Source organism: Pelodictyon clathratiforme, from assembly GCF_982375515.1.
Window position 1 is genome coordinate 1,695,445 of sequence record NZ_OZ455102.1, and the last position, 57,671, is coordinate 1,753,115.

General features: G+C 47.5%; 46 protein-coding genes, 1 tRNA gene, 1 other RNA gene and 1 CRISPR repeat array (2 of these 49 only partly in view). Of the genes, 30 read left to right on the forward strand and 18 right to left on the reverse strand.

The window, feature by feature from the left end:
• A protein-coding gene (locus AC56AD_RS08155) for a B12-binding domain-containing radical SAM protein (RefSeq protein ID WP_012508342.1) crosses the window boundary here: on the forward strand, positions 1-113 show its final stretch. Its footprint begins 1,297 nt before the window's first position; only the last 113 of its 1,410 coding nucleotides appear in the window; its start codon lies beyond the left edge, outside the window; it ends in the stop codon at positions 111-113.
• A gap of 142 nt (positions 114-255) precedes the next feature.
• Here AC56AD_RS08155 and AC56AD_RS08160 read toward each other — a convergent pair whose 3' ends face one another.
• The 11 genes from AC56AD_RS08160 to AC56AD_RS08210 form a co-directional block, all read right to left on the reverse strand.
• Entirely contained in the window at positions 256-489 is a 234-nt protein-coding gene (locus tag AC56AD_RS08160; RefSeq protein ID WP_012508343.1) for a VF530 family protein, read from the reverse strand.
• 263 nt (positions 490-752) lie between these two features.
• Complete coding sequence (aspS, locus tag AC56AD_RS08165) at positions 753-2,558, reverse strand: aspartate--tRNA ligase (protein WP_012508344.1); 1,806 nt, start codon at positions 2,556-2,558, stop codon at positions 753-755.
• A 99-nt stretch (positions 2,559-2,657) separates the two neighbouring features.
• Positions 2,658-3,173: a hypothetical protein gene (locus AC56AD_RS08170; RefSeq protein ID WP_012508345.1), complete on the reverse strand. Its 516-nt coding sequence runs from the start codon at positions 3,171-3,173 to the stop codon at positions 2,658-2,660.
• Between the two features lie 59 nt (positions 3,174-3,232).
• Positions 3,233-4,438, reverse strand: coding sequence for a DNA polymerase III subunit gamma/tau (gene dnaX / locus AC56AD_RS08175; protein WP_012508346.1), 1,206 nt, complete (start codon positions 4,436-4,438; stop codon positions 3,233-3,235).
• Positions 4,435-5,721, reverse strand: coding sequence for a YihY family inner membrane protein (locus AC56AD_RS08180; RefSeq protein ID WP_012508347.1), 1,287 nt, complete (start codon positions 5,719-5,721; stop codon positions 4,435-4,437). Before AC56AD_RS08180 ends, dnaX begins: the two co-directional genes overlap by 4 nt.
• Before the next feature lie 65 nt (positions 5,722-5,786).
• On the reverse strand, positions 5,787-6,977 hold the full coding sequence (locus AC56AD_RS08185) for an MFS transporter (RefSeq protein WP_083765352.1): 1,191 nt from the start codon (positions 6,975-6,977) through the stop codon (positions 5,787-5,789).
• An 80-nt stretch (positions 6,978-7,057) separates the two neighbouring features.
• On the reverse strand, positions 7,058-7,762 hold the full coding sequence (gene purQ, locus AC56AD_RS08190; protein WP_012508349.1) for a phosphoribosylformylglycinamidine synthase subunit PurQ: 705 nt from the start codon (positions 7,760-7,762) through the stop codon (positions 7,058-7,060).
• A gap of 13 nt (positions 7,763-7,775) precedes the next feature.
• Positions 7,776-8,030: a phosphoribosylformylglycinamidine synthase subunit PurS gene (gene purS, locus AC56AD_RS08195; protein ID WP_041526486.1), complete on the reverse strand. Its 255-nt coding sequence runs from the start codon at positions 8,028-8,030 to the stop codon at positions 7,776-7,778.
• A gap of 28 nt (positions 8,031-8,058) precedes the next feature.
• Positions 8,059-8,862, reverse strand: coding sequence for a CDP-diacylglycerol--serine O-phosphatidyltransferase (pssA, locus tag AC56AD_RS08200; protein WP_012508351.1), 804 nt, complete (start codon positions 8,860-8,862; stop codon positions 8,059-8,061).
• Between the two features lie 630 nt (positions 8,863-9,492).
• The gene (gene panB / locus AC56AD_RS08205) at positions 9,493-10,326 is read right to left on the reverse strand and encodes a 3-methyl-2-oxobutanoate hydroxymethyltransferase (RefSeq protein WP_012508352.1); all 834 of its coding nucleotides are present in this window, start codon (positions 10,324-10,326) and stop codon (positions 9,493-9,495) included.
• 12 nt (positions 10,327-10,338) lie between these two features.
• On the reverse strand, positions 10,339-11,088 hold the full coding sequence (locus AC56AD_RS08210; protein ID WP_223293884.1) for a lipoate--protein ligase family protein: 750 nt from the start codon (positions 11,086-11,088) through the stop codon (positions 10,339-10,341).
• 225 nt (positions 11,089-11,313) lie between these two features.
• Here AC56AD_RS08210 and AC56AD_RS08215 point away from each other — a divergent pair, with 225 nt between their 5' ends.
• The 11 genes from AC56AD_RS08215 to AC56AD_RS08265 all read left to right on the forward strand — a co-directional run bounded on the left by AC56AD_RS08215 (position 11,314) and on the right by AC56AD_RS08265 (position 23,576).
• The gene (locus AC56AD_RS08215) at positions 11,314-11,727 is read left to right on the forward strand and encodes a CoA-binding protein (RefSeq protein WP_012508354.1); all 414 of its coding nucleotides are present in this window, start codon (positions 11,314-11,316) and stop codon (positions 11,725-11,727) included.
• Positions 11,728-11,765: 38 nt separating this feature from the next.
• Entirely contained in the window at positions 11,766-12,848 is a 1,083-nt protein-coding gene (locus AC56AD_RS08220; protein ID WP_012508355.1) for a D-alanine--D-alanine ligase family protein, read from the forward strand.
• Entirely contained in the window at positions 12,845-13,420 is a 576-nt protein-coding gene (locus tag AC56AD_RS08225) for a hypothetical protein (RefSeq protein WP_012508356.1), read from the forward strand. Before AC56AD_RS08220 ends, AC56AD_RS08225 begins: the two co-directional genes overlap by 4 nt.
• Before the next feature lie 103 nt (positions 13,421-13,523).
• Positions 13,524-14,936, forward strand: a complete 1,413-nt coding sequence (locus AC56AD_RS08230; protein ID WP_012508357.1) for a TolC family protein — start codon at positions 13,524-13,526, stop codon at positions 14,934-14,936.
• The gene (locus AC56AD_RS08235) at positions 14,933-16,186 is read left to right on the forward strand and encodes an efflux RND transporter periplasmic adaptor subunit (protein ID WP_012508358.1); all 1,254 of its coding nucleotides are present in this window, start codon (positions 14,933-14,935) and stop codon (positions 16,184-16,186) included. Before AC56AD_RS08230 ends, AC56AD_RS08235 begins: the two co-directional genes overlap by 4 nt.
• Before the next feature lie 7 nt (positions 16,187-16,193).
• The gene (locus AC56AD_RS08240) at positions 16,194-16,883 is read left to right on the forward strand and encodes an ABC transporter ATP-binding protein (protein WP_012508359.1); all 690 of its coding nucleotides are present in this window, start codon (positions 16,194-16,196) and stop codon (positions 16,881-16,883) included.
• Positions 16,880-18,145 carry an ABC transporter permease gene (locus AC56AD_RS08245; protein WP_012508360.1) on the forward strand — a complete coding sequence of 422 codons (1,266 nt, stop codon included), beginning with the start codon at positions 16,880-16,882 and terminating at the stop codon, positions 18,143-18,145. The genes AC56AD_RS08240 and AC56AD_RS08245 overlap by 4 nt, the downstream gene beginning before the upstream one ends.
• A gap of 8 nt (positions 18,146-18,153) precedes the next feature.
• Positions 18,154-19,389 (forward strand): ABC transporter permease, encoded by a 1,236-nt coding sequence (locus AC56AD_RS08250; RefSeq protein ID WP_012508361.1) that lies wholly within the window; start codon positions 18,154-18,156, stop codon positions 19,387-19,389.
• 170 nt (positions 19,390-19,559) lie between these two features.
• Positions 19,560-20,249, forward strand: a complete 690-nt coding sequence (locus AC56AD_RS08255) for a YiaD family glycine zipper/OmpA-like lipoprotein (protein ID WP_012508362.1) — start codon at positions 19,560-19,562, stop codon at positions 20,247-20,249.
• 130 nt (positions 20,250-20,379) lie between these two features.
• Entirely contained in the window at positions 20,380-20,826 is a 447-nt protein-coding gene (locus AC56AD_RS08260; RefSeq protein WP_012508363.1) for a hypothetical protein, read from the forward strand.
• An 86-nt stretch (positions 20,827-20,912) separates the two neighbouring features.
• Positions 20,913-23,576, forward strand: a complete 2,664-nt coding sequence (locus tag AC56AD_RS08265) for a glycoside hydrolase family 15 protein (protein ID WP_012508364.1) — start codon at positions 20,913-20,915, stop codon at positions 23,574-23,576.
• 15 nt (positions 23,577-23,591) lie between these two features.
• On the opposite strand, the gene lpxD is transcribed toward AC56AD_RS08265, so the two are convergent.
• Complete coding sequence (gene lpxD, locus AC56AD_RS08270) at positions 23,592-24,644, reverse strand: UDP-3-O-(3-hydroxymyristoyl)glucosamine N-acyltransferase (RefSeq protein ID WP_012508365.1); 1,053 nt, start codon at positions 24,642-24,644, stop codon at positions 23,592-23,594.
• A gap of 177 nt (positions 24,645-24,821) precedes the next feature.
• On the opposite strand from lpxD, the gene AC56AD_RS08275 reads away from it, so the two are divergent.
• The 3 genes from AC56AD_RS08275 to AC56AD_RS08285 all read left to right on the forward strand — a co-directional run bounded on the left by AC56AD_RS08275 (position 24,822) and on the right by AC56AD_RS08285 (position 28,001).
• A complete protein-coding gene (locus AC56AD_RS08275; protein WP_012508366.1) occupies positions 24,822-25,793 on the forward strand; it encodes a ribose-phosphate pyrophosphokinase in 972 nt (323 codons plus the stop codon).
• Positions 25,794-25,824: 31 nt separating this feature from the next.
• Positions 25,825-26,424 (forward strand): 50S ribosomal protein L25/general stress protein Ctc, encoded by a 600-nt coding sequence (locus AC56AD_RS08280; RefSeq protein WP_012508367.1) that lies wholly within the window; start codon positions 25,825-25,827, stop codon positions 26,422-26,424.
• A 119-nt stretch (positions 26,425-26,543) separates the two neighbouring features.
• Entirely contained in the window at positions 26,544-28,001 is a 1,458-nt protein-coding gene (locus AC56AD_RS08285; protein ID WP_012508368.1) for an ABC transporter permease, read from the forward strand.
• Positions 28,002-28,059: 58 nt separating this feature from the next.
• On the opposite strand, the gene AC56AD_RS08290 is transcribed toward AC56AD_RS08285, so the two are convergent.
• Both AC56AD_RS08290 and AC56AD_RS08295 read right to left on the reverse strand, forming a co-directional pair.
• A complete protein-coding gene (locus AC56AD_RS08290; RefSeq protein WP_041526487.1) occupies positions 28,060-28,440 on the reverse strand; it encodes a hypothetical protein in 381 nt (126 codons plus the stop codon).
• A 142-nt stretch (positions 28,441-28,582) separates the two neighbouring features.
• Entirely contained in the window at positions 28,583-30,826 is a 2,244-nt protein-coding gene (locus AC56AD_RS08295; RefSeq protein WP_012508370.1) for a ComEC/Rec2 family competence protein, read from the reverse strand.
• Between the two features lie 57 nt (positions 30,827-30,883).
• On the opposite strand from AC56AD_RS08295, the gene metF reads away from it, so the two are divergent.
• Positions 30,884-31,753, forward strand: a complete 870-nt coding sequence (metF, locus tag AC56AD_RS08300) for a methylenetetrahydrofolate reductase [NAD(P)H] (protein WP_012508371.1) — start codon at positions 30,884-30,886, stop codon at positions 31,751-31,753.
• Positions 31,754-31,783: 30 nt separating this feature from the next.
• Here the strand turns inward: metF and lysA are convergent, their stop codons facing one another.
• On the reverse strand, positions 31,784-33,037 hold the full coding sequence (gene lysA / locus AC56AD_RS08305; protein ID WP_012508372.1) for a diaminopimelate decarboxylase: 1,254 nt from the start codon (positions 33,035-33,037) through the stop codon (positions 31,784-31,786).
• Positions 33,038-33,186: 149 nt separating this feature from the next.
• On the opposite strand from lysA, the gene rpmG reads away from it, so the two are divergent.
• From rpmG to rnpB, 4 genes are all read left to right on the forward strand, one after another.
• Positions 33,187-33,369: a 50S ribosomal protein L33 gene (gene rpmG / locus AC56AD_RS08310; RefSeq protein WP_012508373.1), complete on the forward strand. Its 183-nt coding sequence runs from the start codon at positions 33,187-33,189 to the stop codon at positions 33,367-33,369.
• A gap of 34 nt (positions 33,370-33,403) precedes the next feature.
• Positions 33,404-33,485 (forward strand) — tRNA-Leu (locus AC56AD_RS08315).
• Between the two features lie 162 nt (positions 33,486-33,647).
• The gene (locus AC56AD_RS08320; RefSeq protein ID WP_012508374.1) at positions 33,648-34,445 is read left to right on the forward strand and encodes a zinc ribbon domain-containing protein; all 798 of its coding nucleotides are present in this window, start codon (positions 33,648-33,650) and stop codon (positions 34,443-34,445) included.
• 66 nt (positions 34,446-34,511) lie between these two features.
• Positions 34,512-34,914, forward strand: an RNA gene (rnpB, locus tag AC56AD_RS08325) — RNase P RNA component class A.
• Between the two features lie 29 nt (positions 34,915-34,943).
• On the opposite strand, the gene AC56AD_RS08330 is transcribed toward rnpB, so the two are convergent.
• Complete coding sequence (locus AC56AD_RS08330) at positions 34,944-35,168, reverse strand: hypothetical protein (RefSeq protein ID WP_012508375.1); 225 nt, start codon at positions 35,166-35,168, stop codon at positions 34,944-34,946.
• 138 nt (positions 35,169-35,306) lie between these two features.
• A complete protein-coding gene (locus AC56AD_RS08335) occupies positions 35,307-38,939 on the reverse strand; it encodes a DUF3683 domain-containing protein (RefSeq protein WP_012508376.1) in 3,633 nt (1,210 codons plus the stop codon).
• 412 nt (positions 38,940-39,351) lie between these two features.
• Between AC56AD_RS08335 and AC56AD_RS08340 the strand changes: the two genes are divergently transcribed.
• Complete coding sequence (locus AC56AD_RS08340; protein ID WP_012508377.1) at positions 39,352-42,333, forward strand: chemotaxis protein CheB; 2,982 nt, start codon at positions 39,352-39,354, stop codon at positions 42,331-42,333.
• Positions 42,334-42,360: 27 nt separating this feature from the next.
• Positions 42,361-45,708: a PAS domain-containing hybrid sensor histidine kinase/response regulator gene (locus AC56AD_RS08345; protein WP_012508378.1), complete on the forward strand. Its 3,348-nt coding sequence runs from the start codon at positions 42,361-42,363 to the stop codon at positions 45,706-45,708.
• Positions 45,709-45,756: 48 nt separating this feature from the next.
• Here AC56AD_RS08345 and AC56AD_RS08350 read toward each other — a convergent pair whose 3' ends face one another.
• A complete protein-coding gene (locus AC56AD_RS08350) occupies positions 45,757-47,007 on the reverse strand; it encodes a hypothetical protein (protein WP_012508379.1) in 1,251 nt (416 codons plus the stop codon).
• 348 nt (positions 47,008-47,355) lie between these two features.
• On the opposite strand from AC56AD_RS08350, the gene AC56AD_RS08355 reads away from it, so the two are divergent.
• The 8 genes from AC56AD_RS08355 to cas2 are packed head-to-tail and all read left to right on the forward strand — an operon-like array spanning position 47,356 to position 55,169.
• Positions 47,356-47,610: a CRISPR-associated endonuclease Cas3'' gene (locus AC56AD_RS08355; RefSeq protein WP_012508380.1), complete on the forward strand. Its 255-nt coding sequence runs from the start codon at positions 47,356-47,358 to the stop codon at positions 47,608-47,610.
• Positions 47,597-49,816, forward strand: a complete 2,220-nt coding sequence (locus AC56AD_RS08360) for a CRISPR-associated helicase/endonuclease Cas3 (RefSeq protein WP_012508381.1) — start codon at positions 47,597-47,599, stop codon at positions 49,814-49,816. The genes AC56AD_RS08355 and AC56AD_RS08360 overlap by 14 nt, the downstream gene beginning before the upstream one ends.
• A gap of 18 nt (positions 49,817-49,834) precedes the next feature.
• Positions 49,835-50,470: a type I-C CRISPR-associated protein Cas5c gene (cas5c, locus tag AC56AD_RS08365; protein WP_012508382.1), complete on the forward strand. Its 636-nt coding sequence runs from the start codon at positions 49,835-49,837 to the stop codon at positions 50,468-50,470.
• Complete coding sequence (gene cas8c, locus AC56AD_RS08370) at positions 50,467-52,128, forward strand: type I-C CRISPR-associated protein Cas8c/Csd1 (RefSeq protein WP_012508383.1); 1,662 nt, start codon at positions 50,467-50,469, stop codon at positions 52,126-52,128. The genes cas5c and cas8c overlap by 4 nt, the downstream gene beginning before the upstream one ends.
• A 28-nt stretch (positions 52,129-52,156) precedes the next feature.
• A complete protein-coding gene (gene cas7c, locus AC56AD_RS08375; protein WP_012508384.1) occupies positions 52,157-53,197 on the forward strand; it encodes a type I-C CRISPR-associated protein Cas7/Csd2 in 1,041 nt (346 codons plus the stop codon).
• A gap of 3 nt (positions 53,198-53,200) precedes the next feature.
• Positions 53,201-53,845 (forward strand): CRISPR-associated protein Cas4, encoded by a 645-nt coding sequence (gene cas4 / locus AC56AD_RS08380; protein ID WP_012508385.1) that lies wholly within the window; start codon positions 53,201-53,203, stop codon positions 53,843-53,845.
• Complete coding sequence (cas1c, locus tag AC56AD_RS08385; RefSeq protein ID WP_012508386.1) at positions 53,842-54,873, forward strand: type I-C CRISPR-associated endonuclease Cas1c; 1,032 nt, start codon at positions 53,842-53,844, stop codon at positions 54,871-54,873. Before cas4 ends, cas1c begins: the two co-directional genes overlap by 4 nt.
• A 5-nt stretch (positions 54,874-54,878) precedes the next feature.
• Entirely contained in the window at positions 54,879-55,169 is a 291-nt protein-coding gene (gene cas2, locus AC56AD_RS08390; RefSeq protein WP_012508387.1) for a CRISPR-associated endonuclease Cas2, read from the forward strand.
• A gap of 177 nt (positions 55,170-55,346) precedes the next feature.
• A CRISPR array of direct repeats spans positions 55,347-57,671; the repeat unit is 32 nt; unit sequence GTCGCGCCCCCTGCGGGCGCGTGGATTGAAAC; it runs 4,005 nt beyond the window's last position.

The window sequence follows — 57,671 nt, forward strand, 5'->3', positions numbered from 1 at the left end:
AGGGAGGCGCCATCATGCAGCGCATGGCAGGCAAACCGCTCAACTGGGTCTGGCTCGCCAACTACGCTATGAACCGCTTCACCAGCAAGCTGACGCCGGAATATTATTACTGAGGGGTATTGGGTGCTGGGCTTAAAAAAAAACCTCAGCATTCTGAAATTTCCCTTCGGAAATCTCGTTCTTGCCCAAGTTGATGAGTTTCAGAAAGGCAATGGTATCGATGCTTGATATTTGCTTCAATCGCAACGCTTACCCTTACAGTTCTTTCTTTTCTTGAGCAATCAAGTCAATATATATTTCTTCAATTTTTTCCCTTGCCCAGTTTGTTTTTCGCAAGAATTTCAAACTCGATTTAATACTTGGATCATTATAAAAACAACGAATTTCTATCATTTTATAGAGTTCTTCCCAGCCATAATGATTTACCAGATCACAGAGTATTTTTTCAAGAGTTAATCCATGCAGTGGATTATTTGGGTGATCATTCATATTTTGATACTCTCCACGTATCCTTATACATTAGATTATTTTACTGTAAATCTTACAAGCAGTCAATGCAGTGGTTTACTTGATCTGTTATAACGGGTTATTTGTCGTTATAATGGCCTTTGGCGGAAAGGACATCCTTCGATTCGTAAAGATAACCACAGACACAAAACGAAAAGGCTGGAGGGATCGTCCCAATACAGAGACTCCCCTCCAACCTGCCATCACCACATTTTCGTTGTCAATTATCCATCGTCAACGGTCAATCATTTTTTCGGTAACTCCACCTTCAGATGCAGCTCCTTGAGCTGAACGGGCGTCACCTCTGATGGTGAGCCCATCATGAGATCCTGCGCCTGCTGGTTCATTGGGAAGGCGATGACCTCACGGATGTTCTGCTCGTCGCAGAGGATCATGACGAGGCGATCGAGACCGGGAGCAATTCCTCCGTGCGGTGGTGCGCCAAGCTTGAAGGCTTCGATCATGTGACCAAAGCGTGCGTCAACCTCTTCGCGGCTGTATCCGGCAATACCAAAAGCCTTGTACATGATCTCCGGCTTGTGGTTGCGGATGGCGCCGCTTGACAGCTCAATGCCATTGCAGACGATATCGTACTGGTAGGCAAGAATATCGAGAGGCGGCATGGTTTCAAGCGCCTCCATCTCTCCCTGCGGCATGGAGAAGGGGTTGTGTGAAAAGTCGATCTTTTTGGCCTCCTCGTTGTACTCGTACATGGGAAAATCAACGATCCAGCAGAAGGAGAGTTCATCCTTGTCGAGCGTAAAGAGATCGCCGAAGTAGGTTCTCATACCGCCCATGATCTTGCAGGTCGATTCCCACTTCCCTGCCCCGAAAAAGACCACATCACCGGTCTCAAGGCCAAGGTGCTCTTTGAGCGTAGCAAGATCCGCTTCGGAAAGAAACTTGACCACAGGCCCTTTTGGTCCCTCTTCCCTGAACTGGATATAGGCAAGACCGCCTGAACCAAGCTCTTTGGCGCGTTTCTCTGCCTTGTCGTAAAAGAGCCTCGATTCATTGCCGCGACCCTTGACAACAAGTGCCTTGACGCAGGAGCCTTCTACCGTACTATTTGCAAAGACTTTGAAGGCTGAACCAACAAAGAGTGGCGTAACATCGCTGATTTCGAGAGGAATCCGCAAATCGGGTTTGTCGGTACCGAAGCGGTTCATCACCTCTTTATAACTGATTCTCGGAAAGGGAAATTGCGTGATCCGCTTGTGCGACATGGTGCGGGTAAGATGCTCAATCATCCCTTCAAGGATCGTAAAGAGATCGTTCTGCTCAATGAAGGCCATCTCCATATCGAGCTGATAAAACTCACCGGGGCTGCGGTCAGCACGGGCATCTTCATCACGGAAACAGGGGGCTATCTGGAAGTAGCGGGGAAAACCTGATACCATGAGCAATTGCTTGAACTGCTGGGGCGCCTGGGGCAGTGCATAGAATTTACCCGGATGAAGGCGGCTTGGCACAAGAAAGTCGCGTGCACCCTCTGGCGAGCTGGAAGTAAGAATCGGTGTCTGGATTTCGATAAAATCCTGTTCTTCAAGATAGCGGCGTATAGCAGCAGTCAATCGGCTGCGAAAAATGATATTTTCATGAATTTTTTCACGGCGCAGATCAATGAAACGGTATTTCAGCCGCAGCTCTTCCGAAGTCACCACCTCGTCGGCTACCGGAAAGGGTAATGGATGTGCATTACTTTCGACCGTAATCTGACTGACAACCACCTCAATCTCGCCGGATGCGAGACGGGAATTGATGGCTCCCGGAGCGCGAAGAACCACAACACCCTCAATACAGATAACCGATTCCACATGCAATTGCTCAGCTTTTGCGAAGAGCTCCTGCTGCTCAGGCTGAATAACAAGCTGGCTGATGCCGGTATGATCCCTCAGATCAATAAATATAAGGCCCCCATGATCACGTTTTCTGTGAACCCAGCCGGCAAGCCTGACGGAGCCATGCTCACGCTCCGGACAGAGTAATCCGCAATAATCTGAGCGGAACCGGTTTTTCAGAGTCTGCGTGCTCCCTGCAGCTTTACTCATAATATTCCTATAGTCCTTTGTATTGTGAAATTGTAAAAACTTAAAAGCATGAATATGAAGAATTTTTTCTCATTTATAAAACCGGGGGCAGGGGTCGTCTCAATAGACAAGCTCTCCTCCAAACTCGGTAACAAGAAAGCGGATGACCTCATTGCTCTGTGAAAGTTCCTGAAAAAGGGTAAACACCGTCTTTTCCCTGGTACAGGCATCTTTTTCGGCATCATAGAGAATACGAAGCTGGAGTGGCAAGGCATAAAATTCTGAAATTTCCTGCTGCAAAACCGACCTTTCCTGCTGAAGCTCCTCATAGGAAAATTTTCGGCAACAGGCGATATCGAGCACTCCGCCAGCACTGCATGCAACAAGCTCGCAGGATTGCAGGTGCATTGCCATGAAGTTCCGGTTTTTTTTGGCTACATGTTCAAGAAACTGGTGCCATTCCACCCTGAGTGTTGCAAGATCAGCAACGGAGTCAAGAGCCCCGGCAGCATCGTTACGCACGATTTCGGAGGAGGCGGAAACAAGATGCCGCTTCGTTTCGGGATTAGAAGCAAAATTTGAGAGCTTTTTTTGCCATGAACCAAGATCAATCTCTCCACTTTCTGAGGGCTTCACCGGAGGTGCAGATGAGGTTGGTGGCACGGAAAGTGACACAGCAGGAGCTGGCTGCCTTTTCAGGGGCTTGTCAGGTGCTTTTTTTTTTGAGCCTGCAGTTGAGGCTGTGGTTCCGCTGGCAAAGCTGCCGCAGGAGCTGGGTGCACAATATCAATCAGCTTGAGCAGCGCAAGCTCAAAACGGAACTGGTATTCGAACTGAAACTTCAGCTCTTTCTGGGTCAGCAGAAGAAAATCGACCATCTGCATAACCGCAAAAGGAGAGAAATTTCCTGCATCGCGCTGGTAACGTTCACGGATTGCATCGGGGCGTTCAACCAGACGGGTGGAACTGAGATTCTGTACCACCAAAAAATTCCGCAAATGCTCAATCAGCTTTTCAAGAAAATCCTGTTCGTCATAACCGTTCCTGATGACAAACTGTGCAACGTCAAGCATCTTGACCGCATTGCGCTCTGCAACGGCATCAGTGACCTCAAAGAGATGCTCATCATCGATGTAGTTCAGCAATTCAGCAACACCGGAATAGGTGATACTTCCTGTATGATCATTCTCGGCTGAAAATGCGATAACCTGATCAAGAATACTCTGCGCATCGCGCATGGAACCCTGCGCCTTACGCCCGATAAGCTGCAAGGCATCGCCATCAACCGTTATCTGCTCGGCGTCACAAATAAACTGCAGTTGCTTCTGGATCTCCTCCAGCGGAATTCGTTTGAAGTTGAACCGCTGACAGCGGGAAGCAATGGTTGCCGGAATTTTGTGCAGTTCCGTAGTGGCAAAAATAAAAATAGCGTGAGGAGGGGGCTCCTCAAGTGTTTTCAGAAATGCATTGAAGGCCGCAATGGAGAGCATGTGCACCTCATCAATGATATAGACCCGATAGGTTCCTTTCTGTGGCCCGTAGCGGACATTTTCCCGCAACGTACGGATATCATCGACACTGTTATTGGATGCGGCATCAAACTCCGCAATATTGAGACTGGTACCTGCATCAAAGTCCCTGCAGCTTTCACACTCTCCGCAAGGCTCGGTAACCTGCTGCAGATACTCAGCATCTTCCATCATCTTCTGGCAATTCAACGCTTTGGCAAAAACCCTTGCCGCTGTTGTTTTGCCAACACCGCGTAACCCCGAAAAAATATAGCCGTGACCAACCCTGCCCATGCGAAGCGAATTCTGTATGGTGCGGGTAACATGCTCCTGTGCGGTAATGTCTGCAAATTTTACCGGACGATACTTCCGGGCTATAACCTGATAACTCATTCTGGCTGTTGATTAATGTCCTCTAACAAAGGGGCAAGGGGCAAATCCATGCTGTTTTTCAGACACTCCGTAACACCCTTGCTGATTGTTTTTAAATGTACGCTATTACCTCCTGAAATCAGCAAACCGTTTTCATCACCCCAGAATCCGCTGGGTATTATTGCATAAAGATCGTAGAGCGTCATGGTATAAAGATCGCGACTGATTGCAAGATCACCATTTACAGTTACATGGAGCAGACCGTTCTGCAGCAGGATATCAATAACCTTTCTTAAACCGGAGGGAGTGAGACCCTCAATAACCTTCAACATTTTTTTCATATTCATGGCATTGCCACTCTTCTGGCCATTCCAGATATGAGCAAGCACCGACAGTATCTCGGGCACTCCACGCAAGGGGCTGAATACATCGGCGATCCTCTCAACTGGTTTGAGCGCGCCAAGACAAAAAACAAATTCCGCACCGGTCAGCACCACAATCCAGCCAAGATAGACCCAGAAAAAAAGCATCGGAATAACCGACAATGCTCCGTAAATATGTTCAAACGTTGCAATATGCGTGATGTAGAAAGTAAACCATCTCTTTGAGAGTTCAAAAAGAAGCGCAGCAAGCAGCGCACCGGAAAAGGCATGAACAAACCTGACCCGACGGTTTGGTACCAGCATATAGAGCAGAAAAAAGGCCGCAACGGAATTAATAAAGGGGAAAAAAGAGAGCAGGCGGGTTTTCAGCTCAAGCAGAGGACCATCGGTAAAAACCATATACCAGACATAGGAGCTGGCAGCAAGACTGCTTCCAATAAGTACCGGCCCAAGCGTCAGAACTGTCCAGTAGAGGGTAAAACCCTGCAAGGCCTTGCGAGGCGCATGAACTTCCCATATTTCATTGAGCGTATGATCAACCGTTGAGATGAGAAAGAGTGCAATGATAAAAAGGAACACCCCTCCAAGAATCGGCACGCTGGCGGTCTTGCCAATAAAATCAGTCAGATAGTGATTGAGCACATTGCCGGCTCCAGGCATAAAATTCTGGACAAGAAAATCTTCAAGAGAGCGCTTGAAGGGGGTAAAGACAACAAAAACATTCAGAATGGAAAGGATAACGGCAAGGATTGGCACAATAGACAAAAGCGTCTGAAATGCAAGCGAACCAGCGCCAAGAAAAATTCTGTCATGAATAAAATTTTTCCAGAAAAAAGGAATAAATACACGCATACAGGAGACCAATTCGACAGCGTTGCTCTCTGTTTTGGGGTTTTGCCCTCTTCTTTCCTTCTCTCCCATCTCCCCCTCTTTTTGTTGGCAAGCCTCCCAATCCTGCAAGGTAATGCTTTGCCAGGCCAATTACGTCACGTTACACGGGTTGATCCGCTCCCAACCGATCTGACCCTCGTCATCAGCAGCAAACCAAGAATAAAAAAAAGCAGCAGAGAGGCAAGTGCAGCTTTCTGGCTCCCAGCCTGAGCTGATACCAATCCAAAAACAAGAGGCCCCGCTATGGCCGAAGCCTTACCAAAAGTACCATCATAAAAACCGAAAAACTCGGTCACATGTTCCTGGGGTGTCAGCCTGGTCATCATGGATCGGGAGGCCGCCTGGGATGACCCCATTGACATACCAGCAAGCATTCCTGTATAAAAAAAGAGCTCCTTGCTGTCTGCAAAGATAGCCGCAACAACCACAACAAACCAAATCAGGAGGGTAATGACAATGGTACGTTTCGGCCCGATTTTATCAGTCACAAAACCAAAAATAAGAGAACCGGCAATGGCCGTCGTTTGCACCAACATAAAAAACCGAATCAGCTCTCCAGTCGTAAAGCCAAGAGTGTTCTGGGCATAAATCGACGAAAAGGCGATAACGGTCAAAATAGCATCATTGTAGAAAAAGTAGGCCAGGAGAAAACGGGCAAGGTCGGGATAGCTCATAATATGCTGAACGGTGTACTTCACCTCCCTGAGAGAACAACGGATAGCAGTAAAAGAAATTGCAGGCCTATCCCCTTTTTTTTCATCCCGCAGCACCAGAAAAAGCGGAGCGGCAAAAAGAGCAAAAAAAATCGCAACGACCAAAAAGCTCAACTGTACATTCGGCATATTGGACAAAACAATACCCTTGCTGAGCAGCGGCTGAACCAGCAGCAGAATGGAGAGGGCGCCAAGATATCCCATGGCAAAGCCGTACCCTGAAACCCTTCCGATGCTCTTGGCAGAAGCAAGCTGCTTGAGATAGGAATCATAAAAAACAAGCCCACCCTCAAAACCCATATTGGCAAGAACGAAGAGCAGAACAGCTACCAAAGCCATTCCAGGGCCCGAAAAGGAGAGCAGAGCTGTGGCAACAATCGAGGTAAGGGTAAAAAAAAGAAGAAAACGCTTCCGTTTTCCGGAATAATCGGCTGCAGCCCCGAGAACCGGAGAGATCAGGGCAACCAGCAGCATCGAGAGACTGACGCTGAAACCCCACAGGGCATCTCCTGAAGGTTCCCCTTTGCAGATAACATTTTTGAAGTACAGCGGAAAGACAAAGGTGACCATCATCACGCTGAAGGAAGTGTTGGCAAAGTCAAAGAGCAGCCAGGAAAACACTTTATATTTCTGCCTCTCTCGCAACACCTCCCCTAAACTCCAGCAATATGCTGAAAGAGCGATTCAAAGAGCGCTCTTCCGTCAAGCGATCCGAGCATCTTTTCGCTGGCCCTTTCGGGATGGGGCATCAGGCCAAGCACATTGCCCTGGCGATTGACAATACCGGCAATATTGCGAAGGGAACCATTCGGATTCGCCTCATCAGTCACCCTGCCCTCTGCGTCGGCATACCTGAAAACAATCTGCTCATGCTCCTCAAGGCTTTCGATCACTTCTGGTGGAGCAAAATAGTTGCCTTCACCATGTGCAATCGGAATGCTGAGCAGTTGATCAGGCTGGTATCTCTGTGTAAAAATGGTCGAACAGTTCACCGCTTTGAGCGTGGTCTGGCAACAGAGAAACTTTTTGTCACGATTCCGCGAAAGAGCGCCTTCAAGCAGTCCGCTTTCAAGCAGCACCTGAAATCCATTGCAGATGCCAAGCACAGGAAAACCTTTGCGGGCAAAATCGATCACCTCCTGCATGATAGGAGAAAAGCGGGCAATTGAGCCAGCCCGAAGGTAGTCGCCATAGGAAAAGCCGCCAGGCAGAATAATTGCCTTTGCTCCCTGAAGATCATGATCATTATGCCACAGCATGACGGGCTTGATGCCGTCGAACGAACCAACAGCATACTCCGTATCATGATCACAGTTTGAACCCGGAAAAACAACGACTCCTACAGTTACATCAGCCATAATTGAGTACTATTTAATTGACTTGCTCCAGTTCGAAGGAATAATTTTCCATAACCGGATTCGATAACAATTTCTGACTGATTTCGTTACAGATACGTTCAGCCTCCATCAAGCTCTCTTCATTGATGGTTACTTCGATATATTTGCCGATTCTTGCTGATTCCACGGTGTGGTAACCAAGATTTTTCAGTGCATGCTCGACAGCTTTACCCTGAACATCAAGAATGGACTGGCGCAGGGTAACCTTTATTTTTGCAGTATAGGGCATTATCATGCGTATGGTTGAATGGAAAAAATCAGGTCTGCCACTGGCGACGCCACAACAGCGTGAGTGAGCGTGCAATACCGAGCAGAATATACAACAACATGGCAAGAAAAAAAGCTTTTGAATGAAAGAGAAGAACGCAGAACAAGGCCACAATGTAGAGCGCCATTTGAACTGGCTTCTGACGGAATGATTCTGCAGTAGGCTTGGGAAGGGCGTCATAATTGACCTTACTGACCATGAGGAGCGCAAGCGCTGCAGAAAGCCCAACCAGAAAGGACTGCATCAATGAGGGAGGAAAAATCGGGTCGCCACTCATCCAGAGCACAAACCCGGCAATCGTCAGCGCCTGGGCGGGTGTCGGAAGACCAGAAAAAGAGTCTTTGTTATAGCCAATCATCGTGATATTAAAGCGGGCAAGCCTCAGTCCGCTGCCAATCATCAGCAAAGAGCTGACACAGATACCGGTAATACCCGGCAGTCCTTCAAGTCCGAATTTATAGACCAAATATGCCGGAGCAGCGCCAAAAGAGACCAGATCAGAAAGAGAGTCGAGTTCCACACCAAAATCAGAGGTACCGTTGGTAATCCTGGCCACAAAACCATCGAGGGTATCAAAAAAAGCCGCCAGAATGATAAACCAGCATGCCGCAACAAAACTCCCCTCTCCCGACATGACAATGGCAATATAGCCGGAAAGCATGTTCATAACCGTAAACACTGAGGGAACAAACGATCGCGACACAATGGGAAAGAGTGGCGAGCGATCTCGTGAACTGTTTTTCAGAAAAGGAGGATAGCGTTTCTGATACCTTTTTTTACCAGCATCATCCATATATGAATATCCATCGTAAGAGTAAAAGAGTATCCGCAACAGGCAGAAAAGAACCTTAAGGGAACTTGACTTTCAAAAAGTTATAACGATAACAGAGAGCGAGCAAAAGCTTTACTATTGCGCTTTATAACAAGTTACAAGAGCAATAAACGGCAAAAACAGAATCCTGATTACAGAGTCCCGATAAACCAAACCGGCAAACCCGCTTTTTTTCAGCCCCCTGTCTACACAGAATTTTAAGGTAATGAAATTTATACTCTTTTAGCAATTCTGCATTGAGTGGGCCACTGCACACCTCTGCATGATAGGTGAAAGATGCATTGCATTTCGCTCCCATTGCAAATAACGTGTTATCCATAATGATATATTGCCAGAATTGTTGTATTCCGGATTCAAAATACCAACCCGTTTGACGACAGTTGGGGGGGATAACCCCGCCATTCTACATTATGGCGATCAATCACAAGGAATAAATTTGGGAAAATGAAAATTCCGTTAATTGGGGCGGGATGGACGGAATGGAATTGGGGCGGGATCAACGGAATGGGATTGGGGCGGGATCAACGGAATGGGATTGGGGCGGGATGAACGGAATGGGATTGGGGCGGGATGACCCCGCCCCTACGGGGTTTAATAACTTTCGTCGGGGGAGGGGAAATTTGACTGGCGGACGTCTTCGACGTATTGCTTGGCGGCGTGTTCAATAACCGTATTCAAATCGGCGTATTGGCGGACAAAACGGGGATGGAACTCGCGGTTGAGACCAAGAATATCGTTGATGACAAGCACCTGGCCATCACATGCAACCCCGGCGCCGATGCCTATGGTAGGAATAGTCAGTGAGCGGGTCACTTCGGCTGCAAGCACAGATGGAATTTTTTCGAGTACAATGGCAAACGCTCCCGCCTCTTCGATAATTTTTGCATCCTCAAGGAGCTGCTCTGCTTCCACCCCTTCCTTGGCCCTGACCTTGTAACTCCCATACTTGTATATAGATTGCGGCATCAGACCGAGATGGCCCATGACGGGAATCCCGACGTCGGTAATCCGCTTGACGGTATCGGCAATGATCTTGCCTCCCTCCAGCTTGAGAGCATCACACCCATGCTCCTTCATGATCTTTCCCGCATTGCGCAAAGCCTCATCACCTGAAATCTGATAGCTCATGAACGGCATATCAACGACCACCATTGCCCGACCGCTTTCGTCGTGCACTCCCCTGACAACAGCCTTCGCGTGATAGACCATCTCTTCAATCGTAATCGGCAACGTTGTACTATGGCCGGCAAAAACATTGCTTGCGGAATCGCCGACCAGAAGAACATCAAGACCAGCACGATCAAGAATTCTCGCCATGGTGTAATCATAAGCCGTAAGCATGGAGATCTTCTCCCCGTTATGCTTCATATCGAGCAGCCTTCGGGTGGTAACATGAGCCGATTTTTGTTGGGCACTTTTGTTCATAGTGTCTGCTGCTTAATGGATTAAGTCTTCCTGATGTTCCAATATATCCGATAAATCGCAGGGATGAAGCTTCACCGCTTCGACACCGTGCAGCTTCCCGGCAGCAGAGCACATCAGCTCTACCAGAGAACCATACTCGGGAACGTAGCCAAGAATCTCTTCAAGAGAGGTCGTTTTTCGCTCCATTGCATCCCTGATCTCCTCAAAAACACCCCCGTCTGCATGAGCAATAAAGCGGCAAAGCTCCTTATGCCGCGCCGACAGGGGAAGTGAACCATGCTGCAAAAGGACGTGACGATTTCGCCGCTGGGCTGAACCAACCAGTTTCCGTCCCCCTACCTGCAGTTCATACCGTGCTGAAGCCGTAAAACAACTGACCCCCTCAGGCGCCACAACACCCTGTGTGCGGGAAAGAGTCGAACGGCAGAAGCCAGCAAGAATCCCAAGCTCTTCAAGAGCAAGCTGGATAACTGCATGAACCATCCGATAAAGCCCGGAGTTCTGCTCTTCGGAGTCTGCAAAAAAACTGTAGGTAAACTCCTCTGCATGAAACACCGCTCTGCCACCGGTAGGCCTTCTGACAACATCAATACCTTCAGTGTGGCATTTGAGGGTATCAATACCCGAAATATCCTGATTGTACCCTATGGTAATCGCGCAGGGGTTCCAGCCATAAAAGCGCCAGAGACAACTTTCGCGACCGAAGCGCCGCTGAAACCGACCATCGAGAAATGAGGCCATCAATTCCCGATCAATGGCCATATTCTCCTCGCCAGTATGAAAACCAGAATCCAGACAATAAACCTTTTGAAAAAAAGTGTTCCCCATTGCAACCCCTCCAGGGTGCTCCACAAAACGCTGCGCACTATCGACCACAAATTCGCACCAAGATAATAATTATTTTTACCCCTTACATTGTTTGTGTCCTGTGAGACGGGTATTTTGCGGGGAAATATGCCATCGCCAACCACCGACTCGATCCTGTTCATGGAAACAAAAGTAGTTGAGAACATTCTTGCCTCATTCCGACACATAGCCGTCGTCGGATTGTCCGCAAAAGCTGATCGACCAAGCAATGGCATTGCGCGCGCCATGAAAGCCCAGGGATACACCATCTATCCTGTCAATCCCGGTATTGAAGAGGTTATTGGTCTCCGCTGTTATCCCTCTCTTTCAGCAATACCGCCTGAAATAAGCAAAAAAATAGAAATCGTCAACATCTTCCGCAAATCGACAGATGTCCCCCCCATTGTTGATGAAGCCATTGCCATCGGTGCAAAAGTTATCTGGATGCAGCTTGGCATCACCAACGAAAGCGCAGCAAACAAGGCTCGCAATGCAGGACTTATCGTCATCGAAAACCGATGTATCGCTGTCGATCAACGCTACCTTATTCAATAAAATCTTCATCACCTTACCAAACAGTCATTACCCTACTCATGCCACGTATTACAGTTGCTCTCATTTTTGGAGGCAGGTCAACCGAACACGAAATATCAATCATCTCTGCAAAATCAATAGCAGCCAATATCAGCGCCGAACGTTACAAGGTTATTCCGCTCTACATTACACATCAGGGAACCTGGCTCTGTGAGGGCATTGCCCGCGACATTCTGAACCTTGACCTCTCCGCTCTTTTGAGAAACTCATCACCTGAAGCAGCAGCGATGGCGCTTGACAGGATGGTTGAAGAGGCGGAGCAGAAACCCTTCAACCTCGATTTCAGGGCTATCGGCATTGAAGTGGCATTTCTGACGCTTCATGGCACCTATGGAGAAGATGGCCGCATCCAGGGCTTTCTGGATACCTGCAACATTCCCTATACAGGCTGCGGTGTACTGGCATCAGCGCTCACTATGGATAAAGCGCTCACCAAACTCTGTGTTGCAGATGCAGGCATTGCTGTTGCTCCATCCATAACGCTTCTCAGTGCCGAGTACCATGCCGATACGGAAAAAGTTCACTCCCGGATCGAAGAGAAGTTTATCTATCCATTTTTTGTCAAACCGGCAAACCTCGGCTCCTCAATTGGAATCTCAAAGGTGCATCACCGGGAACAACTCCCTGCAGCCCTAAAAAGCGCCTGTTCACTCGACTCAAAAATAGTGGTTGAAAAAGCAATCACAGGGCGTGAAATTGAGGTTGCTGTACTTGGCAATGATGAACCGGAAGTCTCCGTTTGCGGCGAAATCGAACCCGGCAGCGATTTCTATGACTATCATGATAAATACATTCACAACAGTGCAAAACTGTTTATTCCGGCACGCATTCCCGACGAAATGCAGAGCGAGGTCAGGAGCATTGCACTCAAGGCATACAAGGCGCTGGGATGCAGGGGTATGTCGAGAATAGACTTTTTTGTTGACGAAAAGAGGGGAACCATCGTCCTCAATGAAGTCAATACCATTCCCGGCTTCACCGATATCAGCATGTTTCCTCGACTCATGGCTGCAAGCGGACACTCTTTTCCTGAACTTGCAGAGCGATTGCTGCAGCTTGCACTGGAAACCCTGCGACCATGATCAATGAACCCTATCTTTTTTTTGCAGAAGTCTCCCTTGACATATCGAGAGGAGAATTCCAGGCAGGCATCGAAAAACTTGAACCCTTTTCCGATCAGTTCGCCGACTCGTACCTATTTCACCTGCTCTATGCAAAAGCGCTCAAAGGGCTCAGGTACAACACTCTGGCCAGCGAATATTTTCGAAAATGCTGCACCATCGCCCCGGCAAACCAGATCGCATGGCAAGAGCTTGTTGAACTTCAGGCTTCAGGCGAGGGCGATACAGCCAGCGCACGATCCCCCCTGTTCGACCCTGTCACCGATGAGCTTGAAAAGCTGACGGCAGCTCTCATGAACTTTGAACCGGTAAAAACTTCTGAAAATGCTGATCCCACGTCAATTTTTGAACAAAAGCAGCCTTTTTCTGACGACACAACCATTGCCGTACCCACTGAAAGCCTTGCCCATCTCTTTACAGCACAAGGTGCGTACAAAAAAGCAATAAAAATCTATACCATTCTCATACAATTAAAACCACAGAATGCTGAAATCTACCAGCAGGAGATAGAAGCGCTCCTCGACCAACTATAAATGCACAAAGAAAAACAGAATCCATAAATGAAACTATTTGGCCAAGATATATATTGTACACTGGAGTATGTTAAACTGAACGGGATAATGGCAGGCACACTGAATGGTTATGAATCGACACGTAGTATCAGGAATTTTCTCATTTTTCTGCAGTGCTGCACTGTTTCTTGCTTCCTCATCAACCGTCATCGGCAGTGAAAGAGTAGAGAAAACACTCTCGCTTGCCAACTGTATAGAAATTGCACTGAGCAATGCCACTTCAGCCAAAAAGGCAGACGCAAACCTGAAACTGCGGGGTTCAGACGTTTTAAGACGTTACGGCAGTTTTCTTCCCCGACTTTCGGTATCGGCTGGCTATGCACCTTATACACTCAGCCGAACCTATACCACAGGCTACCCTGTAGCTGAAGTACAGAAAACCACCATGAAATCGGCGGATTTGACTCTTTCCACCTCACTGAATCTGTTTAACGGATTCAGTGACTACGCATCCCTGCAAGCATCGCTCAAACAGGAGCGCGCCGCAGAATATACCCTTCAGCGAGTACTCGAAAGTGTTGTGTACGATGTTACCCAAACCTATTTCCAGGTACGACTGAACCAGGAACTTCTTGCTATTGCACGCGAAAACCTTCTGCTCGCCCAGGATCAACTGACCCTGACTGACCGGCAATTTCAAATCGGCCTTAAATCAATGACCGATCGTTACCAGCAACAGGCCGATGCTTCTGAAAGCGCTCTCCAGGTCATAAAAGCAGAGACCCGTATGCAACGCAGTATGTCTGAACTGCTTCGACGCCTTCAGATAGAGCCACAAACAAGGATACTCCTGATAGCCTCTCCGGAAGAGTTGAAAGTCACTCTTTCGTCAAAACTTGATATTGACAGCCTTGCCGCCACAGCTCTTGAAAGAAGAACTGATCTTAAAAGCAAACTCCTTGAAACCGATGCAGCCAAATGGCAGACAAGGGTATCACGAGCGCCATGGTATCCAAGAGTTGACCTTGGTTTCAACGTCAGTACAGCGGGAAGCGAGTACCTGCATAACGAATACGCCTATCCCCCGCTTTCTGAACAGTTGCGCCATACGGTCGGATACTCGGTATCCCTGAACCTCAATTGGGCGATCTTTGACGGATTTCAGACCCGCTACAATGTTGAATCAGCCAAAATCAACCAGTTGAACCAGCGACTTGATTATGATGATTTGAAAAGAGACATCGTTATCGACCTTCAGCAGAGCGCAGGCGAGTATACCTCCGCATTCATGCAGATTGAAACGGCCAACCTCAGTTTTACGGCAGCACAGTCGGCATATGAAGGTATAAAAAGAAAATATGAACTTGGCGCTGCGGGATTTGTAGAGCTCAGCTCGGCACGAGCTACCCTTTTCAATGCCCGATCCAATCTTTCCCAGGCCACCTTCAATCTCGCTTTACAAAAAAGCATTCTTGATTTCACAACAGGCAACATAACCATACCACAGCTAACCGAATCCAGTATACCACTCAGATGAGTAAACAAAAATCCTTGCTGAATCGAAAAACAATATGGATCTCCCTCGCAGCAGTTCTGCTCGCAGGAGGATTGCTCTTTTCCTTTTTCAAGCTTCGCGAAAAACCAGTTGAGGTTACCACCGAAAAGGTCTCCATCAAAGAGGTTGTCCATATCGTCACGGCTACCGGAAAAATTGAACCCGCGCTTGTAGTCGCCATGTCGCCTGACGTTTCAGGGGAGATTATCGAGTTGCCCATCAGGGATGGACAGAGTGTAGAGAAAGGAGAGCTTCTCTTTAAAATTCAGCCAGACCTCTATGTAAACCAGGTCGAACAGAGTCTCGCCCAGCTTAATTCCGCAAAATCACAAAGTATGGAGACGCGGGCCAGAAAGCTCAAGGCAGAGGATGATTTCCATAAGGCATCACTGCTCTACAAAGAAAAGCTGATCTCCGAATCAGACTATATCACATCGAGAACCAATGCACAGGCAGCACAAGCCGCCTACCAGGCATCAATCTACACAATAGCACAAAACAAAAGCCTGCTTGACCAAAATCAGGACAGGATGAACAAAACCGTAGTACGGGCTCCAATCAACGGCACCATCATAGCCCTGAACAGCAAGCCGGGGGAACGCGTTGTCGGTACTGGTCAGTTTCCCGGAACCGAGGTACTGCGACTGGCAAACCTCGACAGTATGCAGGTAGAGGTAGAGGTAAATGAAAACGACATTGTCAATGTAAAAACAGGTAATCCAGTCTCCATCACTGTTGATGCATACGGCGATCGCATCTTCAGGGGAGTTGTGCATGAAATTTCCAATTCAGCAATCTCCCAGGCCGCTGGAACCCAGGATGAGGTCACCAATTTTTCGGTAAAGATCCGCATCTTCAACCATGACAGGATGCTAAAACCCGGTATGAGCGCAACGGCAGATATTGAGTCCGTGCGGATAAAAAATGCTCTGGTCGTGCCGATTCAAAGTGTAACCATCAGAGATGTATCTGGTAATACTGCGAACAAAAAAGCTCAAAAATCAGACATCAAGATAACCACCACCAGCAAAGAACCCGAAAGTCGGCAAGGTGTTTTTGTCGTTAAATCAGGTCGAGTATCGTTCCGACGAGTGAAAACAGGGACGACCGACAATACCCATATTATCGTCACCGCTGGACTCAGCAAAGGAGAAGAGGTTGTTTCAGGAAGTTATACCGCCATTACCAGTCAGCTCAAAGAGGGAAGCAAGGTTAAACAGCAGCAAAAATAACCCGGAAATGGAGACTCAAGCTGTCATCACCATGAAATCGCTCTGCAAATTCTATGAGATGGGCGATCAGGTTGTCCACGCACTTGACTCGATCAACCTTGACTTCAAACTGAACGACTACGCAGCAATCATGGGGCCATCGGGAAGCGGGAAATCAACTCTGATGAATATTATCGGATGTCTTGATACACCAACCTCCGGCACTTATGAGCTCAACCATCAGAGTGTTGCGGAGATGGATGACGACGAACTGGCGCGTATCAGAAACCGTGAAATCGGCTTTGTTTTCCAGACCTTTAACCTTCTGCCCCGCCTGAACTGCCTGCGCAATGTCGAACTTCCGCTGATCTATGCCGGAGTACCGCCTGAAGAACGGCAGGAGCGAGCACGTGAAGCGCTTATCAAAGTGGGGCTCGGCGACCGGATAACACACAAGCCCGCAGAACTATCCGGTGGCCAGATTCAGCGAGTAGCCATAGCGAGAGCGCTGATTAACAAGCCCTCCATCATTCTTGCTGATGAACCGACCGGTAACCTCGATACCGCAACAAGCCACGACATCATGGATATCTTCGGTTCGCTTTCCGAAGCAGGCAACACCATTATCCTGATCACCCATGAAGAGGATATCGCCCGCTATACCCGCCGAGTCATTCGTCTCCGGGATGGAAAAATAGAAAGCGACACCAGACCATGAAGACGGACTACCAACAGTTCCGCTATGAAACCCTGGAAAGCCTGAAAATGGCCTTCTATCAGATACGGGCAAATAAAATCCGCTCGTTTCTGACGGCGCTCGGCGTCATTATCGGCATTGTAGCCATCACCATGATGGGTACAGCCATAAACGGCATCGATCTGGGATTTGAAAAAAGCCTTGCCATGCTCGGCTACGATGTTATCTATGTCCAAAAATCATCATGGAGCACAATGGGACAATGGTGGAGGTATCGAAACCGCCCGGACCTTAAAACGAACTATGCCGATCAACTCAATCGCATTATTGCCGATACTCCCAACTCTGAACTGCTCATTGCTGTACCGCAGATGTCGACCTATCAGGCCTCGGCAAAGTACCGGGAACGGATACTTGAGCAGGTCTTTTCGCTCGGAACAACCCAGGAATACCTGCAAACCGCATCCGGAAATCTTTCCACCGGAAGGTTTTTTACTGCCGCAGAATCACTCAGCAGCGAGATGGTAGCAGTCATCGGTGACGATATCGCCACCGGCCTCTTTCCCGGCGAACCCGCACTTGGCAAATCCATCCAACTCAAAAACCGCAAACTTCGAATTATCGGCATATTTAAAAAACAGGGCAAGTTTCTCGGCCTCTTCAGTTTCGACAATCAAATCATCATGCCACTTGGCGCCTTTGAGAAGGTCTATGGAAAAAACATGTTCATCACCATCAGGGTAAAAATCAAAAACCAGGAGCGTGTTGCTGAAGCAAAGGAGGAGTTACTCGGACTGATGAGAAGAATCAGGAGACTCTCTCCTGGCAACGAGGAAGACTTCTCCATCAATGAACAGCAGGCGTTTAAAAGTCAGCTTGACCCTATAAAAAATGGCATAGCCGTCGCAGGTATCTTCATTACAGGGATGTCGCTCTTCGTTGGCGCTATCGGCATCATGAATATTACCTTTGTAAGCGTCAAAGAGCGCACCAGGGAGATCGGACTTCGCAAGGCGCTCGGCGCCAGACGCCGGACAATTCTCTTGCAATTTCTCATCGAATCGATAATGATCTGCCTCATCGGTGGCGTTATCGGTCTCGGGACAGCTCTCGCCATTACCCTCGCCATCGAAAAAATTGTGCCCGATTTTCCGATACAATTCTCTTTGAATCTTGTTCTGGCAAGTCTTGTTGTTTCCGTGACCACAGGCATTATTTCGGGACTCGCTCCAGCCGTGACAGCCTCAAAGCTCGACCCTGCAGACTCGTTACGTTATGAATAGGAGGAAGTATGCTACTGCGTGAAACCGTCATCCAGGCGCTTTATTCCCTGGCTGTCAACAAACTCCGCTCATGGTTGACCATCATGGGTGTCGCTGTAGGCGTATTCTCCATCATTGCCGTCATGACAGCCCTTGATGCCATCGACAAAAGTGTGGAATCAGGGCTGACAAGCCTCGGAGCCAACACCTTCCAGATACAGAAAAATCCTGCAACTGTTTTTGGTGGAGGCCATAGCCGCAATGTGCTTGCCAACCGTAAAGATATCACTTATAAGCAGGCGCAGCTTTTCAGAAAAAACATGGCTTCAGAAGCCAGAACAATCGGCTTCATCATTTATAGTCCGGCCAATCAGGCAAAATATGCCAACCTGGCCACCAATCCTGATGTCACCATGCAGGGTGCTGACGAAAACTTCTCACTCTCAAACGGCTACACCATAGCAACAGGCCGTAACCTTTCAGAGAACGATATCCGATCAGCAAGAAACACCGCTGTACTTGGAGGTGAAGTTGCGGCAACACTTTTCCCAACTGGCGAAAACCCGCTGAACAAGTTTATCAAAGTTAACGGGGAGATCTACACAATAATTGGAGTTTTCGAAAAAAAAGGAGCCGCATTCGGCCAGAGTCAGGATAACTTTGTGCTCATCCCCATTACCCGTTACCTCGACCATATCAATGAAAAAAGCAGTTTGAGCATCACCGTTGAAGCCCTGTCACGCAAAGAGTATCAGTTGACAATTGACCGGGCAATTGGTGCAATGAGACTTGCGAGAGGACTGACCGTCAAGGATGCCAACGATTTCGAAATCAGAACAAATGAATCCCTGATCGACTCGTTCAAAGACATCAAGCTTGCCATTGGCACAGGCGCCTTCATCATCAGCTTTATGGCCCTGCTCACCGCAGGAGTAGGTATCATGAACATCATGCTGGTCAGCGTCACCGAAAGAACACGGGAGATAGGAATCAGAAAATCGGTCGGAGCTCCTCGCCGTACCATCCTCCGCCAGTTCCTGCTCGAATCATTCTTCCTCTCTCTCGCTGGCGGAGTAATTGGCGTTCTTGCAGGCATCATCGCTGGCAACGCTGTTGCGTGGAAATTCAATCTCCCTCCTATATTTCCTTGGGTATGGATAACCGTCTCCATGCTTGTCTGTTCGGGTATCGGAATGGCATTCGGACTTTTCCCGGCATGGAAAGCGGCAAATCTCAACCCCGTAGAAGCTCTGAGGCCAAAGTAACAACCTGTCCCGAAGCTGGTATACCACTCTCAGCCGATTCCCTCCGGCATCATCCAATGATCATTGCAAAAAAAGGGAACTTAAACCGCCTTAAAACTCTTTCTTAACTGTAGCAGCGGCGTTGGCAGCCGCTGGCATAACTCTCTTTTAACTCCTGAATAGCTGAGATCATGACATTTTTACAAAAACTTATCAAACCTGTAGCCTTTCTGCTCATTCTTGCAATGACCACCGTTACCTGGGGTTGTCAGACAACAACCAATGCCGGACAGGGTGCTGGCATAGGCGCAGCAGCAGGCGGCGTTATCGGAGGAATTATTGGCAGCAGATCGGGCAGTTGGGCAAAAGGGGCAATTATCGGAGCCGTCCTCGGCGGAGCTGGTGGAGCGCTTATTGGCAACTACATGGACAAACAGGCGGCAGAAATCGACCACGATGTGGAGGGAGCACGTGTTGAGCGCGTCGGCGAAGGCATCAGAGTGATTTTCGACTCCGGCATTCTCTTTTCGACTGGTTCAGCAACAATCACCTCAACCAGCCGCTACAACATTGAAAAACTCGCCCGGATTCTTAACCGCTATAACGAAACCAGTCTGGTCATTGAAGGCCACACCGACAGTATCGGCAGTGACGATGCAAATCAGTCTCTTTCCGAAAGAAGGGCCGACTCGGTAGCAAACCTCCTTGAAGCATACCGTGTTTCAGGCAGAAGGCTCTCGCCGATCGGGTACGGTGAAACCCGTCCTGTTTCATCAAACGAAACAGAGTATGGTCGCAAACTTAACCGCCGCGTTGAAGTGCTCATCTATGCAAACGACGACCTCAAACGCCAGGCAGATTCCGGAGAATTACGGTATTAACTTTTTTTAAAAGCATTCGATCCCCCCTGATGAAAAGCCCGGACACCTCTTTGTTCGGGCTTTATTATTTGCGGGTGGAAAAACAAAAAATGGTTACATTCTCCTCCAATCAATACATGACCGACCGAACATGGATGATTATGCCAATATTTTCCCCAATGGAAAACATAACCTGCCTGCCATGATCTATTTTAAAACTGCCGAAGAGGTTCTCTTTCAATGGGTTTCAAGAGTCTGCAGCGGAAACGCAGATGACATTGCCGCACTCTATAATGCATCCGCAGTGCTTATTCCTACCTTTACACCCCATACAGTAACAACTCCCGAAGGAGTCAGAAACTACTTTGGGCAACTTGCCTCAAGAGACGGACTTGGCGTACGCCTGCACAACAAGGCACTCAGAAAACAGTCATTGAGCGATACCCTTCATACCCTGAGCGGCATCTGTTCCTTTGAATTTGAAGTAGACCAGGTACTGCTCTCCTTTCCTTCACGATTCACCTTTGTCATAGACATCTCTCTTGAACAACCAATCCTGCACCACCACTCTTCACAGGTACCAAGAAATCTTTCGTAAATTGCGGTACAAAGATTCTCCTGAACAACGCATGAATTCCATGTGCGTTGTTCAGAAAATTCGCAACCCAAAGGAGGAATTACGGAATGTACAGAAACATTGCTGATTACGGGCTGATCGGGGATCTCCATTCTGTAGCCCTCGTCTCAAAAGATGGCTCCATCGACTACTGTTCCCTTCCATGGCTCGACTCCCCGACCATCTTCGCATCACTCCTTGATGATGAGCAGGGAGGCTTCTTCAGCCTCCAGCCCTCGGAACCCTTCAGCTCTGAACAGCAATACCTTGCCAACACCAATATTCTCTCTTGCAAATTCCGAACCAGAAGTGCCGAAGCGCTGCTCCAGGACTTTATGACGGTGGAAAATGGTGTTCACATAAAAAAAACAACCCATCGTATCCATCGCTGCCTGAAGGTCACTCAGAACAGCATGAGCTTTACACTCACCCTGAAACCCCGCCCGGATTACGCAAAAACAATACCATCCATTACAGAAGAGAGGAACAACCATTTTACGGTCAGATATGGAATCCATACCCTGACACTATCCATTGCCGGCGGTCATGTTCTTCCTCTCCACAATGCAGCAGGAAAACTCACACTGGCCTTGCAACTTGACGCTGGCGAGGAGGCACACATCGATCTGCTCTATGGAAATCAGGCAAACAGTGATCCCCTGCACTGTCCTTTTGAAGAAAACAAGATCTTCTGGCAGGATTGGGCACTCCTCTGCCTTGGAGAACGGTGCGCCTATCTCGGAGAGTTCAGTTCAATGATCAACCGCTCTCTGCTTCTGCTCAAACTGCTCACCTTTCAGCCGACCGGTGCCATTGCTGCAGCAGCAACAACCTCCCTTCCGGAAACCCTTGGAGGAGAACGGAACTGGGATTACCGCTTCAGTTGGCTGAGAGATGCCGCATTTACCCTCAAAGCACTCTTCGCCCTCGGTCACGTCAACGAAGCAGACAACTATCTCCGCTGGGTTCATGCCACTTACCGCAAATACGGAAGCCGTAATCTCCAAATCATGTACACCCTGCATGGCAATGACCGCCTCACAGAACAAGAGCTCGGCCATCTGAAAGGGTACCGCAATTCCCGCCCGGTAAGAATCGGCAACGACGCACATCGGCAAAACCAATGGGACATTTACGGTGAAGTGATGGATTCAGCCCTGCGACTTTCCGATTATGCAGGAAAAATTGATGAGGAACTCTGGCCGTTTTTCAGGGAAATCTGTACACTTGCCATTGAAAACTGGCAAAAACCTGATGACGGCATCTGGGAAGTACGCAATGGGCCACATCATTTCGTCTACTCAAAAGTCATGTGCTGGGTTGCCCTCGACCGCGGAATCACCATTGCCCGCCGTTTCGGCTTTGACGCACCCCTCAGTCGCTGGCTGCAAGAGCGCGACCGCATCAAAGAAGATATTCTGGCAAAAGGATTCGATCACACAGTAAACAGCTTTGTCCAGAAATACGGTTCTTCTGAACTTGACGCAAGCCTTCTGCTGCTGCCGATTGTTGGCTTCCTTCCCGCATCAGATGCAAGAGTGCAGGGAACCATCAACGCCTGCAAAGAGAGGCTGATGCACCAGGGTTTTCTACTCCGCTACAAGGCAGAAGACGGCCTGAAAGGAGAGGAGGGCGGATTTATACTCTGTAATTTCTGGCTTGTTGAGTGTCTGGCACTGTCAGGAAAAACCAGCGAAGCCCTGCAGTTACTCCATGAAACCGTGAGCGCATCGAACCATCTCGGCCTCTTTTCCGAGGAATTTGAGAGCACCAGGCATGAAATGCTCGGCAATTTCCCCCAGGCGTTCAGTCATATCGGCTATATCAATGCGGTTGCGGCAATTCTGGCGGCAGAGAAGCATCTCCATGAGGCAAAAAAAGAGAGCGCCCCTGGAAAAAAACAAAAAAAAATCATCCCCCTCCAGGTTACCCTGAACCCCCAACAGTCCGATCAACCTGAAGCAACCATCACTCTCGGTGCTGAGTTAAAAAAGAGACTTGGCCGACTGCAGGGTGCATTTTTCAATGCACAACGGGGAGTGGTCAATTACAACGCACTCAAACAATCCGAAGAGTTCAGCCACTACCTGCGACTGGCCGGGTCACTCAACAGCTTCAAACTCGAAATGCTCCGGAACGACGAAGAAAAAAAAGCTTTCTGGATCAACATCTACAACGTTCTCATTATTCACGGTGTCATTGAATTCGATATTCAGGGCTCAGTATTTGAAATCCCAAATTTTTTTGGCCGGATCGGATACACAATCGGCGGACTCTTTTTTACTCCTGATGATATTGAACATGGCATACTCCGCAGCAATCGACCACACACGCTCTTTCCCTTCAAGCCGTTTTCACCTCTTGATGAACGCCGCCACCTGATTGTTGCATCATTCGATTACCGTATCCATTTCGCGCTTTTCTGTTCATCCTCCTCCTGCCCTCCCATAGAGTTCTACGACGCAGCGCTCATTAACCGACAGCTTGAGACAGCCACAAAAAGTTTTATCAACCGTGGCGGAATAGAGATTGAGCACGAAACCAACACCCTCTGGATGTCGCTGATCTTTGAATGGTACCCTGAAGATTTCGGCAACAGTTCACGCGAAACAATCCTCTCACTGTTACCATACATGGATGCAGAAAAAAAAACCTGGATAGAACAACACATTGACACACTCTACCTTCGCCACCTGCCCTATAACTGGAATATGAACACGATCCTGCAATAGGGCAGCATCCGCTCTCTACTTCACCTTAAGCTCTTTCAGTTCGCTTTCAAGAGCATCAAGTTTCGCTTTCATGGCGCCAAGGTTACGCAGCATTGCCTCGTGCTTCAACTGATCACGCATGGGCTGCGCCGGATAACCACGCAGCGAGATACCCGGCTGAAGAAAGGATTTTGAAATTCCAGCCTGTGCAGCAACCTTGATGCCATCAGCAAGTTCGAGATGACCGGCAAATCCAGCCTGCCCGCCAATAATGCACTGACGTCCGACTGTTACGCTTCCGGAAATACCGGCCTGGGCGGCAATAACCGTATCATCACCAATGCGGCAGTTGTGAGCGATCTGGACAAGGTTATCGATCTTGGCACCCCTGCCGATAACCGTGCTGCCCATCGTTGCGCGGTCTATCGTAACATTTGCCCCGATTTCAACATCATCACCGATTTCAACAATACCCATCTGGGGAATCTTCACATAAGAACCATCACTCTGCGGAGCAAAACCAAAACCGTCAGCGCCAATGACACTTCCTGAATGAATGACCACCCGTTTGCCGATCAAGGTACCATCATAGCAGGTTACAGAGGGAAAAAGAACGGTATCATCACCAACAGAGACATCATGCAAAAGAACAACATGAGGAGCAATCACCGCATTGCTGCCGATCGAACAGCGATCACCAATAACGGCAAAGGCGCCGATCGAAACATCCTCACCAATCGAAACCCCCTCACCAATCACTGCCGTCGCATGAATACCTTTCGAGGCGATAGAACGAGGCAGAGCAAATTTTTTGAGTAGAAACACAAAGGCTGTATAAGGATCACTGACCTTGATAAATGAAGTGTTTTTACTGAACTCCTCAACAGAAACCGAGCGATGGACAAGAACGAGCGATGCTGCGGTTGAAGAGAGATATTTTATGTACTTCTCATTAGCCACAAAGCTCACCTGCCCCTGTTGCGCACTTTCAATCTTTGCCGGAGAAGAAACAACCCCCTCGCCACTCCCCTCCAGTTCAACAGAATCAAAAAATTGCTCCAGGTAGTGCTGAATATCCTTGATTGTCATATTTTTCAAGCCAATCACCTCACTTTAGAAAGAGGAAAAAATTAATTAATTTTTCGGCCTTTTTAATTATATTTGGCCTCCCCTGAATGTTTACCCCTGAAAAGGATCGAAAAACACTCCCGGGTTTTAACTGTACTGCCATAATATAACCCCTTTCACCCGAATATGCAGGACACGATGGCAAAACCCATTAAAATTTTCGCGGGACGCAGCAATCCGGCTCTCGCAGAAAAAATTGCTAAGTACCTCGACATGCCCCTTGGCAACGCAAAAGTCGAAAACTTTTCTGACGGGGAAATTTCGGTAAACTATTTTGAATCGATCCGTGGATCGGATATGTTCATTATTCAGTCCACCAATCCGCCAGGCGACAACCTGATGGAGTTGCTGATCATGATTGATGCTGCCAGAAGATCTTCAGCAGCAAGAATCACCGCAGTAATTCCCTATTACGGCTACGCCCGTCAGGACAGAAAAGATCGTCCCCGTGTCGCCATCACAGCAAAGCTCGTAGCAAACCTGCTCACCAAAGCAGGAGCACACAGAATTCTTACCATGGATCTGCATGCCCCGCAGATTCAGGGCTTTTTTGATATCCCGTTTGATCACCTCTACTCCAGTGTAATTCTGATCGATCATATCCGCGAAAGAGAATTTCGTGACAACCTCGTCGTCGCCTCCCCTGATGTCGGAGGTGTCAAACTTGCCCGCAAATTTGCTGAAGAGCTCGGTACCGACCTCGTGATTGTCGACAAACGCCGCCCTGCAGCCAACGTTGCTGAAGTAATGAACATTATCGGTGATGTTAACGGCAAAAACGTCCTCCTTGTTGACGACATGATCGACACTGCAGGCACCATTGTCAATGCAGCAAAAGCAATCCGTGAAGCTGGTGGCCTTAAAATCTATGCCGCAGCAACACACCCGATTCTTTCCGGACCAGCAATCAAAAGAATCGACGCATCAATACTTGAAAAGGTGATCGTAACCGATTCGGTCGTCACCAATCACGAATATTCAGCGAAAATTGAGACTGTAACCGTCAGCAATCTCATCGGTGAAGCTATCAAGCGTATTTACGAAGATGATTCTGTAAGCTGCCTGTTCGACAGCAAGAATATCATCGAAAAACTTACGAACCTTCATTAAACACAAGCGATAAAAGAGATAAAGGAAGAGCATGGAAACAATTGTATTAGGTGTAGAACCTCGCGTTATCAAAAAGAAAAATGCAGAAAAGCTGCGCAAGAACGGCATAGTCCCCGGTGTTATCTATCATAAAGGCGAAGAGACCATTGCTATAAGCGTCAATGAACTGGCACTCAGAAAATTGGTTCATTCAGCCGAATCACATATTATTGATCTTCAGTTCCCTGACGGAAAAATCAAACGTTCTTTTATCAAGGATGTTCAGTTTCACCCGGTTACTGACAGAATCATTCACACCGACTTCCAGCTCTTCTCTGCTGAGGAGATCATTGAACTCGAAGTACCGGTTGCTGTTTCCGGTGAAAGTGCCGGCGTTGAAAAAGGCGGAAAACTGCTGATTATCCTCCATGCGCTCACCATCAAAGGCAAACCGGAAGATATGCCCGACCACCTTGTTGTCGATGTTACGGCACTTGAAATCGGTCATTCAATCCATGTCAAAGAGATCCCCCTGGACGCCTATACCGGCCTGCAGATCATGGATGATCCCGACACTCCGGTCATTACCGTTCTTGCATCGAAAAAAGAGGCTGAAGCCACTCCCGAAGCGGCTGTCGCAACAGCAAGCTGAGAGCCTTTTAACTTCTGTTGACGAAACTGGTTCCTTACCATGCAAAGCTGCTTTTCCTCCCCGAAAAGCAGCTTTTTGTGGTTCAATGAAACACAGATTAACCGATAGCCACCAAAAGCTTGAAAACAGATCACAGCACACCATCACCCCTGCTGAACAAACAAACCGGTGCAGGAGAAAACCGATCACAAAAAGGAGTACGCATTTTTCTTTCGGCCACTCTCCTTGGCTTTGTGCTCATCCTGCTTATCCAGGCCGATCTTGTGCTGATCAGTTTTCGGTCACTCTTTACCGCAACAGCGCTCATACTCTCTGCACCGAAAGCATTCCAGGAGATCTTCAGCACCGAGATCCTTGAATTCTGGATAGCAGCCCTCTACCTTGTTGCCGTTCCGATCGTTCTGCTGCTCATTGCCCGAAAAAGATCATTACGCAAGAAAACACCTGAACTCCAAAAAAGCGAAGAACTGAGCATCGGCAAAATCAGCCTCAGGGCCTTCATGCGCCACACCATAGCTCTCTACGCTTCAGCCATTATTTTTCTCCTCTACTCGGCAGCATTCCTTGCTCCCTTCATCGCCCCCTTCAGCCCCTATGACCAGCAGGATTTTCTCGTCACCGCCTATCAGCCACCTCTCTCACGACTTGAGGCACTGATACTCCGCCAGCCAAAAAACCTGATCATCCCCCTGCAGAAAGGGAGCGGAACAACCGTTCAACTGGCCAACACTCTCATCAGCGATTTTCAGCTTCTGAAAACACGCAACGAACCCAACGCCATCCGATTTGTCAACGAATATCGCAGAGAGGGCAACAACGTCATCTACCGTCAGGGAATACGCACCAAAACCATCTCCCTCGCAGAGCTGGCTGGAGGCGGAAGAAGCAACATCGCCGTCACCCGTACCTTCATCCTTGGCACAGACCAGTATGGACGCGACATTCTCAGCCGCGTCATCTACGGCTCAAAAATTTCACTCTCTATCGGCTTTCTTGTTGTTTTAATCTCCGTCACCCTCGGCACCATAATCGGAGTATCATCAGGCTATTTCGGGGGCTGGATCGACGCACTCATGATGAGGATCGTTGATATCCTTATCGCCTTTCCGGCACTCTTTCTCATCCTCATCATCATCGCCACCTTCGGCAACTCCATCTACCTCATCGTCATCACCCTCTCCTTTACCGGCTGGATGGGTGTCGCAAGAATTGTCCGCAGTCAGGTACTCTCGCTCAAAGAACAGGAATTCATCCTCGCGGCAAAATCACTCGGCCTCTCCAGCATGAGAATCATCTTCCGCCACCTTGCGCCCAACACCCTCACCCCGGTCATCATAGCGGCAACGCTGCGGATCGGAAGCATTATCCTGACAGAAGCCGGACTCTCCTTTCTCGGCCTCGGTGTTCAGCCGCCAACACCAAGCTGGGGCAACATTATCAACGAAGGACGCGACAGCCTCCTGAACTACTGGTGGATATCAACCTTCCCCGGTATTGCCATTCTGACCACCGTGGTCTGCTTCAACCTCATCGGCGACGGCGTCCGCGATGCCCTCGACCCCAGAATGAGAGGATAGATAGTGCCTGAAAAGCTCAGTGCAGGGCAAATGCGAAACCCGTCAAATCAAGCACAACTCAGATAGATGCATTCGCTTCAGAAAGCCAGCGCATAGCAACCTCCGGATCGGTAAAAAAACGCAAGGTAAGGCCACGATTGACAACAACGTCCTCAAAAAAGCTTGCATCGCTCATAAACTTCGCATTGCAAACAAGAGCTACCTTCGCCAAAGCCGGAACATTTTCTGCAATAAATTCGGCTGCCTGATAGGTATCAAAAGTTCCAAGCCGATACTCAAGAGCAGTTTCATCGCAAAACACACGTGAAACACCCCCCTCCAGACTGGCATTGATAATGGCCAATCCATAGCCCTGAACTTCATCAAGACTCTCATCGAAACCGGAAGCACAAACAAAGAGGATGTCTCCATCGACTCTCATGGTATAGTGAATGCTCATACAACTACTTACTTTGGAGATCCAAGGCGCCATCGGGAAAAAATCCTGAACGAATCAGGTAGACAACGCGATCAGTTTCACACTCGAATCCGCCTCTACCTCAATGGGAAATGTATGCATTACATATTTCCCTGCCAATAGTTCACTGTACCACCACCTGCCGGGTTTTGCTGCGCACTTCGACTCCGGGACGGCTGGCGGCAAAGCGCTGCAAGAGAGCGAGGTGAGCCCGGGGAAGAAAAGAGCCGGGAACGAGGATGCAGCGCTTCGGCCTGGCGTAGTTCAGCCACGACGTTATCTGCTGCTGCTGTTTCGGGGCAAAACGGTAGACCCAAAGAAAGGCAATATCGGCTTTGTAAAGCTCCTCCTCCTTCAGGCGGCTGGTACCCGAGACAATGAGCAGCGAGCGCTCCCGACTCCAGAGCTTGAGCACCTTCTCCTCCGGGCGAATAACGACCATTGATGGAAGTAAAATAGTGCTGTCGGCCTGCAACATGTGACGAGCTGCGGGCGTTTTTGCGATGAGAGAGTCAGGGCTATAAAACTGCACGACCGCTTTGGGTGCGGCCATACCATACGCCGCGAGCTGCTCTGCAATGCGTTTCTGGTCACGCGCTGCCAGAGCTGCATCAATCTGCACGGTTTCACTGCCTGAGGAAAAGAGTGTAACAAGCCTCCTGCCAAGATTGACGGTCACCATATCGGGAGCAACAGGCGGGATACGAAGTGCAAAAGAGTACCAAAAGAGCAGGTTGAGACCAAGAAGCAAAGAGATGGCTACCCTCCCCCACGCTCTCTGAACGCTGAAAACGAGCAAAGCTGCGAGGGTAGCGTAATAGAGCCAAACTTCAATCGCATCGGGCCTGATGGTTATAGAGGCAAAGGGAAACTGGCTGAAATACAAAGCCGTACGAAGGGTAAGCTCTGCCAGAAAAAAGGAAGTTGCAGCAAAAAAAGAAGCCACATAGCCCGACACCAGATTAACCAAAAGCATCGGAACCAGAGCATACATCAGAAGGGTGGAAAAAAGTACCACAGGTATATTGGCAAGAATGCTGATAACCGAAAAAGTCCCGAAATAGTAAGCAATCACCGGCGAGACCCCGATAATAGCAGCAAGAGTAACCATCACACTGCTGAGCAAAAAGTGAGCGACGCCCCGCAATAACCCACCTTCTTTTTGCGGTGAAGCAATGAGATGGGGAGAGATCAGAAGAATGGCCAGCACCGCGCCATTGGTCATTAAAAATCCCGGATTCAGAAGATCGAAAGGGTCGAAAAGAAGAATGAGAAAATCAGCAACAGCAAGCGAATTAACCGGATAACTTTTCCGCCCGATCGTCGCTCCGCCAATCAGCACCAGAGACATGAGGGCTGCGCGTTTAACCGATGGAGAGTTGCCGGTCACAGAACTGTAGACGAGCAAAATAAAGGAAAAAATCACAAAAGAGATCCAGCGCCCTGCCGTGGTAACCTGGAAGCGCTGCAGGCAGATTTGAACAACAAGGGCAAGCATAACCATATTAAGCCCCGAAACAGCAAGGATATGCGCTGTACCCGTAAGCTTGAACGCCTCAATCACCTCCTCCGACATCGACTCTCTTTCGCCCGTAAGCACTCCGGCAGCAAGCTTTCGCTCCTCCCCATCCGGCAAAAGTTCTTCAAGGCTCTTCGTGATGTAGTTATAGACCGGCTTGACAACGAAACGATCAAATCCATTAAGCCCCGACTCCCCTTCATGCTGCACCTGCCAGGGCCCTGCAGAGTAAAATTGCACCGAAAGCTGCTTCATGCGAGCAGCTTTTCGGGGGTCAAATTCACCCCGATTGGATGCTTCAGGAACAAGATCGAGCTTCCCCTTCACCCGAACCATATCACCATAAGAAATAGTGATATCCGGCTTCCCCACACTGCGCATGAAGACCTTCGCCCGATCATGGAGCTTCACGATCTGCCCGTTTTCAAACAACTCTTCAACCTCCATCATCCAGCCAACTCCCGCGCCCGAAAAATGGGGCTGATCAACAATCCGCCCATACAGCAACACATTTTTACCGACAAAACGCAACAGCCCGTCACGGGCTGCATAATGAAGCCGGTAATCACTGCTCGCAGCAAAAGAGAAAAAGAGGAAAAGCAGATAACCGATGGAAGTGAAAAAAAGCGGATATGGAGCTTTATTCCTGACCCGTTCATACAGCAACCCGGCCAGAAGCACAAGAAGAGCAAAGAGACAAAAAAGCAGCCACCCCTCAACAGGAAGGGGCAGATTTACGCCCGCAAGAATCCCCAACACAACCAGAGCAAGCAGCCGTACCGCCGGGTATGGCGCGAGGGAAAGCTGCAGAGAGTACCGCAGCTCCTTTATTTTTTCTACGTTAGGCAAATCATTGTTTTTGTATATTCTTTTTTTTCATTCAAGCCTCTAAACGTCACACTCTGCATGCTTGTCAAAGAAATACTGAACTCTGCCGCCAAACCTGTCTTCAGTTTTGAGTTTTTTCCCCCGAAAAAAGATGAAGAGTGGGAAACACTGTTTGAAACCATTGCAGCGCTCTCACCACTCCACGCATCCTATGTCAGCGTAACCTACGGAGCCGGAGGATCGACCCGATCAAGAACCCATAACCTGGTAACAAAGATACAGAAAGAGACCGGTCTGACCGTCGTATCACACCTCACCTGCATCTGCTCCGACCAAGAGGAGACCGGAGCCATTCTGCGAAACTATCAGGAGCACGGCATCAATAACGTCCTTGCCCTGAGAGGTGACAAACCAGCCGGGACAACCTCAATGGCTGATGCCATCAAGGATTTCCCGTATGCCATAGACCTGGTTCGCTTCATAAAAAAAGAGTACCCCGACTTCGGTATCGGCGTTGCAGGCTTTCCAGAAGGGCACCCCGAAACACCAAACCGGATGAAAGAGATCGAATATCTGAAAGAAAAAGTTGACGCCGGAGCTGACTACATTGTCACACAACTCTTTTTCGATAACCACGATTACTTCGACTTCGTTGAGCGCTGCGCCCTTGGCGGCATTACCGTGCCCATCATCCCGGGAATTATGCCCATCACCACACGAAAAGGGATGATCAGAATGTCGGAACTGGCACTTGGTGCAAGAGTGCCCGCCGCTCTGCTGAAAAAAGTACTCACTGCAGCAAATGACGACGAAGTTGCTTCAGTCGGAATTGAGTGGGCTACAAATCAGGTTCAGGAGCTCATCGACCATCATATCAAAGGCATCCACTTCTACACCCTGAACATGGCCGATGCAACCCTTAAAATCTTCAACAACATCCACCAGTAACCCCGTCCAACCATCCGGAGCGACCCGCTTTCAGGTCAGCTCATTCTGCACAAGCTGTTCCAGCGTTTCACGTTTACGCACCAGCTTGACTTCACTCCCGTTCACCAGAACCTCTGCAGGGCGAAGCCGGCCATTATAATTGCTGCTCATAACGGCAGCATAAGCGCCTGCAGACATCACCGCAAGCAACTCACCCTCTTCTGCCGCTCCAATCGCCCGATGACGGGCAAAAAAATCACTCGACTCACAAATCGGGCCAACAACATCGGCAATAACCTCTTCCTCATGAAACGTTACCGACTGAACTTCATGATGCGACTGATAGAGCGCCGGACGAATCAGTTCAGTCATCCCCGCATCGACCACAAAAAACTGCTTGCCGGTATGATTACTCTTTTTATAGAGAATTCTGGTCAACAAAACCGAAGCATTGGCAACCAGATAGCGTCCCGGTTCAAAAATCACCTTCACATCAAGAGGCAACAGCATCGGAACCAGCTTTTCAGCAAAATGTTCAATCGGGGTTGCCGGTTTCAGGGGGTCGTAGGTTACCGGAAAACCACCGCCGATATCAAGAAATTCGATGGCAAAACCAAGCTCTCTGGATGCCTTGAAAATCGCCAGCAGCTTCACCGTAGCCGCCACATAATATTCCGGATCAAAAATCTGCGACCCGATATGCATATCAAGCCCCACAAGCTTGATATTCGGCAAGCGGGAAAGCAGCGAAAATACCGTCGAGAGCTCAGCCTCATCAATACCAAACTTCTCCTTGCTGTCGCCAGTGGTAATATAGGGGTGGGTCTCAGCCGTCACATTCGGATTGATCCGTATTGCAACAGAAGCTGTTAAACCAAGCTCTCCTGCAATCCGGTCAATAGCCCGCAGTTCCGAGAGCGATTCAGCTTTCAGCATAAGTACCCCGCTCTGCAGGGCATAAACAATCTCATCCTCTCTCTTGCCAACCCCGGCAAAAATGATTTTATCAGGAGAAACACCAGACTGCAATGCCCGATAGAGTTCTCCGGCGGAATTAACATCACACCCACAGCCAAGTTCAGCAAGCGTACGAATCACACTGAGATTATAGTTGGCCTTGACTGAATAGCAGGTAAAATGGGGCAGCGCCTCAAAAGCGCACTCGAAAGCCTTATAACTTTCGATGACGCTTCTCCTCGAGGTCACAAAAAGAGGAGTTCCAAAATTGGCGGCAAGCTCTTCAAGTTTGACGTCATCACAGCAGAGCGTCGTACCGGTATAGCGAAAAAAATTACTGTCAAGCACGGTTGCAGTTACCTGTTAAAGGGTTATAAAGTGAGAAAAATAGCTTTTCTCCCGTTATCATGGAAAGAAAAAACCCATTACTTGCAAAATCACCTTTTAGGTTTTATATTCACAGCTCTTTACAATTTCACACCTGATTGAGGTTTACCATGGCAAAAGGAAAAGAAAACAGAATCGTTATCACCCTTGAATGTACCGAAGCAAAAAAAGAGGGAAAAACGGTCTCAAGATATACCACAACAAAAAACAAGAAAAATACCACAGAACGTCTTATCTTGAAGAAGTATAACCCCAATATGCAGCGTCATACCCTGCACAAGGAGATCAAATAAGATTTTTTCTGTACTGGTCTGAGCATAACGCAATGCCCGAATGGCGGAATTGGTAGACGCACGCGTTTCAGGGACGCGCGCCGCAAGGTGTAGGAGTTCGAGTCTCCTTTCGGGCACACAACAATCTTCCCAGGCGATATGCACGTGAATACGCTTAACAACATATCATCAGTCGATTCAGCTCAGACCAGGTTTTTCACATACAACGCACAGGTATGCACCTTTTCTTGAGAGGGTGCTTTTTTTTGTTCCTATAATAATCCAAAATATCAGCCGTAGTGGATCATACCAAAATAAACCTCCTTGTCAGGCTTCAGCACCTTGACAATCAGATAGAAAGCATCGTCAGCCTTCAAAAAGGGCTGCCGGAAGAGATTGATGCTCTGGATGAAGACCTGGTATTTACCACCCGCCAGATCGAATCACGAAAAAAAATAGCCGACGAACATCTGAAAACACGCTCTCGATTGCACGAAACGATCAATGAGTGCAAGAACAAGATCCTGAACTTCAAGGAGAAGCAGACACTCGCCCGCAACAACAAGGAATATGACGCACTCTCAAAGCAGATTGAATATGAAGAAAAAGAGATAGCGCAAGCCGAAATCCAGCTTCAGGATATCGTCCATACTATACAGCGGGCACAGGAAATCCAGAAAAAAGGACGGCAGCTCATTGCAGAAAATCGCTATGACGAAATTACGGAAGAGATGATGCCCGACGACATCCTGCATCAGCAGCTTGAAGATCTGAAAAAACAGGTGGACCAGAAAAGAGAAGAGCTGGAAAGCATTGTCATTGAAACAGCAGAGGATGTTAATTTGCTGAAAAAAAAGGTAATGGAACAACGGGCACTGATTACCAGCGAAGCAAAAAGACTGCTCGACAAATATGACCATCTCAGAAGCGGCACCTTACAGAATGCGGTTGTCAGCCTGAACCGCAACGCCTGTTCCGGATGCAACACGAGGGTTCCAACCAATCGTCACACCATGATTGTACAGGGCGGATTCTACCTTTGTGAATCTTGCGGTCGCATTGTGGTTCATGAGCGGCTCTTTGAAGAGGCTGAATAAAATAATGGTACACGCGTTTCTGAATATGAACGCACTCTCTTTCATGATGGTTCTTTGAAAAGCTGAAACCGCAAGTGTGCAGTCGCCGTGCAGCCCATCCGGGCTGTGCAGAGGAAAGTCCGAACTTCACAGGGCAGGGTGCCGGTCGAGAGTTGCAAAACTCAAGCCCGGGGATAACGGCGCAAGCCGCTTGTCACAGAAAGCGCAACAGAAAACAGACCGCTTCGGGCAACCGGAGTAAGGGTGAAACGGGGGTGTAAGAGACCACCAGACATGACAGTAATGGCATGTGCTTGGCAAACCTCCCCGAAGCAAGGCTAAATAAGAGGACTTTTCCCCCAGGGGAAAAAGAGCGGCCCGTTCAATTCCGCAAGGAGAGTTCTCGGGTAAGCCGCATCAGATAAATGGCTGCAGTCTTACCCGGTCTCCGGGTAATTCACAGAATTCGGCTTATAGCTTACGGTTTCAGCTTTTTTTATCCCCCCTCCCCTTTCCGCATCACATTGGTAATCCACCTTCACGAAACAGATTGTGAAATCCCCACATGGAACCAAAAATGAGACTCAAAACTGCCATAATAAGCCCCACCACAACAGAAAAAATAAACATGGCAGGAATACTGGCGAATACCCACTTCACCATAAACAGCACCATCGACCAGAAAGGCATACGAATATCGGTAACCACCACCTTCTGTTCATCATGAATTTTTTTATCGTCCATAACCACTTTTTATTTAACGATTACAAAGCTCCTCCCCTCTCATCAAAAGAACGTACAAAAATGAGAGCATAAGAGTGCGCATTACACAGGAATCCCGTCTTATACTCAAGAGGAAAAAAATATCGTGACGATCCGCTTTTAAAAGCTTACCGCAGTTCCCTTTGACGCCTGAACACGCATCAACTCCATCCAGCCGGAACCCGACCGCTTTTCAGCCAGAGCCACAACAATATGCTGTGGCTCAATGCCCAGGTCAAGATTTCTTCCAAGTCCCTGCACGCACGAAGGGCAATTGGTCAGAATGACAGCCCTCTCTTTTCCATGCATAAGCTCCGTAATGGCATCCCGTTTACGGTGAAGCATGGAATCGGTAATATCCGGACGCGACAACGCCAGCGTTCCCGCCTCAGAACAGCAGTGCGCTACAGCGGTCACACTGCCGAACCCACCCAGCTTATGCAGCGTTTCCCGAGCCTTTCCCGAAAGCGAATCGTGACATGGAGCGTGATAGAGATAATCTCCTTTGCCATCAAGCTTCATCCCTTTATCAAAGGCAAAAGCCGCAATATCGACGATCTTTCCGCCAAAAATCTTGCCGGTTTCAATCGCATCAAGCCCCTCCATACAGGTACCACAGGTCACCACACAGGCATCAAAATCGAGATAGGAGAACATCTCCCTGATCTGGCTGAAAAGCACGGTATTACGCAGCACAATACTCGAATACTGGTCGCTCTTTGCATTCACATGCGCCGGAAAACCACAGCAGAGAAATGGAGGAGGCAGCACCACCCTTGCACCAAGCTCAAGCAGCAGATGCAGCGCCGCCATAGAGATGGTAGAATTCATGCGCTCGGAACCACATCCCGGAAAGTAAAACACATTACTCGTCACCTCACCCGCAGGCTCAAAAACCAGCACCTGATCGGGGCCACACTCCGGCAAAACATCACGCAAGGTACCCTCAGGAACTGGTGGCACCGCAGAGCGCAACAGACGAAGCGGATAAAGAACCGGATTATTATTTTCCAACTGTAAAGAGGAAGAGAGCCTGTTACCCGCACGCTGAACCGCCCCGCCAACCCGCAGCACCGAACGGCGAAACAGGGCATTAAACACCGGCGAACGACTTTCGAGATAACGCAAGGTCAACTCAGTAACCGGAGAGGAGTGCTTGAAACCCCACTCCGACAGAATTTCACGCTCCAGCACCGAAACCTCCCCGCTGTCGATATCCACCGGACAGGGCTTAAGACATTTGTGACAGATGGTACAGTGATCGGCCACCTCTTCAAGCCATTGCAGAAGGGCAAAGTCGGTAGTCCGCTCCCGCTGGGCATCAAAAAGAAGCGCCTCAATCAGCGACCCTATCGCCAGATTCTTGTTTCTTGGATGATAAAACATTCCCCGCGAGGGATAATAGACACAGCAATCCATCTTGCATTTACCACACCGAATACAGTAATCGACCTTTTTTGAAAGCTCCGCAATCTGGGCTCGCCTGAGAATATGCGCCTCAAGTTCAAGCAGATTGAATGAGGGGGTAAAAATGGAGTCAAGCACCTCATAATCATCAAGCTTGCCAGGATTCATAATCCCCTTCGGATCAACCCGGCGACGATACATCGACAACTCTTCAACAATGGCCGGATCAAGATACTTCAGTTTGGTAACCCCAATACCATGCTCGCCCGACACCACACCACCAAGAGAGACCACCTTTTCCATAACATGGTCGATCACCTTGTCTGCCCGCTCAAGCATGGGCCTGTCATTTGAAAGTACCGGCACATTGACATGCACATTGCCATCGCCCGCATGCATGTGCGTAGCCAGCACAATGCGACGATCACGAACATGCAGGTATGCGCCATCAAGGGCTGCCTGCATATCAGGATACCCCTGCACCAGCTCTCCAAGCTCACTGCAAAGCTCCTGCACAACAGCAAGCGAACGGAGCGACTCCTCAGGCTCTGCATCGATCTTTGAGCTGAACAGTTGGCAAAGCTCAACCCCGGCAGGAATCTTTGAGGCAAACTGGCCACCATCCTCGCTTACTTTCGAAGTTTCAAGCAGAGCGCGTGCACGCTCCACAAATCGATGCTGCGCATACCGCTCCTCCTCAATATTGAGATGATCAATAAAACGGGCAAACTCTGCCAACGCTTCAAGCGGAATAACAATATCCTCGTTAAGTTTGAACGCATTGGTTCGCCGGGCAATAGCGCCAAGCTTTTTACGGTCAGCCCAGAAGCGGACACCCTCCGCACTATCCCTTGCAAGAAACATCAAGGTATTTGGATGGGGATCGAGCAGCCGTTCCACCCGCTCCACACCGCACTCCACCTCCGCTACGCTGTTACCGGCAATATCAATCAGCAGCACCGCCTTCGGTGTCTGGGCACGGGGCGCCTTTACCTTGTAATCAATAGCCCGGATATACTCATCATCAAAATGCTCAAGAGCAAGCAAAGCCTCACGATTTTCGGAATGGAGCGGAAATATTTTCGAAAGCTCAAGAATCACCCGGCTTGCCTCATCCATATCAGGCCCAAAAAACTCAAGGCAGAGCGTCCTCTTTTCCGGGTACTTCGGATAGAGCACAAAAAGAGCCGAGGTGATCACCCCGTCCGTACCCTCCTTCTGCAAACCGGGTACTCCCCCGAGCGCCTTATTGGTAATATCCTTCCAGAGCCCTTTTTTACGAATATCAGTTCCGAGCAGTTCAATACGATCAATCCTCTTGCCCGACTCATTCCACACCTCAAAAACGACGGTATCCTCATGCATAATTTTCCGCAACCGATGATCAGCACGCTTTACCGTCCAGTTTTCTCCCGAAGGCATCGCCATCCGCCACTCAAGCAGGTTGTCGATACAGGTACCCCAGCGAACCGCCATCTTTCCACCGGCATTTTCCGCAATATTGCCCCCGATTGTACAAGCCCACTCACTGGTGGGATCGGTAGCAAACACAAGACCCTGCTCATCAGCCGCCTCCATCGCATGTTCAGTAATCACACCCGCTTCAACGTCAATCACTGACGCCTGGCATATCTGACCATTTTCCAGTTGAAAATCACGCACCGAAACACCCCGGATGCGGTTCAGTTTTTCCATATTAATAATCACACACTTCGAGCGCAACGGCACCGCCCCTCCGGTCAGCCCTGTACCGGCGCCCCGAGGAATAATATTGAGGCCAAGCGCAGCAATCGCCGTAATCAGCGGAGCAACCTGCGACTCCTGATCAGGCGTAACCACTGCCGAAGGAAGATGAAGCCTCCAGTCGGTAGCATCGGTAGCATGTGCGGCAAGAGAAAAAGGATCAAAAAGCACATTTTTCACCCCCACAACAGCGCCAAGCTCCCGCTTCATTCGCCGACGAAGTTCAGGCGTCTTCTCAACAGCCAAACGAAACCGCTCAAGTTGCTCACGCAGAGCCGCCACAATAGCCGAAACCCTCTCTTCACCATTGGCCATCTCAACAATCGTATCAAGCTCGGCAGAGGCCCTCTCAAAAAGACGACGGCGTCGGGTTGAAGAGTTCACCAGCTCCTGAAAGAGATAGGGATTACGGCGGTGAATAAGAATTTCACCAATAATACCCATAAGCAAGCGTGCCGACCTTCCGGTAACGCGCAGATCGCGCAGCTCATCAAGCATCTGCACAATATCCCGACCGAGCAGGAACGATATTGCCTGCCGATCACCTGCGGAAGTATAATTGAATGGTATCTCACGTGGAACAATCGTCGAAGGGTTCACCATTATCGAGCCTGTTGATGTTAAAAGCAATAACTTATGTTCTATAAAGTAACAAACCGGACTCAAAGTTGAACATGCAACAAAAGAAATGCTTGCGATTGCCCAGGGAATTTTCCTTTTTCAACAAGTTTCCTGGCCTGTCAAGAGCAGCAAGCATATGGGTCACACAACTCACGGCAACATCTTTCAAAAAAAAGCTGGCGCAAGAACACCGGAACACTGCGGCCTCCCTCTTTACGGCTCTTTTATTAACTGATAAAACATAATACAATCAGCTATATTGGAAGATTCGGAAATGAAGATGATGAAACTTTCCCGGCACAAAACACGGCAAAGTTATCTCAGCGCAGATAAGGTACCTTTCAGAACTTTTGCTGCCGAATACGGATAAAAGTTTTCAAAACAAAGATGTATCATGACAAAAACCCCCGCAAGCAGCCAGAAAATTAAAGCAAGTGAAGAGCATGCACTCAAGAGTGAAGAAAAAATTCCTTTCCCGGTCGTCGGCATTGGCTCTTCGGCCGGTGGACTTGAAGCGCTCGAACTGTTTCTGAAGCATGTTCCTTATCCCTGCGGCATGGCCTTTGTTATCATACAGCACCTTGACCCGACGCACAAGGGAATTATGGTTGAACTGCTTCAGCGGGAAACGGCAATGCCTGTCTGCCAGGTCAGCGACAATCTTGAAATCGAGCCGGATCATGTCTATCTGATTCCTCCGAACCAGGACATGTCGATACTGCACGGGAAATTGTTTTTACTTGACATGGTCAAACCACGTGGTCTTCGACTTCCTATTGATTTCTTTTTTCGTTCAATGGCCGATGACCTTAAACAGCATTCCATCGGCGTGATTCTCTCTGGAATGGGTTCCGATGGCACACTTGGACTACGCGCCATCAAGGAAAAAGGTGGTGGAGTATTTGTACAGGATCCAGCTTCCGCGAAGTTTGACGGAATGCCGCGAAGCGCTATTGACGAAGGACTGGCTGACGTTATCGTACCAGCAGAAAATCTTCCCTCAAAAATCATTGCTTATGTAAAACATCTTCCCGTCATCTTAAAACCGGCCTTAACCATCGAGGAGCAGGCACTGAGCTCGCTGAAAAAAATCATTATTCTGTTTCGAACACAGACCGGACATGATTTTTCACTCTACAAGAAAAACACGATTTATCGCCGCATCGAACGGCGCATGGGTATTCACGAAATTGAAAAAATCTCTACCTATGTCCATTTTTTACAGACGAATCCCCAGGAAATCGAGCTGCTTTTCAAGGAGCTGCTGATAGGGGTAACCAGCTTTTTCCGGGATCCTGATGCCTGGGAAATTCTTAAAAAAGATGGCATACCCTCCATTCTCGCATCCCGTCCATCTGGCGGTATTATTCGGGCCTGGGTGGCAGGATGTTCAACAGGTGAAGAGGCCTATTCCCTCGCGATTGTCTTCAGAGAAGTCCTTGCAACAACAAAGCATCCCGGCAATTTCAAGCTCCAGATCTTTGCAACAGACCTCGACAAAAATGCCATTGAAAAAGCCCGAACAGGAATCTATCCATCCAATATTACTGCTGATGTTTCTGCGGAGCGTATCAGTCAATACTTTGAAAAAGATGACCGGGGCTACAGAATTACAAGAGCGATTCGCGAAACCATTGTCTTTGCTCCCCATAACGTTATTATGGATCCACCCTTCAGCAAGGTCGATATTCTCGTTTGCCGCAATCTGCTGATTTACATGGAGCAAGAGCTGCAGAAAAAACTGATCCCGTTATTTCATTACAGCCTTAATCCCGGCGGAATCCTCTTTCTTGGAAGCGCTGAAACAATCGGATACTGTGGCCAACTGTTTCAGACTCTTGACAGCAAGGCCCGTCTTTTCCGTCATATGCATCAGGCAGAGAGGGCTGAGTATGTTGATTTCCCCGCATCTTTTACCCATCCTTTACACGACAGTTCAACTCTTCCGGTCACACAGGGCAAACCGATGACATCCGATCTCAACCTGAGTACCATATGCGATAAGCTCCTGCTCCAGTATTATACTCCCGCAGCAGTACTGACCAATGAGCATGGCGACATTCTCTACATAAGCGGTCGTACAGGGAACTACCTCGAACCAGCAGCAGGAAAAGCAAACCTGAACATCTTCGCAATGGCAAGGGAAGGGATTGGCTATGAGCTGAATATTCTGATCAGAAATGTGCTCCGCGAGAAAGGCGAGATTTCCAAAACGGGAGTGGCAGTCGGAACAAACGGAGGAACAAAAATCATTGACCTGACCGTCAGGTTGATTGAAAAACCGGATTCCCCTAAAAACATGCTCATGATTGTTTTTACCGAAGTTGCAAAAAAAACAGCAGAAAATCTGGATCAGAATCCCGTTGCAGATTTCAATGACCGGAGGCTTGCCTCACTTGCTGAAGAACTCAAACAAGCAAAAGAGGAAATTATCACCATACGTGAAGAGATGCAGACCTCGGAGGAGGAACTGAAAAGCACGAATGAAGAGATGCAGTCAGCCAATGAGGAGATGCAGAGTACCAATGAAGAGTTAACCACATCAAAAGAGGAGATGCAGTCGCTGAACGAAGAGCTGCAGACGGTTAACCATGAACTGCAATCAAAAGTGACTGACCTTTCACAGGCCAACAATGACATGAAAAACCTGCTGAACAGCACGGACATTGCAACACTTTTTCTTGATGATGAGCTCAACATACGACGCTTCACCAACCGGACATCATCCATCATCAAACTCATTGCAAGCGATGTTGGACGTCCCATAACCGATATTGTTACCGAACTGCAATATCCTGCACTGCTTGAAGATGCCCGCGAGGTTCTTCATACTCTTGTTTTCAGTGAAAAACAGGTTTCTGCAAGTAACAATCGGTGGTTTAGCGTCAAGATCATGCCCTATCGAACACAGGAAAACCGTATTAACGGCCTGGTAATTACCTTTACTGATATCACTGTCGCCAAGAAACTCGAAACAAGTCTGCGAGAGATTGAGAAGAGTTTCCGTTTTGTGATTGACACCATGCCTGTTGCGATTATCGTTCATCAGGCCGAAGGATGTATTACAATGACAAATCAAGAGGCCGAGCGAATTACAGGAATTTCCATGAAAGAGATGCTCGGTAAAAATATTGCCGATCTTGGATGGAAACTGCTCAAGGCAGACGGCTCAGAATTGCCTCCCGAGGAAAACCCTGTTGTGGACGCATTGCGCTCCGGCAAGACGATAAACGGAGTCGTTATCGGCATTATCCACGCCCAGGATCGCAAAACACGATGGATTAAAATCAGTAACTCGAACAGATTACAAGATGAAGAGGACAAAAACAGCCACCTCTTTACAACATTTTTTGAAATAAATAACCCGAATTCCTGAAAAAATTTGATTCCGGAAAAACAGATCATGTCTCAAAACGCTTCACCTGTTGATGATTTTTCTGAATTGCGCTCCCGAGCTGAAGAGCGCCTGCAAAAAAGTCAATTGACAAACATGCATCTCTCCTCTTCACCTGAGGAGATGCTTCGTTTGATTCATGAACTGGCAGTTCACCAGATCGAACTTGAAATACAGCAACAAGAACTGAGAGAGTCGAGAAAAGAGCTGGAAAAAAGTCTTGAACGATACACCGATCTGTATGATTTCGCCCCATTGGGATACCTGACCCTTGCACCGGACGGTGAGATCATCGAATTGAACCTCACCGCTGCAACGATTCTTGATATCTCACGATCCCGGTTGCGCGGAAAACAGTTGAACAAGTTTATTATTCCCTCAGACCGCACGACGTTTGCCACACTGCTAAAGAATGTGTTCAGCCACAAAGAGCCAACCTCTTGTGAAGTTGAACTTTCCGCATCTGACAAGGATACTTGCAGCCAGAAAACCGTACGCATTGAAGCGCGCATCAATGATAATGAAAAGAGCTGCCGCGCCATGCTCTCGGATATTACCATGCATAAAAGGATGGCTCAGGCCATGCTTGTCACCAATGAACGCCAGCGACTTATTGTTGATGCAACCCATTCCGGCAGTTGGGAGTGGGATTTACAGAGCAACCACACCATATGGTCGGAAGAGCTCTGGCGTCTGCTTGGCCTGGAACCCTTTTCCTGCCAGGCAACCTACGAGGTATGGAAATTGTCCATGCTGGATGAAGAGAGAGATCAGGTTGAACAAATTGTTTTGAACGCAGTTGAACGTGGGCAGGAGTTTACTGTTGAATGGCGTGTCCGCTCTACTTCCGGCCAGGAGCGCTGGGTGATGTCACAAGGCACGCCCTTCAAAGATAGTGATGGAGTGGTCAATCGATACGTTGGAATCACAATAGATATTACTGAGCTGAAAATGGCTCAGGAAAAGGGAAAAAAAGAACAACAGTTCAGTAAAAGCATTATCAACAGTATTCCCGGCAGTTTTTATATCATCAACACAGAGGGTACCTATAGCGGGTGGAATAGCTTTCAGCGAGATCACGTTGTCGGAAAGCCGGAAAGTGAGATGCAAGATGTCGCGGCCATTTCAACGATTCATCCGGAAGATCGGGAGTTTGTTCAGGAAAAAATGGTGAACGTGCTTGAATATGGCCTCGAAGAAAATGTGGAAGCAAGAGTACTGCTTCATGGAGGGCCCGAATTTCGGTGGTTCCTGATGACAGGCCGCCGAATAGTCGTGGATGGCAATCCCTTCCTGATCGGAACCGGTATTGACATTACAGAACAGAAAAAAATCGACGATCTGCAACGTTTTCTCTCTTCTGCAAGCTATGGTTCAGAGCAAGAACCATTCTTTAATGCCCTTGCCCGATACATCGCCAATAGCCTTGAGATGAATTTTGTCCGTATTGACAGCCTGGATGGTGACGGCTTGACGGCCAGAACGCTTGCAGTCTGGTGTGACGATCATTTTGAGGATAATGTCGTCTATTCCCTGAACGACACTCCCTGTGGGGATGTCGTCGGCAAGGATGTCTGTTGTTTTCAGGAAAAGGTGTGTCAACTCTTTCCACACGATCAGGTACTCAAAGATCTTCGGGCAGAAAGTTATGTCGGGGTAACGCTTTGGGACCATAAAAAGCGACCAATCGGCCTCATTGCCGTTATTGGACGCCAACCCCTTGAAAAAAAACAGTTTGCAGAAACCGCACTTAAAATACTATCCGTGCGTGCTGCCAGCGAACTGGAGCGTCTGCAGAGCGAGAACGCTTTACAGGCAAGTGAGAAAAAGTACCGTGAACTGTTTGAGAGCGTCCCGATCGGGCTCTACCAATCGACCATGAAGGGAAAAATAATTGCAGCAAACCAGCATTGCCTTGAGATTGCCAAATGCAGGGAATCAGAGAGAGATGTTTGGTTTTCCCAGGATACCCGACAATCCTACGTTCACCCGGAAGATGGCGAAAGAATCCGGGAACTTCTTTTAAAAAAGGGCCATATCAACAATTTTGAGGCCGATTTTCTCCTCATGGATGGTACCATCGCCACACTCAGCAACACAGCAAAAATTGTCTTGAATGAACAGGGTGCGCCTGATTTTATCGCCGGATCGTTGATTGATGTCACGGAACTCAAACGGAGTGAGGCAGAAAAAGCAAAACTTGAAGATCAGCTTCACCAATCCCAGAAAATGGAGATGGTAGGAAGACTTGCCGGCGGAATCGCCCATGATTTCAACAATATGCTTACGCTTATTCTCGGCCACACCGAAATGGCCCTTGAACATTTTGATCCATCCCAGACAGTCTATACCGATCTTGAGGCCATCCGGGAAGCCGCAACCCGTTCTGCCGATCTGACCCGACAGCTCCTTGCCTTCGCCCGCAAACAGATCATCATGCCTGAAGTTCTTGAGCTGGACAACTTGATTGGAAAAATGCTTCCCATGCTGCGACGCCTCATTGGTGAAAATATCAAGCTGATATGGATCCCGAACAGCAAAAACTCCCATCTCAAAATCGATCCATCGCAGATAGACCAGATTGTTGTCAACCTCTGTGTCAACGCCCGGGATGCCATAACCAATAATGGCACAATCACAATCGAAACAGGCCATCACCTCGCCCATAAGAGCAGCGACCCCGAACAGCCAGCTTGTGAATCGGTGACGCTTTCTGTCAGTGATGATGGATGCGGGATTGAGAAGAACAATCTTGACCATATTTTTGAACCATTTTTCACCACGAAAGAGCCCGGAAAAGGTACCGGTCTTGGCCTGTCAACGGTCTATGGGATTGTTAAACAGAACAACGGCACCATCTCATGCTTGAGCGAACTGAAAAAAGGAACGACCTTCACCATTCATCTGCCTCTCTACAATGCGCCACCACCAGCGGCTGAGACCACACCGACGAGTACATTGATGTATACAGGCCATCAAACCATCCTGCTTGTAGAGGACGAACTGCCTATTCTCAAACTCTGCCAGCTTATGCTTGAACACAATGGCTACAAAGTTCTGGCAGCCGCAACAGCCGCAGAAGCCATAAAGAGAGCGGAAAACTTCAGTGGAACGATTGATTTGCTGGTAACAGATGTTATCATGCCGGAGATGAATGGATCCGAACTCTCAAAAAAACTGCTTTCTGTTCGTCCGGAGCTTAAAATACTCTTCATGTCCGGCTACACCGCAGATATCATTGCCCAAGACAATGTTTTGGAACGTGGAGTTAACTTTTTGCAGAAGCCTGTTACCATGAAATCACTGACCCTGGCTCTCTATCATATTTTTAACCCCACTCCACTGCAAGAGCCTTGACATCCTCTTCTGGCGCCTGCAAAGCACACTCTGCAGGCGCCAGTACGCTCAATCACGAGCAAAACTGACATACTCTCCATCACTGAACGGAACAAGATTGATAACCCCGTCAGGGCTCTTCCTGTTCAGCCACTTCATGAAATTGCTGCCACGCCATTGATCAAAATCACCTTTGAACCCGCCATTGAAACCATCATTTTCCGGATAAAGGTTAATAAAATTTTTGATCAGCTCTGTCGTAAAGAGCGTTTCATCTCCTCCAGCCTTATAGGGCTCCTTTTCCTTGTTTGATTTGCAGGGATTTTTTATATCAGCAACACTGCAGAGCGGGCTTTTTTCTGTCAGGTAACCACAATGACTGCCGTACTCAACACTGGCAACCGCCGACCAACTCGTTGGTGAAGAGAGTTGCGTGAATTCGGTCTTCTTTGCAGCATCAGAAGACCATGCAGGCGGCTGCGACATATTGAGGCAGGCATTGTCGCACTCACCAATAATCATGATACCGGGAATCGGTGATTCGGAAAGCACATCCCGATAACGTTCCATTCCCGGCGCAAGCAGAGGAACCTTCATATCAACCGGAGAAAGCTGAAGATATCCCACAGGATTTGCCCGCTCTTCAGCAGACCAGGAAGACATGGCAGAAGAGAGGGCAGGAACAAACTCCCGATCAAAAAGCACCGGATCAAAGGAGCGGGAAGTATCTTTACCAATTTCCTGCAGCTTCTCAAAACCAACCGAAGCTACCTGGGCATGTGCGCCACCAACCGAGTGACCGGCAAAAATAACATTATTATTCTTCATAAACCCGGTCTGCAAAATCAGCTCCCTGTTATAAAAAGAACGATTCCTGTTATGTTCATCAATTTTATAAAACTCATCAGTTGCCCCATATTTGATCAGGTAGGAGGCCGCAGCATAAGCATCCTGCCCCACCCTCGGATTACCCCCGAAATCGATCCATGGCATGGCAACCGACTGCATGTGTGATGCCGTTACAAAAGCCATAGCCCAATTATGTTCCACAATGGCCGACGTATAGTTATAATATCGGGAAGGATTGATGCCAAAAAGCGGATTATCATTCAACAGCCCACCAATAATTTTTTTCGGATAATAGAGCAGATCATTACCAATCAGAAAGCCATGGTTGAACATCACCAGACCCTCAGCCTGCCGGTTTTCAGGATAAAAAACCTCAATAACAACCTCAATAAACTGGGGAAAGCGCTTGTCGTACTGTATCCAGGTATGGATATGGTTAAAACAGTAATTGTTGATGCGAATAGGCTGCATAATAAACCGGGTTTACATTGATAAACGAACCGCAACAGACAAATAATACGCAAAATATCCATAAAAAAGGAACATCTGCCCCAACATCATTCCACAAAAAAAGCTCCCCTGCGCATGGCCTTGACGCTTCCAACAGCCACGACAACTGTATATATTTCCGAATATGTGCAGTAACCCGGTTATGTGATCGGTTGCAAAATTAATGCGGACATCACGCAACACCTGTAACTCGTAAATTACCAAATAAAAACACGTTAATTTTTTGTTTAACAAAATTTTTATGTATTCTGCAGTAACGGGATAACCTCTTCTTGCAATGGACTTATCGGCTCAAACCTATTTATTTCCATGACACAACAATCAGTTCGACCAGTCGCACATCTTCGCCAAAATCCGGATGGTTCATGGATGGAGCATGACTTGAAGGAACATCTTACACGGGTTGCGGAGAAGGCAGCCCTATTCGCAGATGAGTTCAGCAATGGTGTTTGGGCCAAAACGGCTGGTCTGTTACATGATCTCGGAAAATACAATCCTCAGTGGCAGGAATATATCCGCAAGAATAACGGGGATTATACGGAGGAGAATCATGAGCAAGATTGATCACTCCTCTGCTGGTGCGCTTCAAAATGAGAATTTTTGGAGATATTACGCTCATTCAAGACCAAGCGAACCTTCCGAGAACTGGCATCTATTAGAAGATCATTTGCAAGCGGTTGCTGAAATGGCTGCTGGATTTGCTCGTTTTTTTGGTGCAGAAAATTGGGCAGATATTGCAGGACGTTGGCATGATTTAGGAAAAGGTACACTATCTTGGCAAGCATATTTGCGTCATGAAAATAATGTTACGGATGAATTTTCTGCGTTTTATAGTGGGCATCCTGTCCATGCAATTGTAGGTGCTCAAGAACTTTATAAGCAATCTGATCAAGCAGGAAAATTACTTGCTTACTGTATTGCTGGGCATCATGGCGGTTTGCCGAACTGGCATGATGACGCAATTGCTGCGTTAAAATCTCGATTGATGGAAGATTTTACTGATGTTGATTTTCCGCATTCTGCTCCAAAACTGCCTTCATTATTACCGCTTTCCAAAATCGAGCAGAATCGTTTAGGGTTTATTATTCAGTTTTTTGTGAGGATGTTATTTTCTTGTCTCGTTGATGCCGACTATTTGGACACTGAAGCATCATTGAGTAACAAAAAATCTGTCTGGCGGTCGGGGTATCCTGCTCTGGATGAACTCTCTGAACGATTTTCAACAAACTTCGATGCCCTGAGAAACAAAGCTGATTCGACAACGGTTGTAAACCAGTACCGCGAAAAGGTGTTGAATGATTGTTTGAAAAGTGCAGAGTTTGATCCAGGACTTTTTTCTTTGACAGTACCGACAGGAGGCGGAAAAACATTAGCATCGCTTGCCTTTGCATTGGCTCATGCTAAAAAATATGGTAAGCGAAGAATCATATATGTGATTCCATTCACAAGCATCATTGAGCAGAACGCCCAAGTATTCAGGGATATGCTAGGCGATGATGCCATACTTGAGCATCATTGCAACTTTATGGTTGATGAATCAGACTGGAAATCTCTCTTGGCCTCAGAAAACTGGGATGCCCCGATTATTGTGACAACAAACGTACAGTTCTTTAATTCATTTTATGCTAGCAAAACATCATACTGTCGAAAGTTACACAACGTAGCGGATAGTATTGTCATATTTGATGAGGTTCAAGCAATTCCTGTTGAAAAATTGTCCCCCTGCATGGAGGTGATTAAAGAGCTTTCACTCAACTATGGTGTCTCATCAATTCTTTGTACGGCAACACAACCTGCTATCGAATATTCGGAACAGTTTCAAAGTGGGTTACAGGGTGTACGAGAAATTATTCAGGATGTGCATAGTCTGTTTGGAGCATTAAAGCGGACTGAAGAGTCTTTTATTGGAGAACTCTCGGTACAGGATGTTGCAACAAAACTATCCAATTATGAACAGGTTTTATGTATAGTCAACACTCGTCAACAGGCATTGGATATATATAATGCTTTGCCAAAATCAGATGGAACTATTCATTTAAGCGCCTTGATGTATCCTCTTCATCGTACCAATAAACTGAATGAAATTCGCAGGAGATTACACGACGGAGAGCCATGCCGCGTTGTTAGTACACAATTGATTGAGGCTGGAGTAGATGTGGACTTCCCTTGTGTATTCAGAGTTGTTGCAGGGATTGATAGTATTGCTCAAGCCGCTGGGCGGTGTAATAGAAATGGTTTACATGAAAAAGCCTGTCAAGTATTTGTTTTTTCTTTTGCTGATTTACCGATCACTCCATTTATAAAACAAGCAGCTCAATCGGCGGAAAAATTGTTTGATCTTTTTAAAGGAAAACTCACATCACCGGAATGTGTTCGTGAGTATTTTTATGACTATTTTTGGAAAAACCAGCAACGTATGGATTCAGAAGGAATCGTTTCTCTGTGTCAAACAGCTCAATCAGGAGAAATTCAATTTAAGAAGCTTGCTGATTTCGAAATAATAAATTCAGCAACAATTCCAGTTATTATAGCACTTGATCAAAATTCACTAACAATGGTTGAAGAGTTAAAATATTCAAAATATAAAGGACGAATTTTACGAAAACTCCAAAAATACACAGTACAAATACACAGTAATCAAATTAAGGAAATACAAAAATCTCTTGAAGTGATAGTCCCGGGTATTTTTGTCTTGATATCAGATGTGTTGTATTCAAGTAACACTGGTTTAAAATGTTCGACGCCACAAGGGAATGCATTTATTCATTAACCCAAGGAGCATCAAGTAATGAGCTATGGAATAAAGTTACGAGTCTGGGGCGACTACGCATTATTTACTCGACCAGAAATGAAGGTTGAAAGAGTGTCGTATGATGTGATGACACCTTCGGCAGCACGAGGCATATTAGAAGCAATTTACTGGAAACCATCTATTCGATGGATAATAGATAGGATTCATGTTTTAAAGCCTATCCGTTTTGAAAATATTCGCCGTAATGAAGTTGCAAAAAAGACAAGTCTAAATAGAGTTGATATGGTAGGACAGTATCCAATTAGTATTATTGTGGATGACTCAGATACTCGTCAACAAAGAGCGTCAATGGTGCTTCGAGATGTTGAATATATTATTGAAGCTCATTTTTATTTTTCTATGAAAGAAGATAATAATGAAGGAAAGCATTTAGATATTTTTACAAGACGAGCAAAAGCAGGTCAATGTTTTCATCGTCCATATTTCGGGTGTCGTGAGTTTCCTGTTAATTTCGAGTGGTGTGTTGATATTCCGAAATCATTGCTTTCTGGTGAACAGGATTTAGGATATATGCTACATGATATTGATTTTGAAAATAACATGACTGCTCGTTTTTTTCGAGCCATCATGCACAATGGCATTATTAATTGTAAACAGGAGGCCGTCTCATGATTTTTCAGTCATTAATAGAACTCTATGATAGACTTGCTATAAATGATGACGTTCCTCCATATGGTTTTAGCATGGAAGATATTGGCTTTTTTGTTACCATTGATAAAGAAGGTAATCTTATCGGTGATCCTGAAGAAAGCCGAAAGCCTATAAAACCGAATGTATTTGAATATTATTTATCTAAAACGCCCTATACAAATGAAGTAAATGTTCGTGCTGGTGGAGGTGCAAAGGAAACTCCAAACTTTATGGTAGATAAGGCTGATTATTTTTTTGGAATGTCAGGAAATACTGAGAAAAATGAACACCACTCTTCATTTGTTAACTTAATTTCAGAAGTATGCAGTAATTCTTCAGACGAAGGTGTTATTGCTGTTATATCTTTTTTGAAGAAATGGAATGCTTTGGACTCAATTGGCTTAAAAAACTGGAAAGAGATTTCAGGAAATAAAGGAAAGTGGGTAGCCTTTAAACTTTTTGGGGACTCTCAATTTATTCATGAGCGAGTTGAAGTTAGAAAACTTTGGACTAATCATCTTTTAAAAAAAGAATACAAAAAAGGTTTTAGTCTTATAGATGGAAAAATTCACGATCTTCAAACGCAATATGCCCAATTTAAATTTGGTTCTGGAGCCTCGTTGGTTTCTTTTAATGATGTATCTTATGAGTCATATGGCAAGAAAAAAGGCGAAAATGCACTAATTTCGGTTGAAGCAGAATTCAAAAGTTCAACAGCTCTTAAATACTTATTCCGAAGTAAAACGCAACGTTTACAAATAGCAGAAACCACAACAGTTTTTTGGGCAGAAAAAAAATCTTCAGTTGAAAATTTTATGGGAATTCTTTTGAACCCATCAATAGAAGATAAAATAGCAAACATACCTATTCAAAAGTTTTTAGAAACTATACGTGATGGAAAACTACCAGATGATATTGAAAAAGAAAAAGAATTAAAATTTTTTATTCTTGGATTTTCTCTCAACAAAGCCAGACTTTCTCTCCGTTTTTCCTACGTTAGCACCGTTAATAAAATGATGAAAAGATTAAGAGAACATTTCTTATGTTTACAAATGGAAAGAAGTAAGAAAGATGATGTTATTTGCCCAGGAATCTGGCATTTACTTAAAGAAACTGTTAGAGAACCTAAAGATATTTCTCCTGTTTTAGGTGGAGCACTTCTGCGGTCAATCCTTACAGGAGTGAACTACCCACAACATCTATTTCAAGGAGTGTTGGGGAGAATAAGGGTGGACAAGGTTAACTATTTACGTGCATCGATTCTGAAAGCAGTATTGCAAAGAAACTATAAAATGGAGGTACCAATGTCATTGGACACAGAACGACGGGAGATCGAATATCTTCTTGGGCGACTTTTTGCTGTATTAGAAAAAGCGCAGTTTGATGCTATAGGAAATGTTAATGCATCGATAAAAGACCGATATTATACTGCTGCATCTACTACACCAGCCAGTGTTTTCCCTCGATTAATTAGCTTATCACACCATCATATTGGAAAATCAGACTATGGGGATATTTCTGATCGCAGAATACGTGAAATTATTGAACATATTGATACATTCCCTGCACTTTTAAATTTGAAGCAACAAGGCTTGTTTGCAATTGCATATTATCAGCAAAAAAATGCTTTTTATAAATGATATTGAACCATAACTAAGGAGACTAATAATGACTCAGACCATTGAAAACCGTTATGAGTTTGTACTGCTTTTTGATGTTAAAAATGGGAACCCAAATGGTGACCCTGATGCCGGAAATCTACCGCGTATTGATCCTGAGACTGGGCACGGAATTACAACGGATGTATGCTTGAAAAGAAAAATCAGAAATTATGTAGAACTATTGAAAAAAAATGAATCTCCTTACGAGATCCATGTGCGAGAAGGCGAGTTTCTTTCTGAACACCATAAAAGAGCGCATAATGCTTTGACTGATGAAAAAATATACGTATTCGTTCCTGCGGATTTAAGAGGTGAGTTAAGTTCATTTGCGGAATATCCTGAAGGAGTCGGTTTTGAAAACGACGCAATTTATTTCCAGTTGAGTTCGGATATTGACAAAGTAAAGAAAGATGTGGAAAAACTAAAAAATATTACTGATGCTTCAAAAGCGAAAATAAAAGAATTGTTTGTTGACGGAAAATCAGTTATCGCAAAGAAGTGGATGTGTAAAAACTTTTTTGATGTTCGTACTTTTGGAGCAGTTATGTCGACAGGTGATAAAACCTGCGGACAAGTACGCGGTCCTGTTCAATTGAGTTTTTCGAGAAGTATCGAGCCAATCGTCGGATTAGAGATTGCAATGTCAAGAACAGCAGCAGTAAACGTGGATAAATCGAGTGATAAAGGACTTGGTGCAAGAAAATCCATTGTACCATATGGTTTGTACAGGGTTCATGGATTTATTTCTGCTCCTTTAGCAAAACAAACAGGTTTCACAGAAGACGATCTTGAATTGCTATGGTCTGCATTGATTAATATGTTTGATCATGATCGCTCTGCATCTCGTGGTGAGATGGCATCCCGTCAACTTTTCGTTTTTCAACACGAGTCTGAGTTGGGGAACACTCCTGCTCACAAGTTATTTGAAAGAATTAAAGTTGAACGAAAACCTCTTTCAAATGGTCCTGCAAGATTTTATGAAGATTATCAGATTACTATCGATGAAACTAATCTAGGAAAGGTAACTCTGTTAAGAAAAATTGCATAAGCCATGTACCCTGAATCCGATTTCGTGATGCTGTCAGCATTACAGCATTTTGTCTACTGCCCCCGGCAGTGTGCGCTGATCCATCTGGAACAGATATGGAGCGAGAACGGCTACACTGCTGAGGGACGGGAGATGCATGAACGGGTCGATAACGGTGAAACATCATACCGGAGCGGTGTCCGTGTAACGAGAAGTGCAGCATTGCGAAGCGCAATACTTGGCATTTCGGGTATAGCTGACGTGGTGGAATGGCATAAGTTGAAAGATCATGAGGAGCCGTTTCCGGTTGAGTACAAACGCGGCAAACCGAAAAAACATGATGCAGATAAAATCCAGCTTTGTGCCCAGGCCATGTGCCTTGAGGAGATGCTTGGAATTCAAATTTCAGCAGGCGCACTGTTCTACGGCCAGACAAAGCACCGACTGGATGTTGATTTCGATGATGTTTTGCGTGAAAAAACGGTTCTTGCTGCAGAAGGGGTGCATGACCTCTTTCGGAATGGAGTAACACCGCCACCTGAACCCGGACCGAAATGCAAGCTCTGCTCGTTGAAAGAAGAGTGCCTGCCGGAGGTGATTGTTCAGGGAAAAACGGCGAAAGTATACCTTCAAAAATTGTTTCATACACTCTCGGAGGAGGAGATTTGAAAAAATATCTCAATACCCTTTTTGTCACTACACAGGGCGCCTACCTCTCAAAGGAGGGTGAGTGTGCTGTTATCAAAATAGAAAAAGAGGTCAAAACGCGCATCCCGCTGCATATGCTTGACGGCATCATCTGTTTTGGTTCGGTAACCTGCAGCCCATTTTTGCTTGGCCATTGTGCTGAAAGCGGTGTAACAGTAACATTTTTAAGCTTGTATGGAAAATTTCTCTGTCAGGTTCAGGGAGCGACACGAGGGAATATTTTACTGCGGAGAGCACAGTACCGTATGGCTGACAATAACCTTCAAACCGCTCGCCTCGCCCGCTCTTTTGTTATCGGCAAAATCGGTAATGCCCGAATCACACTTGCACGGACGGTAAGGGATCATCCCGAAAAAGTGAACTCTGTTAAACTGAAAAATGCCCAGCATATCCTTGCTGGTTGCATAAAGCGCTTGCAGGATGAAACCGATCAGGAACGTATCAGGGGAATTGAGGGCGAAGCAGCAAAAGTTTACTTCGACGTCTTCGATGAGTGTATCACCTCTACAGATCCATTGTTCCGCTTTACCGGTCGCAACCGCCGTCCGCCACTTGACCGAATAAACTGTCTGCTCTCTTTTCTCTATACCCTGCTGACACACGATATTCGCTCTGCGCTTGAGTCGTGCGGTCTTGATCCTGCTGCAGGTTTTTTACACAAAGACCGACCGGGACGCCCAAGTCTTGCTCTTGACATGATTGAAGAGTTCCGTTCGTATATTGCGGACAGGTTGGCACTATCGCTGATCAATCGAGGTCAGATTCAATCCAAAGATTTTACCATCTCGGAAACGGGTGCTGTACTCCTGAAAGATGATGCTCGCAAAACGCTTTTAACCGCCTATCAAAATCGGAAGCAGGAAGAAATCGAGCACCCGTTTGTCAAAGAAAAAATGGCCATCGGTTTATTGTGGCACATGCAAGCTATGCTGCTTGCCCGCCATATCCGGGGCGATATCGACACCTACCCGCCATTTGTCTGGAGATAACGATAATGCTTGTTCTGGTCACTTATGATGTCAACACCGAAACTCCTGCCGGAAAAAGGAGATTGCGCCGCATAGCCAAAACCTGCCAGAACTATGGGCAACGAGTCCAGTTTTCAGTGTTTGAATGTAATGTTGATCCAGCACAATGGACAAAATTACGGGGAAAGCTTGTCCATGAGATGGATCATGACCATGACAGTTTGAGGTTTTATTTTCTCGGATCAAACTGGCAAAATCACATTGAACACGAAGGAGCCAAAGAACCACGAGATCTTGAAGGTCCGCTGATTTTATAAACGCGAACGTCAAGCTGTACCTCAAATCCCGGTATGTTCGCGATGTTCATATTCTCTTTATTTTGTTGTTGTTATAGTTTTTTGTATCAGGTTTTCGTAAAATGTTATTTGGCATACGAAATGGTTCGCGTTTAGGCGGCTCTAACACCATGAAATGCCTGATTTTACAGTTAGACAGTCGCGCCCCCTGCGGGCGCGTGGATTGAAACTTCTGCAGCAGTTGATGGTTGGATGGGTATGTCAAGTCGCGCCCCCTGCGGGCGCGTGGATTGAAACAAAATCGGCTTCGGCGCCTGCAAGGCTCTCATAGGTCGCGCCCCCTGCGGGCGCGTGGATTGAAACGTCAAAATATCATCAGTCGGTAGGCATACGAGAATGTCGCGCCCCCTGCGGGCGCGTGGATTGAAACTGGTTTCCGGCAATGCACGACGGACGGGGCAGATCGTCGCGCCCCCTGCGGGCGCGTGGATTGAAACATGAAGAGGTATTATCAGGAATGCATGGTTCAGTACGTCGCGCCCCCTGCGGGCGCGTGGATTGAAACTGCTCTTTGTGTACGTATTGTTGCAGTTGCTACAGTCGCGCCCCCTGCGGGCGCGTGGATTGAAACTCAATCTGCTACGCAACTCCTTTTTCAGAGTGTCGTCGCGCCCCCTGCGGGCGCGTGGATTGAAACAACCTTATCAATACGACAAGCTTATTAGCAAAATGTGTCGCGCCCCCTGCGGGCGCGTGGATTGAAACCTATCATTGTGCCGCTTTGAGCAACGATAGTGCCTGTCGCGCCCCCTGCGGGCGCGTGGATTGAAACCAATCATACTATCTCCTGTTGTTTGTGCGGGGTGTCGCGCCCCCTGCGGGCGCGTGGATTGAAACCGAGATTGCGCAGGCGGCAAATGGTGATCTTGGAAGTCGCGCCCCCTGCGGGCGCGTGGATTGAAACCATTGTAGTGGTGTTTTATGGTTTTAACAACTCGTCGCGCCCCCTGCGGGCGCGTGGATTGAAACAGTTGTCGCTAATTCAGGGGCGCAGAATATCCCGGTCGCGCCCCCTGCGGGCGCGTGGATTGAAACCAGTCGAATAAGTCGCGAGATATGTCAATCCACTGTCGCGCCCCCTGCGGGCGCGTGGATTGAAACTGTTACTTGCGCAGATGCTTGCGTAAAAGGTGATGTCGCGCCCCCTGCGGGCGCGTGGATTGAAACAGATACCGCTTGGCCCTGCGGTTCAGTCCATCAACGTCGCGCCCCCTGCGGGCGCGTGGATTGAAACTTTTGTTCCCTGATAGGTTACCTGATTCGGTGATGTCGCGCCCCCTGCGGGCGCGTGGATTGAAACTATCGATACGGAAAAGCAAGAACGTGCGGATTTTGTCGCGCCCCCTGCGGGCGCGTGGATTGAAACCGCGTTTTATTGGGAAGTGTATCGGTTATGGCTGTCGCGCCCCCTGCGGGCGCGTGGATTGAAACCAACAATTGCCGCAAAATCAACAATAGTTATCTGTGTCGCGCCCCCTGCGGGCGCGTGGATTGAAACTTCTCAGCAATGCTCTTTTTGACAAGATCACGCGTCGCGCCCCCTGCGGGCGCGTGGATTGAAACTTTTCTCGGCAGCTTGAGCTGATTGAGGCAGGAGGTCGCGCCCCCTGCGGGCGCGTGGATTGAAACTGTTACTTGCGCAGATGCTTGCGTAAAAGGTGATAGTCGCGCCCCCTGCGGGCGCGTGGATTGAAACCAAGTGTCGCAAAATCTCCGCTCATTTTATCCCTGTCGCGCCCCCTGCGGGCGCGTGGATTGAAACGATTATTCGTTTGGAAAAGTATTGAAACGGATGTGTCGCGCCCCCTGCGGGCGCGTGGATTGAAACTACAGAAGGGGGGACAAGAAAAGACCTGTCCCCTGTCGCGCCCCCTGCGGGCGCGTGGATTGAAACGCGCGTAACTGTAAACTCTTTTCCGCACTCCTCACGTCGCGCCCCCTGCGGGCGCGTGGATTGAAACAGGGGTACAGCATATTTATGCCCTGGAGGCGTCATGTCGCGCCCCCTGCGGGCGCGTGGATTGAAACTTTTGTAATCACCTCGGCTATAGATTGGAGTCCAGTCGCGCCCCCTGCGGGCGCGTGGATTGAAACACATTAAAGGCGTAAAGCATGTAGATATTTTTAAAGTCGCGCCCCCTGCGGGCGCGTGGATTGAAACTCGGCAAACTGATAACAAAATACGACATCCAAGTCGCGCCCCCTGCGGGCGCGTGGATTGAAACGACTCGATACATGAAATATGGGATATCATGAAAAAGTCGCGCCCCCTGCGGGCGCGTGGATTGAAACAATTATTTGGCCGTCATCCCTTTTTTGGGAATCAATGTCGCGCCCCCTGCGGGCGCGTGGATTGAAACCATTATAGTTCCCCTTGTTTTTTGCTTATGTAAGTCGCGCCCCCTGCGGGCGCGTGGATTGAAACTGTCAATCGCTTTTGTATCTCATCTTCCTTTAGGTCGT

What these genes read in the sequence shown, in the direction of transcription:
- lpxD (WP_012508365.1), bottom strand. Translation starts at nt 24,644, where the DNA reads ATGACAATCAAGGATATTCAGCACTACCTGGAGCAATTTTTTGATTCT.
- AC56AD_RS08330 (WP_012508375.1), bottom strand. Translation starts at nt 35,168, where the DNA reads ATGGACGATAAAAAAATTCATGATGAACAGAAGGTGGTGGTTACCGAT.
- AC56AD_RS08355 (WP_012508380.1), top strand. Translation starts at nt 47,356, where the DNA reads ATGACACAACAATCAGTTCGACCAGTCGCACATCTTCGCCAAAATCCG.
- AC56AD_RS08255 (WP_012508362.1), top strand. Translation starts at nt 19,560, where the DNA reads ATGACATTTTTACAAAAACTTATCAAACCTGTAGCCTTTCTGCTCATT.
- AC56AD_RS08235 (WP_012508358.1), top strand. Translation starts at nt 14,933, where the DNA reads ATGAGTAAACAAAAATCCTTGCTGAATCGAAAAACAATATGGATCTCC.
- AC56AD_RS08250 (WP_012508361.1), top strand. Translation starts at nt 18,154, where the DNA reads ATGCTACTGCGTGAAACCGTCATCCAGGCGCTTTATTCCCTGGCTGTC.
- AC56AD_RS08290 (WP_041526487.1), bottom strand. Translation starts at nt 28,440, where the DNA reads ATGAGCATTCACTATACCATGAGAGTCGATGGAGACATCCTCTTTGTT.
- AC56AD_RS08225 (WP_012508356.1), top strand. Translation starts at nt 12,845, where the DNA reads ATGATCAATGAACCCTATCTTTTTTTTGCAGAAGTCTCCCTTGACATA.
- AC56AD_RS08350 (WP_012508379.1), bottom strand. Translation starts at nt 47,007, where the DNA reads ATGCAGCCTATTCGCATCAACAATTACTGTTTTAACCATATCCATACC.
- cas8c (WP_012508383.1), top strand. Translation starts at nt 50,467, where the DNA reads ATGATTTTTCAGTCATTAATAGAACTCTATGATAGACTTGCTATAAAT.
- panB (WP_012508352.1), bottom strand. Translation starts at nt 10,326, where the DNA reads ATGAACAAAAGTGCCCAACAAAAATCGGCTCATGTTACCACCCGAAGG.
- pssA (WP_012508351.1), bottom strand. Translation starts at nt 8,862, where the DNA reads ATGGATGATGCTGGTAAAAAAAGGTATCAGAAACGCTATCCTCCTTTT.
- AC56AD_RS08230 (WP_012508357.1), top strand. Translation starts at nt 13,524, where the DNA reads ATGGTTATGAATCGACACGTAGTATCAGGAATTTTCTCATTTTTCTGC.
- AC56AD_RS08210 (WP_223293884.1), bottom strand. Translation starts at nt 11,088, where the DNA reads ATGGCCATTGATCGGGAATTGATGGCCTCATTTCTCGATGGTCGGTTT.
- dnaX (WP_012508346.1), bottom strand. Translation starts at nt 4,438, where the DNA reads ATGAGTTATCAGGTTATAGCCCGGAAGTATCGTCCGGTAAAATTTGCA.
- purS (WP_041526486.1), bottom strand. Translation starts at nt 8,030, where the DNA reads ATGCCCTATACTGCAAAAATAAAGGTTACCCTGCGCCAGTCCATTCTT.
- AC56AD_RS08245 (WP_012508360.1), top strand. Translation starts at nt 16,880, where the DNA reads ATGAAGACGGACTACCAACAGTTCCGCTATGAAACCCTGGAAAGCCTG.
- metF (WP_012508371.1), top strand. Translation starts at nt 30,884, where the DNA reads ATGCTTGTCAAAGAAATACTGAACTCTGCCGCCAAACCTGTCTTCAGT.
- AC56AD_RS08240 (WP_012508359.1), top strand. Translation starts at nt 16,194, where the DNA reads ATGGAGACTCAAGCTGTCATCACCATGAAATCGCTCTGCAAATTCTAT.
- AC56AD_RS08185 (WP_083765352.1), bottom strand. Translation starts at nt 6,977, where the DNA reads ATGATGGTCACCTTTGTCTTTCCGCTGTACTTCAAAAATGTTATCTGC.
- cas2 (WP_012508387.1), top strand. Translation starts at nt 54,879, where the DNA reads ATGCTTGTTCTGGTCACTTATGATGTCAACACCGAAACTCCTGCCGGA.
- AC56AD_RS08360 (WP_012508381.1), top strand. Translation starts at nt 47,597, where the DNA reads ATGAGCAAGATTGATCACTCCTCTGCTGGTGCGCTTCAAAATGAGAAT.
- AC56AD_RS08345 (WP_012508378.1), top strand. Translation starts at nt 42,361, where the DNA reads ATGTCTCAAAACGCTTCACCTGTTGATGATTTTTCTGAATTGCGCTCC.
- AC56AD_RS08275 (WP_012508366.1), top strand. Translation starts at nt 24,822, where the DNA reads ATGGCAAAACCCATTAAAATTTTCGCGGGACGCAGCAATCCGGCTCTC.
- AC56AD_RS08260 (WP_012508363.1), top strand. Translation starts at nt 20,380, where the DNA reads ATGGATGATTATGCCAATATTTTCCCCAATGGAAAACATAACCTGCCT.
- rpmG (WP_012508373.1), top strand. Translation starts at nt 33,187, where the DNA reads ATGGCAAAAGGAAAAGAAAACAGAATCGTTATCACCCTTGAATGTACC.
- AC56AD_RS08265 (WP_012508364.1), top strand. Translation starts at nt 20,913, where the DNA reads ATGTACAGAAACATTGCTGATTACGGGCTGATCGGGGATCTCCATTCT.
- AC56AD_RS08340 (WP_012508377.1), top strand. Translation starts at nt 39,352, where the DNA reads ATGACAAAAACCCCCGCAAGCAGCCAGAAAATTAAAGCAAGTGAAGAG.
- AC56AD_RS08160 (WP_012508343.1), bottom strand. Translation starts at nt 489, where the DNA reads ATGAATGATCACCCAAATAATCCACTGCATGGATTAACTCTTGAAAAA.
- aspS (WP_012508344.1), bottom strand. Translation starts at nt 2,558, where the DNA reads ATGAGTAAAGCTGCAGGGAGCACGCAGACTCTGAAAAACCGGTTCCGC.
- cas4 (WP_012508385.1), top strand. Translation starts at nt 53,201, where the DNA reads ATGTACCCTGAATCCGATTTCGTGATGCTGTCAGCATTACAGCATTTT.
- AC56AD_RS08220 (WP_012508355.1), top strand. Translation starts at nt 11,766, where the DNA reads ATGCCACGTATTACAGTTGCTCTCATTTTTGGAGGCAGGTCAACCGAA.
- cas7c (WP_012508384.1), top strand. Translation starts at nt 52,157, where the DNA reads ATGACTCAGACCATTGAAAACCGTTATGAGTTTGTACTGCTTTTTGAT.
- AC56AD_RS08180 (WP_012508347.1), bottom strand. Translation starts at nt 5,721, where the DNA reads ATGGGAGAGAAGGAAAGAAGAGGGCAAAACCCCAAAACAGAGAGCAAC.
- cas5c (WP_012508382.1), top strand. Translation starts at nt 49,835, where the DNA reads ATGAGCTATGGAATAAAGTTACGAGTCTGGGGCGACTACGCATTATTT.
- AC56AD_RS08280 (WP_012508367.1), top strand. Translation starts at nt 25,825, where the DNA reads ATGGAAACAATTGTATTAGGTGTAGAACCTCGCGTTATCAAAAAGAAA.
- purQ (WP_012508349.1), bottom strand. Translation starts at nt 7,762, where the DNA reads ATGGCTGATGTAACTGTAGGAGTCGTTGTTTTTCCGGGTTCAAACTGT.
- AC56AD_RS08215 (WP_012508354.1), top strand. Translation starts at nt 11,314, where the DNA reads ATGGAAACAAAAGTAGTTGAGAACATTCTTGCCTCATTCCGACACATA.
- AC56AD_RS08335 (WP_012508376.1), bottom strand. Translation starts at nt 38,939, where the DNA reads ATGGTGAACCCTTCGACGATTGTTCCACGTGAGATACCATTCAATTAT.